Here is a 57,671-nt window from a genome sequence, read left to right as displayed (position 1 = left end):
GACTATATCTTAGCAGGGAGGATTTTGAAATGAAAATTCTTTGGGATAAGCCCATAGATGTGAGTCTTTTAATTCATGAGGATATGCTTTTTTGGCCCAATGATCCTAAATTTCAAAGGGAATGGGTAGCAAAAATATCGGAAGGTAAGAATGCAAATCTTTCAAAGATAACTTTAGGGTCTCACACAGGAACCCATATAGATACGCCTTACCATTTTCTTGACCATGGCAAAACTCTTGAAAATATTGATATATCCAGATTCTATGGTTTTGCTAAGGTCTTTGAAATAAAAAATCCTAATAAGATTCTCTTACAAGATATTGAGACTTTGCCTATTGAAGAGGGAGACATTATTCTTTTTAAAACAAAAAATTCTTTACTTTTAAAAGAGAACATTTTCCACGATGATTATGTTGGTTTGTCACTTGAGGCTGCGAGATATCTTGCGGACAAGAATGTAAAGACCATAGGAATAGACTATTTATCTATAGGTCCAAGAGGAGATGAGGGCAGAGAAGTGCATAGGATACTTTTAGGTAAAGAAATAGGGATTATAGAAGGTTTGAATCTTTTAGAAATAAAAGAGGGAAGGTATTTCATGATGGCTCTTCCCTTAAAGATTAAGGGTGGAGAGGGCTCTCCTGTAAGGGCTATTTTATTTCCTATAGAGGAATAGATGTCTTATGAGAGTTGCAGTTGTCCATGATTGGATCGTTAATATAGGTGGTGCTGAGAAGGTATTAAAGGCAATTTTAGAGCTTTTTCCTGATGCTGATGTTTATACTCTTGTTTATTTAAAGGATACCCTCAGAAAATTAGGGATAAATAATAAGGTTTATTCTTCCTTTATTAGTGGACTTCCTTTTGCAAAAACAAAATATTCTTACTATTTACCTCTTATGCCCTTAGCTATTGAGCAATTTGATTTGTCTAAATATGATCTTGTTATCTCTAGTAGTCATTGTGTAGCAAAAGGAGTATTAACGAAATCTTATCAGATCCACATTTGTTATTGTCATACTCCCATGAGATATATTTGGGATCTATATTTTCCGTACTTAAAGGAACATAAATTAGAAAATGGTATTAAGGGTATATTTGTGAAGCCTATTCTTCATTATCTAAGAATATGGGATGTTTCAAGTGCTAATAGGGTAGATTATTTTGTTGCCAATTCTCAAAACGTAGCAAATAGAATAAGGAAAATATATAGAAGGGATTCTGTAGTAATATATCCTCCTGTGGATGTGGAAAGGTTTCTTCCTTCTTATAAGAAAGAGGATTATTTTATGGTGCTTTCTCGTCTTGTTCCATATAAAAAAGTAGATTTAGTGGTAGAAACTTTTAACGAGCTAAATCTTCCTCTTGTAGTGATTGGTGATGGGGAAGAAATGGGGAAGATTAAAAAGATGGCAAAGGAAAATATAAAAATTTTGGGTTGGCAAGAGGATGATGTGGTAAAGGAGTATCTTGCAAAGGCTCAAGCTTTAATCTTTGCCTCTGAGGAAGATTTTGGTATCGTACCTGTGGAGGCTCAAGCATGTGGTACTCCTGTAATAGCCTATAATAGAGGTGGTGCTAAGGAGACAGTAATTGATGGAGAAACAGGGATACTCTTTGAGGAACAAAATGTAGAAAGTCTAAAAAAGGCTGTTTTGAGATTTTTAAAAGAGAGGGATAATTTTCAAAGGGATAAAATTATGGAGAATGCTAAAAGATTTTCTGAGGATCGTTTTAAAAGGGAATTTAAATCCTATATAGAAGGGATAATAAGGTAGAAAATTGAAAATTTATGATAAAATAACTAATGTTATGAGAGGGAAATTAATAATCCGAAAGACAATTTTTTTAAGTTTTTTAATTATTTTTATTTTATTTTTAAATCCTATATTTGGATGGTCTGCCAAGACTCATCAAAAAATTGTCAAGGAGGCTCTTTATTCTTTGCCAAAAGAATATCAACGAAAACTTGTGCCATATTTAGATGAGCTTCTTGAGGGTAGCGTAGCTCCAGATAAAGTATATAGAGATTTTGATAATCATATATTCCATGTTCATGGGAATAAGGGTAGAGGTCCTGAAAAGGTGAGAGAAAAGTATTATGAGATTATTAGTCTAATTCAGGAAAGGAAGCCTTGGAGACTTATTGCTTTTCAGCTTGGAGTTCTATCCCATTATATTGCTGATTTAAATCAGCCTCTTCATACCGATTCAAGTAAAAAGGAAGATCAGTTTCATAGCAAGTACGAAAAAGATGCCGAGGTGATAAATCCTAAAATTACTTCTGATTTGACCTTTATTAAGTATCCTACAAGGCATATTTTAGATAGTATATTTAATGCGAATCGCTTTTATAAAGCTATAGAAAAAGCTTATTTAGAGGGAGACCAGTTTAAGGATGTTTCCAAAGTTACCCAAAAACAGATAAATAAGGCAACCTACGATACTGCATCCTACTTCTATAGTATCCTTACAAGAGGAAGTAGGGGCACCACATTGATGGATCTAATTTATGATTTTATTGACTATATTTTTTCTTTGTTTAGGATCAATTTTAAAATGTAGTTGGGAGGAATTTCCTATGAGAATTGCAATAATTGGAGGAACGGGTGTTTATGATCCAAAATTTTTGGAAAATCCTGAAGAGATTAAGGTTTCTACTCCCTATGGGGAGGTAAAGCTTTTAAAAGGGATATATCAGGGAGAAGAAGTAGGATTTCTTGCAAGACATGGGGCAGGACATACAGTTCCACCTCATAGAATAAACTATAAGGCGAATATGTGGGCTTTAAAAAGCCTTGGGGTGGAAAGAATACTGTCAACTACTGCTGTGGGGAGTTTAAAGCTTAATTTAGTTCCAGGGGATTTAGTAATTCTTGATCAGTTTATTGACTTTACTAAGAATAGAGATCATACTTTTTATAACGGTGATGATGGTAAAGTAATTCATATAGATTTTACTAATCCTTATTGTCCTGAATTAAGAAATATTTTATATGAGACATCTAAGGAAATAGGAATAAAGGCTCATCCCTTTGGGACTTATGTATGTACCGAGGGACCTCGCTTTGAGACTCCAGCAGAGATTAAAATGTATTCTTTCTTCGGAGACGTGGTGGGTATGACCAATGTGCCCGAGGTTATTCTTGCAAGAGAACTTGAAATCTGTTATGCATCTGTATCCTTAGTGACTAATTATGCGGCCGGTATATCTCCTAATCCTTTAACTCACAGTGAGGTTCTTGAGGTTATGACACAAAATATTGAAAAAGTAAGAAAATTATTTGCAGCAGTGATCCCTAAGATTCCTAAGGAGAGAAATTGTATTTGTAAGAATGCACTAAAGGAGTATAGGGAGAAGGGATTGTTATGAATCCAATTGAATGGAAGAATAATATCTTATACATTTTAGATCAGACAAAACTTCCTTGGAAAGAAGATTATATTCTTTGTTTCAAGTATCAACAGGTAATAGATGCAATTAAAAAGATGAAGATTAGAGGGGCACCAGCTATTGGAGTTGCAGCTGCTTATGGTATCACTTTAGCTGCTATAAAGTATACGGGTTCGAATCTTGCTGACTATGTTCACGAAGTTATAGGAGAGTTTGCAGTATCAAGACCTACTGCGGTAAATCTTTTCTTTGCTATTGAAAGAATGGCAAAGGTGGTCAATTCTAATAAAAACTTATCTCCATCGGAATTAAAAATTTTGCTTCTTGAAGAAGCTAAAAAAATAGAGAATGAAGAAAGAGAGAAATCCATAGCAATATCAAATTTTGGAGCTGAAATACTACCAGATGGTGTAAAGGTTCTTACCCATTGTAATACAGGGAGTCTTGCAACAATTGGTCCTGGAACTGCTCTTGGAATTATTAAGGAAGGATGGAAGAGAGGAAAGATATCTCATGTGTATTTCACTGAGACAAGACCTCTTCTTCAGGGAGCAAGACTTACAGGTTGGGAGCTTGCTAAGGAAAATATTCCAGCTACCATGATAACTGATAATATGGTAGGATATGTCTTTTCTAAAAAGATTGTAGATCTGGTAATTGTAGGTGCTGATAGGATTACCTTAAGAGGCGATGTGGCAAATAAGATAGGCACTTATTCTTTCGCTATTCTTGCTAAATATCACAATATTCCATTCTATGTGGCTGCGCCTATTTCTACCTTTGATTTTAATCTTGAAGCTGGTAGTGAAATACCTATTGAAGAAAGAGAACAAGAAGAAGTACTCTCCTTTGTTAATAAAAGAATAACCCCAGAAGGGATTTCGGCTTTAAATCCTGCCTTTGATGTTACTCCCGCAGAACTAATTTCCGGCATTGTTACTGATAAAGGTGTGATTTATCCTCCCTTCAAGGAGAATATTCAGAAATTAAAGGAGGAACTTAAATTATGAGAATCTTGATTGAGAATGTTAGTGTTTTCCAAGAGGGTGATATTCTTAATAATAAAAATATTCTTATTGAAAATGATATTATAAAAGAAATCTCAGAAGATAAAAATTTTGAGAAAATAGATTACGTGATTGAAGGAAAAAATAAAATAGCTTTGCCTGGACTTGTTAATACTCACACTCACCTTGCCATGACTCTTTTTAGAGGATTTGCTGACGATCTTCCCCTTAAGGAGTGGCTTGAAGAAAAAATCTGGCCTCAAGAGGCGAAATTAACGGCCGAGGATGTTTATTGGGGAAGTCTTTTAGGAATATGTGAGATGATTAAAGGGGGAACTATTGCTTTTGCTGATATGTATTTCTTTATGGATGAAGTGGCAAAAGCAGTAAGTGAAAGTGGTGTAAAAGCTTCTTTGTCAGTGGGTATGATAGGAGTCTCTGGGAATGAGAATGAGATATTAAATAGAGGGGTAAATTTTGCTCAAAATTGGCACAATGCTGAAAATGGAAGAATTAAGGTTATGCTTGCACCTCATGCTCCTTATACTTGTCCACCTTCTTTTTTAGAGAAGGTCATAAACAAAGCTGTGGAGATGAATTTAAGTATTCATACTCATCTTTCAGAGACATACTTGGAGGTAGAAAATATCAAAAACATTTATGGTCTGACTCCAGTAAGACTTATGGATAGAATTGGACTTTTTAATGTTCCTGTTCTTGCAGCCCATTGTGTCTTTGTAGATGATGAAGAAATAGAGATACTTTCTGAAAAAGGGGTAGGTGTGGCTCATAATCCTCAAAGTAATTTAAAACTTGCATCGGGAGTTGCTCCTGTGAAAAAGATGGTAGAAAAAAGGGTAAAAATAGGTCTTGGTACTGATGGGCCTGCAAGTAATAATAACTTGGATCTATGGGAAGAGATAAGATTAGTAGCTACGTTACATAAGGGAGTAGAAAAGGATCCTGTTTGTATTCCTGCTAAAGAAGCCTTAAATATGGCTACTAAAAATGGAATGGAGATTTTAGGTTTTGAGAATTCTGGAATTATTAAGGAGGGATATAAGGCAGATTTGATTCTTGTGAATATTAATAAACCTCATTTTTATCCAAGGCATAATCTAATTTCTCACCTGGTTTATTCTGCTTTATCTTCAGATGTGGATACGGTAATTGTGGATGGAAAAGTTTTGATGGAAAAGAGGGAGCTAAAGATTCTTGATGAGGAAAAGATCATGTTTGAGGCTGAAAAAAGAGCCTTTGATTTAATTAAAAAAAGATAGGAGGATGAAGCTATGGCAGCTTCTTGGGTTTATATCGAAGATATACCAAGGATCCAAGAAGGAGAAGTTGAGATAAGAGGTTGGCTTTTTAACAAAAGATCTAGTGGCAAAATTGTATTTCTTATAATAAGAGATGGTACAGGATATATTCAAGGAGTAGCTACTTTGGATAATTTCACCGAAGAGGAGTTGGATAGTTTTGAGAAAATACCTATTGAATCCTCACTTATTGTGGTTGGAGATTTGAGGAGAGAGCCTAGAGCTCCGGGAGGATACGAATTACTACTTAAAAGAGTTAATATAGTTTCTTATTCTGAAGATTATCCTATACAGAAAAAGGACCACTCTGTAGATTTCCTTCTTGAGAGGAGACATCTTTGGATTAGATCTCGTAAACAAAATGCCATTTTAAGAATAAGAAGTGAAGTAGTTAAAGCTATTAGAGATTTTTTGGACGAGAAAGGATTTGTTCTGATTGATGCTCCCATACTTACCCCTTCTTCCTGTGAAGGTACAACTACTCTCTTTTCTCTAGATTATTTTGATCTTGGGAAGGCATATCTTTCTCAAAGTGGACAATTATATATGGAAGCAGCTTGTATGGCTTTTGGGAAGGTGTACTGTTTTGGTCCTGCTTTTAGAGCTGAGAAGTCGAAAACCAGAAGGCATTTGACAGAGTTTTGGATGGTTGAACCTGAGATGGCTTTTTGGGATTGGCAAGATAATATGAAACTTCAAGAGGAATTAGTAAGCTATATAGTCCAGAGGGTTTTGGAAAAGAGAAAAAGAGAATTAGAGATTTTAGAGAGGGATACAAAACCTCTTGAAAAGGTTGTGCCTCCTTTCCCAAGGATAACTTATAGGGAAGCTATAGAGATTCTTAAGAGGAATGGACAAGATATAGAATATGGAGATGATTTTGGAGGTGACGAAGAGACCATAATATCAAATCAGTTTGATAAGCCTGTATTTATTCATCATTATCCTGCTAAAATAAAACCTTTCTATATGCAACCAGATCCAGAGAATCCCAATGAGGTTCTGAATAATGACCTTTTAGCTCCTGAAGGATATGGAGAAATAATTGGAGGTAGCCAAAGGATACATGATCTGAAACTTTTAGAGAAAAAGTTAGAAGAATACAATTTACCAAGAGAGGTTTTTGAGTGGTATTTAGATTTGAGAAGATATGGAAGTGTTCCTCATTCGGGATTTGGGCTTGGGATTGAAAGAACTGTGGCTTGGATATGTGGATTAAAACATGTAAGAGAGGCAATTCCTTTCCCAAGAATGATATATCGAATTTATCCATAGATAATTAAGTTGACATTACTACATAATTTGGTTATACTTGAATTACTAAGAACAGGGATGTTCTGTTAGAGGAGCATCCCTGTTTTTTATTAATACACATAATTTTAGGGAGGTGAAGATATGAAGCGTTTTGTTAAAATTTTCGTTATTGCACTTTTAGTTCTTGCCCTTTTTGTTCTTCCTTTGCAAGCTGCAGGAACAATTAAAATTGGGGGAATCTTTCCTATCACAGGACCAATTGCAACCTTTGGAATTTCCTGTTCTAATGGGGCTAAGATGGCTGTAGAAGAAGCTAATGCAAGAGGTGGAGTATTAGGAAGCAAAATAGAGCTTATTATTGAAGATGATCAATATAAGCTTGAAGAGGCTGCAAACGCAGCTAAGAAGTTAATAGAGAGAGACAAAGTTGTGGCTATTGTTGGTGGTGTTACAAGTTCCGAAGCTCTTACCATTGGACCCATAGCTCAAAGTGCAAAAGTGGTGCTTGTTACAGGTACCGCTACAAATCCGAAGGTTACCCAAGTGGGAGACTTTATTTTCAGGGTATGCTTCTTAGATGATTTCCAAGGTGAAGTAATGGCTAATTTTGCATATAAAAACTTAAAAGCCAAAACAGCTGCAGTACTTACTGCTGTAACCAGCGATTATAGTAAAGGTCTTGCCGATTCTTTCAAGAAAAAATATGTTGCTCTTGGAGGAAAAATTGTAGCAGACGAATCCTATTCTGAAGGAGACACTGATTTTAGGGCACAGCTTACTAAAATTAAAGCTTCAAAGCCTGATTTTGTCTTTGTTCCAGGATACTATTCTGATGTAGCTCCTATTTTAAACCAGGCAAGAGAGCTTGGTATTACAGTACCTTTTGGTGGTGGTGATGGTTGGGATTCTCCAGAACTTTTGAAACAAGCAGCAAAAGCAGCCGAAGGGTGTTTCTATACAAACCACTTCACTCCAGACGCAAAAGATCTTTTGGTTCAAACTTTTGTGAAGAACTATACAAAGAAATATGGAATGGCTCCTGATGCTCTTGCAGCTCTTAAATATGATGCTATGAAGTTCTTATTAGAGGGTATTAAGAAAGCAGGAACAACTGATCCTGTAAAGATAAAAGAAGCTTTGGCTTCTATGAAGACCTTTAGAGGGGTAACTGGAAGTATGACCTTTGATGCTAACAGAAATGCTATAAAGAGCGCATTTATACTTCAAATTAAGGGTGGAAAGGTAGTCTACTATACCACTGTAAAACCTTAATAAGGTATGGGGGGATAGAAAATATCCCCCCTTTTATGTATAATTTAATCTTGATTAGAAAGGCTAAATAGGAAAATATGCTTGAAAATATATTACAGCAGATTATAAATGGAATATCTTTGGGTAGTATATATGCCCTAATAGCTTTGGGTTACACTATGGTATATGGGATACTAAGGCTGATAAATTTTGCCCATGGGGATATATACATGCTTGGAGCTTTTATTGGGTTTTTTGCTCTTGGAAGCTGGAATATGCCTTTTGCGTTCGGCTTAATAGTGGCCATGTTGCTTACTGCAGTTATTGGTATCTTAGTTGAGAAATTAGCTTACAAGCCTTTAAGAAATGCTCCAAGAATTTCTCTTTTGATAACTGCAATAGGAGTATCTTTTTTTCTTGAAAATATAATGGTTCTTTTGGTTGGAGCAACTCCTCGAGCTTTTCCTCAAAAAATTCCTACCGAAATTTATTTTATAGGTGAACTTATAATTACTAACAAGCAAATAATTATTCTTTCTGTTTCGATCTTACTCATGCTGTTTTTACAATTTATTGTGAATAAGACAAAAATTGGTAGAGCCATGAGGGCAGTTTCTCAAGATAAAGAAATGGCACAGATGCTTGGTGTAAATATAGATAATGTTATAAGTTTCACTTTTGCTTTGGGCTCTGCTCTTGCTGCAGCAGGTGGTGTTCTAGTAGGGATGTACTTTAATAAGATTGAGCCTTATATGGGAGTTATGCCTGGTTTAAAAGCTTTTGTAGCTGCTGTTTTAGGTGGTATTGGAATTATCCCAGGAGCTATGTTGGGAGGATTTATAATGGGAATTGCTGAAGTTTTGGTATCGGGTTTTATATCCTCCACTATAAGGGATGCAGTTGCCTTTGTAATACTGATAATCATTCTTTTAATTAAGCCTACGGGAATATTAGGAAAATATATGAGGGAAAAGGTATAATGAAAAGGAATATTCTTACTTTAATTGCTCTTATAATTTTATTAGTCCTTGCAAGGCTTAGCCAAGGGCTTAATCCTTATTTTTATCAAATTCTCATTTTTTGGGGAATTAACTCTATCCTTGCTATGAGTTTGAACCTTATTAATGGTTTTACGGGGCAATTTTCTATAGGACATGCAGGTTTTATGGCTGCAGGTGGATATTTATCAGCTGCTTTGACCATTTATCATGGAGACAAGATTATAAAACTTTTAAGTTTTATGCCTGAAAGTATTAGTAAAAATATAGCCTTTTTTATTTTTCTTATTGCAGGAGGACTTTTCTCAGCATTATTAGGAATTATAATTGGTATTCCTACTTTGAGGTTAAAAGGAGATTATCTTGCCATTGCAACCTTAGGATTTGGAGAAATAATAAGGGTAATAATTTACAATATGGATGTAGTGGGAGGTGCTAGAGGTTTTCCTGGCATTCCTCAGCTCACTAATAGCGTTTGGGTGATGTTCTGGGCTTTTATTTGTTTTATTGTTTTATACAGGATGATAAATTCATCTCATGGTCGTGCCATAATATCTATTAGGGAAGATGAAACCGCATCCGAGGCTATGGGAGTAAATACAACTTATTATAAGGTTCTTGCCTTTTCCATTGGAGCATTTTTTGCTGGTGTAGCAGGGGGTCTTTTTGGACATTATTTAATGCTTCTTCATCCTGCAAGTTTCACCTTTATGAGATCAGTTGAAATTTTGCTTATGATAGTTCTTGGGGGACTTGGAAGTTTAACAGGCTCTATTATAGGAGCTTTTGTTTTAACAGTACTTCCTGAAGCTTTAAGAGGATTTTCAAGCTTAAGGTTAATTATTTATTCTTTGACTTTGATTGTTTTAATGCTTATTAGACCCACAGGTCTCATGGGGAATAAGGAAATATCATTGGGTAGTATTGTGAGAAAATTAAATAAAAGGATAGGGAATGTAAGATGAAAATCCTTGAAGTAAAAAATCTTTCTTGTGCTTTTGGAGGATTAATGGCAGTTTCAGACTTATCTTTTGAACTCCATAAGAATGAGATCTTAGGAATAATAGGTCCTAATGGGGCAGGGAAAACTACGGTTTTTAATTTAATCACTGGCTTTTATCTTCCTTTAAAAGGGGAGATAATATTTAATGGAAAAAATATAGTGGGACTTAAACCTTATCAAATTACTAGGTTAGGTATAGCAAGAACCTTCCAAAATCCGAGATTGTTTAAGAAACTTTCGGTTATGGAAAATGTCATGATAGCTATGCATAAAGTATACAATGCTCATATGCTGGATGCTATTTTACAAAACAAAAGATATAGCGTAGAAGAAAGTCTTCAAAAAGAAAGGGCAGAAGAAATCCTGGAGTTTTTTGGATTGTATAGGAGAAAGAATGATACTGCAGAAAATTTACCCTATGGTGAGCAAAGAAAACTTGAGATTGCAAGAGCATTGGCTACAAATCCTACTCTTCTTCTCTTAGACGAGCCTGCAGCAGGAATGAACCTAAACGAATCTTTAGAGCTTGTGGATTTGATAGCAACTATTAGAGACAAATTTGATTTAACAGTCTTATTAATAGAGCACCATATGGAAGTAGTCATGAATATCTGTAAAAGGATTATTGTACTTGATTTTGGAATGAAAATAGCAGAGGGAAATCCAGAAAAAGTAAGAAATGATCCTCGAGTGATTGAAGCTTATTTAGGTAAGGAGGTAAAAGGTGTTATCCATTAGAGATCTTCATGTTTATTATGGTGGAATAAAGGCTCTTCAAGGTATAAATATTGATGTAAACGAAGGAGAAGTGGTAGCTCTTGTAGGAGCAAATGGAGCGGGAAAGACCACTACTTTAAGGTCCATATTCCGCCTTACGCCTATTGTTAAAGGAGATATTTTCTTTTATGAAATAAATCTAACTAAGGTTCCTACTCATAGAGTAGCTTCTCTTGGAATAGCTCATGTTCCTGAGGGAAGAAGAGTTTTTCCTAATATGACTGTTAGGGAAAATTTGGAGATGGGAGCGTTTCTAATAAAGGACAAGAATATAATCAAAAATAATCTTGATTTTGTTTATTCTTTATTCCCAAGACTTAAGGAAAGGGAAAAACAGCTTGCCGGAACACTAAGTGGTGGAGAACAACAAATGCTTGCAATAGGGAGGGCGTTAATGTCCAATGCAAGACTTCTTCTTCTTGATGAACCTTCCATGGGACTTGCTCCTCTCCTTGTTCAGGAAATCTTTTCTGTTTTAAAGAAGATAAATGAAGAAAAAAGAACTTTGCTTTTGGTTGAACAAAACGCTAATATGGCCTTTTCCATAGCCCATAGGGTTTATGTAATGGAGACCGGAAAAATAGTGCTTTCTGGGACTACTCAGGAAGTTGCCAATAATGAGGCTGTTAAGAAGGCCTATTTAGGAGGTTGATTTAAAATGCTTGTTAGAATGAGAATGACAAAAAATCCTATAAGTGTTTCTCCAGAGACATCTATTTTGGAAGCATGGAAGATTATGCAGGATTCTCAAGTGAGAAGACTGCTTGTGATGGAGAAGGGGAAGCTTGTGGGAATTGTTACCGAGAGGGATTTAAGATCAGTCTCTCCCTCTCAGGCTACTTCTTTAAGTATTTTTGAAATAAATTATTTATTAGAGAAGTTGAAAGTAAAAGATGCCATGACCCCTAATCCTATTACTGTTGATGCTGATGCTCCTATCGAGGAAGCAGCTTTAATTATGAGAAATAACAAGATAAGTGCTTTGCCGGTTATTGAAAATGATGAGGTGGTAGGTATAATAACTGAAAGTGATATTTTTAGAGCGTTCATTGAGATGCTTGGTAATGGGAAGAAGGGGTTAAGATATACTTTAAGAATAAAAAATACTCCTGGCGAGATAGCTCATATTGTAAGCCTTATAGCTAAGGAGAATATAAACATAATGAGTATGGCTACTTTTCCAGCGGAAGACACGGAAGATTATGGTTATTTAGTTCTTAGATTAGAGACCGAGGATCTTACTTTTGTAAACGAGATATTTAGAAAAAACAATATACCGGTAGTGCATATACGTAAAATTTAATAAATTATTAAAAACTCTTCCAAATGTTGTTAAAAAAATATCACCATAGTATAATTACGTGGAGAATTTCAAGGTAGAAAAGGAGGTAGCTATGAAGGTACTTGTTTTGAACTGTGGAAGTTCATCAGTTAAATATCAGGTTTTTGACATGAAGAATGAGAGTGTGTTAGCGAAGGGGCTTGCAGAAAGGATAGGGCTTGAAGGCTCAAGGATAGTTTATCAAAGGGGTTCAGAGGCGAAAAAAGTTTTCGAAATTCCTTTACCTACTCATAAAAAAGCTATTGAAGAAATTTTCAAATTATTAGTAGACAAGAACAATGGGGTTTTACAATCTTTAAATGAGATTGATGCGGTAGGGCATAGAGTAGTACATGGAGGGGATAAATTTGTAGAGTCTGTTCTTGTGAATGATGAAGTATATAGTATCTTTAAAGGGATACTTGATTTGGCACCTTTGCATAATCCTTATAATCTTCAAGGAGTTGATGCATGTTCAGAATTGATGCCAGGGGTCCCACAGGTTCTTGTATTTGATACATCTTTTCACCAAACCATGCCTGAAGAAGCATATATTTATGCTTTACCTTATGAGTGGTATGAAAAATATAAGATAAGAAGATATGGTTTTCATGGTACTTCGCATTACTATGTATCAAGAAGAGTAGCAGAACTAATAGGAAGACCTGTGGAAGAGCTAAAAATTATCTCTTGTCACTTGGGAAATGGAGCAAGTATAACTGCTATTAAAAATGGTAAATCTATTGATACCAGCATGGGATATACCCCGTTAGAAGGACTTGTAATGGGAACGAGATGTGGAGACATTGATCCTGCTATCCCTATTTTGTTAATGGAAAAAGAAAATTTAACTCCAAAACAGATAGATGAAATTTTAAATAAGAAAAGTGGTATTTTAGGAATATCCGGAGTAAGTAGTGATTTTAGGGATGTGGGTGAGGCGGCTGAAAAAGGCAATAAGAGGGCTGAATTGGCCTTAAAAGTTTTTGCTTATAGGGTAAAGAAGTATATTGGTGCCTATTATGCAATTCTTGGTGGACTTGACGTGCTAGTGTTTACAGCAGGCGTTGGAGAAAGGGGACCTTTGGAGAGAAGTTTAATATGTAGTGGTTTAGAGCATCTTGGTATAAAGCTTGATCCTGAGAAGAATAAAGTTAAAGGAGAGGAGTTAAGAATTAGTGCTCCTGATTCTAAGGTGGAAGTTTGGGTTATACCTACCAATGAGGAATTAATGATTGCAAGGGAAACAGTAAGAGTAGTAGGTGAAAAAATAATTAAGAAGGTGATATAGTGGAAATTTATCTTGCTGATTTACATTCAGAAGTAGGAAAGGTTTTTCATTTTGAGGAGGATTTTATTCCCCATTGTGAAGATATTTCTTTTATAGAACCTGTACATGTAAAGCTAAAATTAGTGAATTTGGGAAAAGAGGTTTTAATAAAAGGGTCTTTAAAAACAAAAATTAAACTTGTATGTAGTAGGTGTTTAAGAGAATTTCCTTATGAGCTTGAGGCAAAGATTCAGGAGATATATTTATGGGATATTCCTATACAAAGAAATATTAGCCCTGGAGAAATTATAGAACTTAAAGATGAGGATTTTAAGTTTGTTCTTGAAAAAGAAAGTTTATTTTTAGATCCCTTGGTGGAAGATATTATAAGATTGAATATTCCAGTTAAGCCTCTCTGCCGTCCAGATTGTAAAGGTTTGTGTCCTGTTTGTGGTCAAGATTTAAATTTAGGTGAATGCGAGTGCTCAAAGAAGATACAAGTTGACCCTAGGTGGGAGCCATTAATGAAGTTTATGGATAAAAAGGAGGGAAATAGGTAATGGGACTTCCAAAGAAAAAACTTTCAACTACAAGAAGAGATAGAAGATGGGTAAGGTATAAACTTAGTGGCGTGGCTCTTGTAGAGTGTCCTCACTGTCATAAGAAAATTAGACCTCATAGGGTATGCCCCTTTTGCGGGTATTATGAGGGAAGGGAAGTTATAGCTGTAAAGTCAGAAAAGGAAGAATAATTTTTTAAGGAGATTTGAAAATGGGTGTAGGGATAATAGGAATTGGGACGGCAGTTCCCTCTCGTGTTTTAACTAATTTTGACCTTGAAAAAATGGTAGATACATCTGATGAATGGATCACAACAAGGACGGGAATAAAAGAAAGGCGAATTGCAGATAATAAGACAACTCCTTCAGATTTAGGAGCAGAAGCAGCGTTAAAAGCTATAGAAATGGCAAAGATATCACCAGAGGAAATAGATTTGATTATTGTAACTTCTGCCTCACTTGAAATGGTTTTTCCTTCTATGGCTGCTATAATTCAGAACAAAATAGGAGCAAAAAATGCTGGTGGGTTTGATCTCTTGAGTGCATGCACAGGGTTTGTATCTTCGGTAATAACTGGTGCTCAATTCATAAGAACGGGAGATGTAAAAACTGTATTAGTGATAGGTACAGAAGTCCTTTCACGTTTTATTGATTGGGAAGATAGAAACACATGTGTTCTTTTTGGAGATGGTGCGGGAGCAGTAATTTTAAGAGAGGTCGGAGATAATTATGGTTTACTTTCTTGGAGTCTTCATTTAGATGGGTCTGGAGCAGATCTTTTAGCTATTCCTGGGGGTTGTGCTAAATATCCTTGTTCTGAAGAGGTACTTAAGAATAAGCTTCATTATATAAAAATGAATGGAAGAGAAGTATTTAAATTTTCTGTAAGAGTAATAGGTGAGGTTACTGAGGAAGCGCTATCAAAAGCAGGTTTGAGTTCAAAAGATCTTAATTGGCTTGTTCCTCATCAAGCAAATATAAGAATAATTGAAGCTGGTGCAGAAAGATTAGGTATACCCCTTGATAAGGTGGCTATTAATCTACAAAAATATGGAAATACTTCTACCGCTTCTATTCCTCTTGCTTTGGAGGAGCTAATAAAGGAGAAAAAATTAAAAGATGGGGATATTGTAGCGTTGGTAGGTTTTGGAGCTGGATTATCCTGGGGTTCAGCCGTAATGAGGTGGAAGGAAATTTAAATTTTATTGAGGGTGAGGTTATGAGTGTATTTGTTTTTCCAGGACAAGGTTCTCAATATGTAGGTATGTTCTCAGAATTTTTAGATAAGGAAGAATTTAAAGATTACTTTGAAAGAGTTAAAGAGGTAGTAGGAGAAGATTTTATTAAAAAAGTGCAAGAGGGTCCTGAGGATGTTTTGAGAGATACAAGAATATCTCAGCCAGGGATTTTTATTGTTAGTGCAATTTTATCTGATTATCTTATGGAAAATGGTGTAATTCCTAAATATTTAGTTGGCCATAGTTTAGGAGAGTATTCTGCATTTTATGCAGGTAAGGTTTTTAATTTTGAAACTGGATTAAAGCTTATAAAAAAGAGAGCTGAGGTTATGAGCAGTGTGGCTGAGAGAGTAGATGGGGGAATGTGGGCGGTAATAGGAGATTTAAGTGAGATAGAAGAGAGTCTTATGGAATTGCAAAAAGAAGAGATACCTTTATGGGCTGCGAATTATAATGCACCATCACAGTTGGTATTGTCTGGGAAAAAAGAAGCCTTTGAGATATGGTATTCGAAGATGAAGAATAAGGTAAAAAAGGTTGTGCCTCTTTCTGTGAGTGGTCCTTTTCATTCACCATTAATGAGAGAGGCTGAAGAAATTTTTAAAAGTTATTTAGAAAACATAGAATTTAGTGATCCTAAAACTTATATTGTAAGTAGCACTACTGGTGACGTGGTTAAGAGTAAAGAAGAAGCAAAAGAAATACTTGTTAAACAATTTACATCTTCAGTAAGATGGATAGATGCCATTAATAAGCTTACTGACTTGGGAGAGAGGATTTTTATAGAGGTTGGTCCTGGAAAAGTTCTTCAGGGATTGATAAAAAAGATAGATTTCAATGTAAAAGTTTTAGGCGTAGAAAAGGTAGAGGATCTTGAGAAAATAAGGGGGGAGTTATAATATGTTGAAAGATAGAGTAGCTTTAGTTACAGGAGGTAGTAGAGGAATAGGAAGGGCTATTGTGCTCTCTTTTGCAAAAGAGGGGGCAAAAGTTTTAATAAACTATAAGGGTAATGAAAAAGCAGCTATGGAGACTTTAGAGGAAGTAAAGAAGATAGGTGGTGAGGGAGAGGTATTTAAAGCTGACGTTAGTATAGAAGAAGAAGTTGATAAGATGTTCAATTTTGTACTTGAAAAATGGGGAAGGTTAGATATATTAGTTAACAATGCAGGAATAACAAGAGACAATTTACTAATAAGAATGAAGAGTGAAGAGTGGGATCAGGTGATAAATACAAATTTGAAAGGTGTTTTTTACTGTACAAGGTCGGCAGTGAAGATCATGTTGAAACAAAGATACGGTAGAATAATAAATATTTCATCAGTAATAGGTTTGAGAGGGAATATAGGTCAAGCAAATTATGCTGCTGCTAAGGCAGGTATAATAGGCTTTACAAAGGCTGTGGCAAAGGAGGTTGCTTCAAGAGGGATAACAGTAAATGCGGTTGCACCAGGATTTATTTTGACAGATATGACTGAGGTTTTGTCTGAGGAGATGAAGAAAAAAGCCCTGGAAGAAATACCTATGGGAAGATTTGGAGATCCTAAAGATGTGGCAAGTGCTGTAAAGTTTCTTGCATCCGATGAGGCAGGGTATATAACTGGAGTAGTTTTAAGTATTGACGGAGGACTTTCTATTTAGTATTTTCTATAAAGTTAACATAGGAAGGAGGTGAAGGGATAAATGGATGAGAGCACCATTTTTGAAAAAGTCAAAAAAATAATTGTGGATCAACTTAGAGTAGATGAGAATCTTGTTACTATGGACTCAAATATTCAAGAAGATTTAGGAGCCGACTCTTTGGATGCAGTAGAGCTAATAATGGCATTAGAAGAAGAGTTTGGTATTGATGTGCAAGATGAAGAAGCTGAAAATTTTAAGACTGTGGGTGATGTAGTAAGGTATATAGAAAAGAGGCTATAATATTCGTAAAAGGGTACTGGTAAAAATCCAGTACCCTTATTTTTAAAGGGGGTATTTCGTTTAATGAGGAGAAGAGTTGCGATTACAGGTTTAGGTGTTATTTCTCCTGTTGGAATTGGAAAAGATGTTTTTTGGGAGAATATTAAGAAAGGGAAATCAGGAATTTCTTTTATCTCAAAATTCCCAACTGATGATTTTCCTACAAAAATTGCAGGTGAAGTAAAAGATTTTAACCCTGAGGAGTTCATAGATAAAAGAGAAGCAAGAAGACTTGATAGATTTTCCCAATTTGCTATTGCTGCTACAAGGCTTGCTCTTGAAGACTCAGGATGGAATCCTACAGAAGAGGAGAAGGAAAATACTGCTGTTATTGTTACATCTGGAATAGGTGGTTTTGAGACCTTAGAGAATCAATTTAGATCCTTATTTGAAAAGGGACCAAATAGGATTAGTCCTTTTCTAATACCTATGGTTATCATAAATATAGCCTCTGGAAATATTTCTATCTTCTTTGGATTTAAGGGGCCTAATTATTCTCCTGTTTCTGCTTGCGCCTCTTCTGCTCATGCTATTGGTATTGGCTATAGATTAGTCTCTACAGGAGAAGCGGATTTTGCTATTGTTGGAGGAAGCGAAGCTTCCATAACTCCAATGGGAATTGCTGGTTTTTGTGCTCTTCAAGCTTTATCTACTCGAAACGATGAGCCAGAAAAGGCAAGCAGACCTTTTGATGCAAAGAGAGATGGCTTTGTCATGGGAGAGGGAGCAGGAATTCTTATTCTTGAGGAACTTAATCATGCTATAAATAGAGGTGCAAGAATTTATGCAGAAATAGTTGGTTTTGGTGCGTCGGATGATGCATATCATATTACTGCTCCAGATCCCGAGGGGAATGGTGCAATTTTGTCTATGAAAAGAGCGATTAAAGATGCAGGTATAAATCCAGAAGATATTAATTATATAAATGCTCATGGGACTTCTACAAAATTAAATGATAAAATTGAGACTCTTGCTATAAAGAAGGTTTTTGGAGAGTATGCATATAAAATCCCTGTAAGCTCAACCAAATCTATGGTTGGACATCTCCTTGGAGCAGCAGCTTCTGTAGAGTCTATAGCTACAGTATTGTCCATATATGAGGGTATAATTCATCCTACTATAAATTATGAGGAGAAAGATCCAGAATGTGATTTAGATTATGTACCTAATGTAGCACGTAAATGGGATATAAAATATGCTTTAAAAAACTCCTTTGGTTTTGGAGGGCAAAACGCTACGCTTATATTTAAGAAGTATGAAGGATGAGAGACAGGAATATAAGAAATGTAAAAGTAGAAGATATAGTAGAAAGAGTAAAGGAGAAAACTAGGGTTTCTTTTAATGACAAAGACTTATTAATAGAGGCCTTGACTCACCCTTCTTTTAAGCATGAAAATCCTAATTTCAAACAGGATAATCAAAGGCTTGAGTTTCTTGGAGACGCAGTTTTAAATATGATAATTACCGAAATTCTATTTCAAAGATATAGAGAGGCATCAGAGGGATTTTTAACTCAAAAGAGAATTTATCTTGTGAAAGAAGAGACTCTATATAAAAAGGCAAAAAGCCTTGATCTTGGAGAATTGATTTTGTTAGGGGTAGGAGAAGAAAAACAAGGTGGAAGAGATAAAATTTCGATTCTAAGTGATCTTTTTGAGGCTTTTATTGGAGCTCTCTATTTGGATAAAGGATATGAGTATACCAAAAATTTTGTGGAGGAAATTTTTAAAGAAGAGATAGAAAGTATAGAGATGGAGGTTGACTGGAAAAATCTTTTACAGACTTATCTTCAAAAAGAGGGTAAAAAGCCTCAATATATCGTGTCTCGAGAAGTAGGACCTGAACATGACAAGACCTTTTATGTGGAATTATGGATTGATGATGAGAAGATATCAGAAGGAGAAGGAAAAAATAAAAGAGAAGCAGAAATTAAGGCAGCCCAAAAAGCTTTGGAGAAGATAAAAAATGATCTATCTTAAGAGTTTAGAACTTACTAATTTTAAATCTTTTATTGGAAATAATAAAATTCCTTTTTCTCAGAAATTCACTGTTATTACAGGTCCTAATGGGAGTGGTAAGAGTAATATACTGGATGCTATTCGGTGGGTGCTTGGTGAGCAAAGAATAAAGGCGCTAAGGGCAGAAAAAACTGACGAGATTATATTTGGAGGAAATAGGTTTTATTCTAAGGCTAACTATGCAAAAGTAGAACTCTGTCTAAATATTTTCAACGAAGATTATTTTATTAGTAGGAAGCTGTATAGGGATGAGGATAGCGAGTATTATCTAAATGGTAAAGGGGTTAGGTTAAAAGATGTACAGTTTTTCCTTAATAATTTTGGGCTTGGTAAGTATAGTTTTGTTTTTTTAGGTCAGGGAGAGATCGACGAGTTAATTTTAAAGGAAAATGGAAGAATAAGAGAATTGATAGAAAATATTGCAGGTATTTCTGGATATCATGAAAAGGTGAAAGAGTTGTTGCTTAAATTAGAAGTAATCGAAAGCAAATGGCAAGAGCTGGAGGAAAAACGAAAAGAGCTTTTAGGGGTAATTGAGGAGTTAAGGGCGGAGGTAAGAATTGCTGAAAGATATAATGAATTGAAAAATAAGTTGGAAGATGTGAGAAAAACTTTAGCTTTTATTAATTTGAGAAAGATAAAGGAAAATATTGAGAAGTACTTAATAGAAAAAGAAAAAGCTGAAAAAAGACTTTTGGAACTGAACGAATTAATCTCTGAAAATTTAGCTAAAAGAGAAAATCTTAATAAAGGGTATGAAAAATTAGTGGAAAAGGTATCAAGCTTGGAAGAAGTTTTAAAGAGCATAGATCAAAGAATATACGACCTTAGCCTAAGGGAGAACATCTATGTTGAAAAGAAAAAAATTCTTGTTGAGAATCTAAAGAATATTGAGAAGGAAAAAATTCTTTTAAAAGATAAAATCTTGGAATTAAAAAAGAGAGAAGAAGAGATTGGAAATCTTTTTCAGGATTTTAATCATGATGAGTTTTCAAAAATTGAGATAGAGCTTAAGAAGAAGGAAGATTATCTTCAAGATCTTATTGTAAAAAAAGGAAAGATAGAGGATAAAGTAAAATCCTTTGAGGTTTTGAAAGATCAGCCAGATATTGAAGAATTAAAGTTCGTAAAGGAGAAATTGGAAAACTTTATTGTTAAATATAGGAAGAAACTTGAGACTTTAGAAAGGTATAGGGAAGAGATAGAAAGTAAACTTTTAGAGGAAAGTAAGATTTTGAAAAAGAAAGAAGATACTTATGAAAAGAATAGAATAGAGATACTAAAGCTCAACAATATTCTTGCCGAGTTAAAAGAAGCCACTCTTGAGAATCTCCCCCGTGGAGTTAGAGAACTGTTAGTATATAAAAAGGACAAAATTCATGATATCTTAAAAAATCTCATAAATATACCTAAGGAATACATGGTGGCTCTATATAACTTTTTGGGGAATACTATATACGACATCGTTGTTGACGATGAAAATACTGCAAGAGAATTGATAGGCTATTTAAAAGAGAGAAAACTTGGCTGGGCCACTTTTAGACCTCTTACCTTATGTAGAGATGAAAGAATAAGAGAAATCCCTCAAGAAATTTCTAATGTTGTAAGAGCCATAGATGTGATTGAATATGATCCCAAATATGATAGATTAATCAAAAATGTGTTAGGGAATGTATTAATCTTTACAGATTTTCAGACAGCCTCAAATTATAAGAATCTTCTTTGGGAAGGCTGGAGGATTGTTACTGTTCAAGGGGAGGTATTTCATCCTTCAGGGACTATAAGTGGAGGAGTTAGGTTTGGAGTTGAAGTGGCTCTTAATACGGAGAGAGCGATCCTTGATGCTGAGGAGAAAATAAGAGATTATACTGAGGCAAATAACTTTTTAAAGAGGGATATAGAAGAATTAGGAATTAGCATTGAGAAAAATAGGAAGCTAAAGCAAAAGTTAGAAAGTTTAATGTTAAGAATAGAAAATAAAATAAATGAAAAAGAGAAGGCTCTTGTGGAACTTGAAAAGAAAATTAATTTATATGAGGATTATCTTAAAGAGGGAAGGATTGTCTTAAGAGAATTTGATTCCCTACTCAAGGAAATTGAGAAAGAAAAGTTGGAAGTTGAAAATCTCAGGAAAAGTTATGACGAAAAGAGAATTAGAAAAATTGAGGTTGAAAAAGATTTAACATTAGTTAAGGAAAATCTTAATGGCTTAAAAGAAAGATTAGAAGATTTAGAAGAAGAAGAGAAGAGAGTTAGAGATGAACTAATTTTGTTGGAGAAGGCTTTGGATGAGTGCAAAGATGAATATGAGAAAATAAATAGTGAGAAAGAAAATTTTGTAATTGAAAATAAAAAATTTCTTGAAGAAGGGGAAAGAATTAAGAACGAGATAAAAAGGCTTGAGAGAGAATGGCAAAAATTGAGAGAAGAACTTGTGATTCTTGAGGAGAGAAAAAGAGATTTACAAGAAAGGATCAAAGAATTAGAAATGGAGTATGATAAAAACTATAAAGATGGATTAGATGTGAAGATAAATCTTTCTGAAGAGGAATTAAAGAAATTGGAATCAGAAATAATTCAAGAGATGGAATCTTTGGGTCCAATAAATTTCCTTGCTGAGACTAAGTTGAAAGAAGAGGAGTCAAAATATAAATCTCTTCTTTTCCAGATAGAAGATATTGAAGGTTCTATTAATTCATTAAAAAAGATTATAAAAGATACAAGGGAAGAAGCAGAAAGAAGATTTTTAAACGCTTTTAGTTCATTCAGAGATAGGGCTAAAAACAATTGGAAATTATTCTTTCCAAATGCGGAGTTTGATTTGTTAATTGAAAATGAGAAGGAGGTCCTTGATTCAGAAGTAAAGTTAAAAATTTCTTCTCAGAAAAAGAATTGGAAAAGTTTGTTGATGCTTTCAGGTGGTGAAAAGAGTATAGTAGGGATTGTACTCCTTTTATCGGCTGTAGAACTTGCTCCTGTAAACTTTTGTTTTTGGGACGAGATAGATGCGGCTTTAGATAATCAGAATGCTCAAATTTTGGGAAAGAAGATAAAGGAGCTTAGTGATAGAAATCAGTTCATTCTTATTAGTCATAATCCTGTCTTGATGCAGCATGCAGATATAATATATGGAGTAACTTTGAATGAAAAGGGAGCATCTCAAGTTTTATCTTGGAAGGTAAAAGAGGAGGTATGAAATTGAGTTTCTGGGATAGATTGCCAAAAATAAAAGGATTTGCAGAAAGACTGCAAAATATTTTTAAATTTTCAAGAGTTGATACGGAACTTTTAGATGAACTTGAAATGGAACTTATTCAGAGCGATTTAGGGATAGAACTTACTAATGAGATAATAGGCGAAATAAAGAAAAGAAAGATATCAGATATGCAAGAGCTTAGAGATTTTCTATTTGATTTCTTCAAAAGTATATTGGATGGGTTAGACTATAAGCTAAGGCTTTATGATAATAGGTTGAATGTAGTGATTTTCATAGGAGTAAATGGTACAGGAAAGACAAGTACTGTGGGTAAATTTGCATATTATCTTAAGAACTTGGGCTATTTTCCTATTATAGCTGCTGCTGACACCTTTAGAGCTGCTGCTATTGATCAAATAAAAAGATGGGGTGAGAGAGTAGGAGTAGATGTTGTAGCTCAAAAAGAGGGTGCTGATCCTGGAGCAGTGGTTTTTAATGCTATTGAAGCTGCAAAGGCAAGAAATAAAGATGTTCTTCTTGTGGATACTGCTGGTAGAATGCATACCAAAAGTAATCTGGTTGAGGAACTTAAAAAGATAGAGAAAATAGTGGAAAAAACCTTAGGATATCCCCCCTCAGAGAATCTTGTAGTGATAGATGCTACCTTAGGACAAAATGTGGTAAGACAGGTAGAGATTTTTCATAATGCAGTAAACTTAACAGGAGCTGTACTCACTAAGTTAGATGGAACTGCTAAAGGAGGAGTGATATTTAACGTGATAAAAAGATTTAATATACCTGTAAAGCTGGTTACCATTGGTGAGGAGTTGGATGATTTGAAGCCTTTTGATCCCAATGAATTTGTTGAGTCCTTTATACCGGAGGTAAAGATATGATAAGAAAAGCAAAGATAGAAGACATACCCGAAATTCATAAAATAATCAATGAATTCGCAGAAAAAGGTCTGCTTCTTCCCAGATCCTTAAGTGATCTTTATGAAAATATTAGGGATTTTTACATTCTTGTTATTGATGGAAAGGTAGTTGGAACATCCGCTCTGCATATTATATGGGAAGATTTGGGTGAAGTAAGATCGGTCATTGTAAAAGATGAGTATAGAGGTAGGGGATATGGGAAGAAGCTTGTAGATACATGTTTGAGAGAAGCTAAATTTTTAGGCCTAAAAAGAGTACTTGCTTTAACCTATATTCCAGAGTATTTTAAAAAACTTGGTTTTGTTGAAGTAGACAAAAGAACATTACCTTTTAAGGTATGGAGTGACTGTGTTAAATGCCCAAAATTCCCTGACTGTGGGGAAATAGCTCTTCTTTACTACTTATGAAATACTTGTTAGTTCTTTTGATTTTTCTCTTAGACAGGATCACTAAAGAGCTCGCAGAAAGAGGCTACTTTAGCAGATTAAATATTGATTTTTTCTTGAATTTTTACCTTACTCATAACTATGGTGTTGCTTTTGGAATTGATATTGCACGAAAAATCATTTTAATCTTTAATTTTTTAGCTCTAATTGTCCTTGTTCTTTTGTATAGAAAATTTGGATTTATAGGACTTGCTTTTATTTTAGGTGGACTTCTTGGGAATTTATATGATAGAGTTTTTTATGGATATGTGATAGACTTTATTCATCTGAGGAACTTTTTTGTTTTTAATTTGGCAGACCTTTTTATTAGCTTAGGAGGGGTATTAGTATTTTTTAAACTAATAAAGTGAGAAGGAGGTAGAGAGAAGAGATGTATCCAAAATTACTTACAATTCCACAATTCCAGTTTTTGAAGTACAAAATAGGACCAATTGTTATTTACTCATGGGGAACATTTGTGGCTCTTGGTTTTCTCATCGGTATACTCCTTGCTATGAGATGGGCTAAAAGGGAGAATATTAATCCAGATCATGTGCTCAATGTGGCGGTATGGAGCATAATCTCCTCCATAATAGGAGCAAGAGCGGTCTATGTAATTAAGTACTGGAATGCTTATAAAACTAATCCTATCACTATCTTGCATCTATGGGATGGCGGATTAATATTTTTTGGAGGGTTCCTTGTAGCATTAGTTGTAGTTTTGCTTTATTTGAAAAGGTATAAGATTGATTATTGGAAGTTTTTAGACATATTAGCCCCTGCTGTTGCTATAGGAAGTGCTATAGGTAGAATTGGATGTTTTCTTAATGGTTGTTGTTATGGGTATGAGACTCCTCTCCTTTGGGGAGTAAAGTTTCCAAATGTTTATGGATATAGACATGCAACAGAACTTTACTATACAATAGCTTTTCTTATTGTGTTTATATATCTTTTGAGAGTTAAAAGTAGAAAGACCTTTGACGGAGAAGTAGCAACTAATTTCTTTATTTACTATTCTTTTGCTTTTTTCCTTGTAGAAATCTTTAGAGATAATCCCCGTAATTTCCTTTATTTAACAGGTTCTCAGACTGTTTCTTTACTTTTAATTGCTTTTGGTATCTACGCTTATAGGAGAAGAAGAGCAGGGCGTCCTATTATTCCAGAGCAATGCTTATTCTGGAAGATTATGACTGCAAAGCCTAAGGTCAGTAAAAAAAGATAATTCATTTATATGACTTTAAGGGTTGCTTTTATGAAATTATCTATAAGGTCAGGAAATTCTATACCAAAAGCTTTTGCAGCTTCTGGGTATAGGCTTGTTTCTGTCATTCCAGGAATGGTGTTTACTTCTAAGACGTAGATATTGTTTGTGTTTTCTTCTACGATCATATCTACTCTTGAGAGGTGTCTACATCCGAGGGCTTGGTGAGCTAATATGCCAAGCCCTTGGGCTTTTTCATAGACTTCCTTAGGTAGCCTTGCGGGAATTATATGATCTGAAAGTCCTGGGGTATATTTGGTTTTATAATCGTAAAATCCTGTTTTAGGTATGATCTCTATGAGGGGTAAACATATAGGCTTGTTTACATCATAAATTCCTGCAGTAATTTCTATTCCTTTTATGTATTCTTCCACAATAATATTTTCATCGTATTGAAAAGCAAGTTCTATACCTTTTAATAATTCTTCCTCTTGGTTAACTAATGAAAGACCAATAGTGGATCCCTGGGTTGCAGGTTTTATAATCCACGGTTTTTTAAGGTAGGATAAGTCTTTTAAAATTTCATTTAAATCTCTTGTTTCAATTTCTTTCTTAGATAGCTCTTTCCATTTAGGAGTTGGGATTTGATGGAAGGTGAATATCTTTTTTGCCATCATTTTATCAAGAGCAAGAGCACTTGCAAGGACGCCGGATCCCACGTAAGGAATACCTAAAAGTTCAAGTAATCCTTGAATAGTTCCATCTTCTCCATATTTACCATGAGCAGATATAATAGCCACATCAATTTTTGATTTTTTAATATTTTCAACCACATTTTCATCGATAGGGATTTCAATATAATCATATCCCTTTAACTTTAGGGCATTTATAATATTGCGAGCTGTTTTTAAAGCAATTTCTTTTTCACTTGACTTTACGCCAATAAGAACCCCAACTCTCATACTGTAAGAGTCTCCTTTCTTTTTCTTTGTTTTATTTAAAGATTTTACACGCAATTTTGGGTTTTATAAAGAGAATCTTGTATAATAAAACCAAAAAAAGGAGGACTCTATGGGACAAAAGATTGATGAACTTTTTTTAGAAATAAAGGATAAAAAGATTAAAGAGAAAGTAAGAGAGTTATATGATGTATTTCAAAAAGTAGCACAGAAGGGTGGATTATATGTCACTGGGTTTTTAAGTTTGACAGAACAATATTATTTCCAAAGAATAAGTGGTTACTTTACTAATGAATTATACACATCTCTTTATGGTGGTGTAGATGGAGCAGAGAGAAAAAGAGGATTTATTTCAGATAAAATAGAACTGATTGAATACATTGATTACAATAAATATTTAGTAGGTATAAGTATAAATCCTGAAGAAAAGATGTCCATCTCCTTTTTAAAAGAGATTTTTGAGAAAAATGTTCTATTGGATAAGGTAGGTGACATATGGTATTCTGATGGAATAAAAATGGTTCTGGCAAGCGAGACTTTGTTCGAGGTTCAAAAGATTTTGGGGGAGAATAATATAAATTTTGAATTATTGACCTTAGATCAACTAAAAACCTATTCAAAAGCTACTAGAATCATACGCACTACTGAAAGCTCTAAAAGGTTAGACTCTATTGGTGGTGCTGCTCTTGGAATTTCAAGAAGTAAGATGCAAACTTATATAAAGGCAGGCGTTGTTACGGTAAATGGAAAAAAAGTAGCTGATACTCACTATGAGCTTGAGGAGGGAGATGTGGTAATAGTCCAAGGACTCGGAAATTTTAAGATAAATAAAATTAATGTAACTCCAAAAGGTAAATTCTATATGGAAATTGAGAGGAGTTTAAGAAGATAAAGTGGAATACTTTGAGTTGATGTTTAAAACAGCAAAAGAATTAGAAGAGCCTATAGTGGCTATTTTGGAGGATGTAGATTCCATAGGTATAGCTATAGAAGATAACTTTTTTGATGAATCTATTCTTTGGGATTATATAGATAAAAGTTTTTCAGAGAGAAATTATATTCTTATAAAAGCTTATTTTGATCGGAATGTAGATATAGATAGAATAATTGATAAAATAAGAACAAAAATTAAGGAGATATTTGGAGAAGCAAAGGTGGAGATAGAGTATAGGATTATTAGAGAAGAAGACTGGACTAATAAGTGGAAGAAATATGCAAAGCCAATATATTTAGATAGAATTGTAGTTCTACCCTCTTGGGAGGAAATAGGAAATGTTGAAGATAGAATCCTCATTAGAATAGATCCTGGAATGGCTTTTGGAACAGGAAATCATCCCACTACTATTATGTGTATTGAGATGCTTCAAAAATATCTAAAAGAGGGAATGGATGTTTTAGATGTAGGAACTGGATCAGGAATTCTCTCTATTGTTGCTAAAAAGCTTGGAGGAGATAAGGTTAAAGGGGTTGATATTGATGAAAAGGCTATAGAGGTTGCAAAGAAAAATGCAGAAGGGAATCATGTAGAAGTGGAGTTTCAGAAAAATGATCTAATAGATGGAATAAATGAAAAATACGATATAGTTGTAGCAAATTTAATTGCCGAGATTATTTTAAAACTAAATGCTAATGTAAAAAGGGTTTTGAAGACAGATGGAATATATATTGTTTCGGGAATTGTACAAGAAAAGTTAGACATGATTTTAAACTCTTTAAGAGAAAGTGGTTTTAAATTGTTAGAAGTAAAAGAAAAAGAAGATTGGTACACGGTTGTGGCTCAAAATGAAGATTAGGGGACATCATTTACTTTGTCTTTTACATTTTGAAGGAAAGGGATATTCAAGAGATTTTATAGAGAATATGTATAAAATAAAGGAAGCTCTGGAGAAGGGAAAAGTTTTCTTCGTGCTAAACAGTTGTGATGATATATGTAGGAAATGTCCTTATATGGAAGGTGGTCTTATGTGGCGATTGTTCTTGGTTCTTTATATGTAAAGAGAAGAACTTGTTCAAGTAGGAGGGCAGGAAAATTATGTATAATAAAGAAAATTTTCCTGCCTATTTTTTATGTTTTGATGATACCTATTTTAATCAGAGAAATCTTATAAAATTTGGAAAGATCATAGATTTAAGAGCTTTTACTCAAGTAAAGTATCTTTGCTCATATGATAAGTTAGAAGAAATTGGAAAGTTTGTTGGTTCTGAAAAGGGAATTAAATTTTTAGGAAAAAGCGATTTTCATTATCTTACCTATCTATTTGTGAGGAATATTAAGGTTAAGTTTAACTTTATTGTAATAGATCATCATCTAGATTTTAAAAACACTTTTGATGGATATATTAGCTGTGGCTCCTGGTTAAGAGATGTTCTAAAACTTCCTTTAGTTGAAAAAATTTTTTTAATTACTTCCGATAATAATACCATGAAGGTGCCTAATAAACTAATAATAGTGAATAAGTTTAGCATTTTGGAAGACGTATTAAGAAGGTTGCCTATTTATATAAGTATAGATAAAGATATTTTGGACAAGAAATATTTAAGTACTAACTGGGAGCAAGGCAACATGAATCTTGATGAGTTTTTGAATTTATTAAATTTTCTTTCTCATTTTAATGTTATTGGTGTGGATGTTTGCGGAGAACCTGATTTTAATTTAGCTGAGTATAAAAAGAGTGAACAATTAAACTTGATGATTTATAGTATTTTTGCTAAAAATATCTCTCTTAAAATTTCTGCTTAAGGTTTTTTTATAGCTTCTCTTAACCTTGACAAATACAATTTTATCTAATAATATAAACTTAGCTAAGTTGATTAAAAGGTTGGGGAGTCGTCTAGCTGGTAGGACGCCTGACTCTGGATCAGGTAGGGATGGTTCGAATCCATCCTCCCCAGCCAAAAATAAGTGGCCCTATCGTCTAGTGGACTAGGACGTTGGGTTCTCAACCCAAAAACCGGGGTTCGAATCCCCGTAGGGCCACCAAATAAAAAATAAAAGCCCCAAGGTTTTTACCTTGGGGCTTTTTGTTTTCTAGTTCTTTAGATATTAGTACTCGGGTGGTGGAGGAGGTGTTTGTTTTTCTTTTTCTGGTTTTTCAGCTACAAGCCCTTCAGTGGTGAGTACTAATGCAGCTATACTTGCAGCATTTTGTAATGCAGATCTTGTTACTTTACATGGATCTACAATTCCAGCATCAAACATGTTTACAAATCTGTCTCTTGCAGCATCATATCCCATTGGGCCATCCATTTCTTTAACCTTTTCTGCGATAATGGATCCTTCTTTACCAGCATTGTTTGCTATTAACTTTAATGGTACATCCAAGGATCTTCTTACAATTTCTATTCCTATTCTCTCATCCTCGTTGTCTACTTTAATGTCATCAAGAGCTTTTATTGTTCTTATAAGGGCTACGCCACCTCCAGGTACGATACCTTCTTCTACAGCAGCCTTGGTTGCGGATAAGGCATCTTCGATCCTATGCTTCTTCTCTTTAAGCTCTACTTCGGTAGCTGCTCCAACTTTTATTACAGCAACTCCACCAGCAAGTTTTGCAAGTCTTTCTTGTAATTTCTCTCTGTCAAATTCAGAATCGGTCTCTTCTAATTGCTTCTTAATTTGAGCGATTCTAGCTTCGATGTCTTTCTTGTTCCCTTTTCCTCCAATAATGGTGGTCTTATCTTTATTAGCTCTTACTTTTTCTGCTCTTCCGAGCATGTCTAAGGTTACATTCTCAAGTTTGATTCCAGTCTCTTCAGAAATAAATTGGCCACCAGTTAATATGGCTATATCCTGAAGCATGGCCTTTCTACGATCACCAAAGCCAGGAGCTTTTACAGCAAGGGATTGTAATACTCCACGTAGTTTATTGACTACTAATGTGGCAAGAGCTTCTCCTTCAACATCTTCTGCTATTATTACCAATGGTTTACCAGTTTGTACAACTCTCTCAAGAATTGGTAGTATTTCACTTACTGCACTGATCTTCTTATCAGTGATAAGGATGTATGGTTCTTCTAATACTGCTTCCATTCTTTCTGGATCTGTAATCATGTATGCCGAGAGATATCCTCTATCAAATTGCATTCCCTCAACAAGCTCCAACGTAGTTGTTATTCCTTGAGATTCTTCTACAGTTATAACTCCATCTTTTCCTACTTTATCCATTGCTTCGGCAATAAGATTTCCAATTTCTTCATCGTTATTTGCAGAAATTGCTGCTACATGAGCAATATCTTGCTTGGTCTCTACTGGTTTTGCGATCTTCTTTAGTTCTTCCACTACTTTTTCAACAGCTTTTTCTATTCCTCTTTTTACATACATTGGGTTTGCACCAGCAACTACATGTTTCATTCCTTCATGTACTAATGCTTGAGCAAGAACTGTAGCAGTAGTAGTTCCATCTCCTGCTACATCGTTAGTTTTGGAGGCAACCTCTTTTACTAATTGAGCACCCATATTTTCGAAGGGGTCTTCAAGATCAATTTCTTTTGCAATGGTTACACCGTCGTTAGTTATAACTGGAGCACCGAATTTCTTCTCAAGAACTACATTTCTTCCCTTTGGCCCTAAGGTAATCTTTACAGTATCAGCAACAGTGTCGAGACCTTTGATTAGTGCGGTTCTTGCTTGCATATCAAGGCTTACTAATTTGGCTGCCATACTTTATCCCTCCTTTTCCTAAGATTTTTTATTCTTCAATAACAGCTAAGATATCTCTTTCACTAAGGATAAGATATTCTTCACCTTCAATCTTTACTTCTGTACCTGCATACTTAGCAAATATTACTCTGTCTCCCTCTTTGATCTCCAATGGTACTTTTTGTCCGTTATCGAGGATTCTACCAGTCCCTACGGCAATTACTCTTCCTTGTTGGGGTTTTTCTTTTGCAGTGTCGGGTAATACAATACCTCCCTTTGTTTTTTCCTCTTGCTCAATCACTTTAACCACCACACGATCACCAATAGGACGCAATTTCACTTTTCCCAACCTCCTTTCGCAAATTTTTTTTGTTAGCAATCTAACCAGGTGAGTGCTAAAACCAAAAAATAATATATATTAATTTTTAATTTGGGTTCAATGAATGAAAATAAGCAAAAAATGGAGAATATCCAAAAAAAATTGACAATATCCTAAAATATCATTGTTTTTCTTTAATTTTTGCCAATTCTTTGTAAAATTCTACTAATTTCATAGCACTTTTATCTATGGAAAATTCTCTTGCTTTGATTTTTGCATTGTTTTGCATTGTAGCTAAAAGATTTCGATTATTTAATAAGAGTTCTACTTTATTTGCAAACTCTTCTGGATCCTCTTTTACAAGAAATCCCTCCTTTCCATCTTCTATTAGACTCATAGAACCTGGGGCTTTTATTGCTACTATTGCACAACCTCCAGCCATAGCTTCTAATGTAACAAGTCCCTGGGTCTCTGTGGTGGATGCAAAGACAAAAATTTCAGCTATTTTATAGAAGTTTACTAATTCTTCTCTGGGATGCCATCCCATAAATACTATTTTATCTTCTAAATTCAGCCTCTTGACTAAATTTTCTAAGTTTTTTCTTTCATCACCATCTCCTACTACAAGAAGAATTATGTCCTCTCTTTTCTTAAGTAGCTTTTCTAAGGAAGTAAATATAAATTCTATGTTTTTTTCCTTTGCAAGTCTTCCTGCATAAAGTAGAATTCTTTTTTCCTTCCATGGAAAATTTCTAAGAAACTCTTCTTGAATAGGTTCCTCCCACATGGAAAGATCAATTCCTGTAGGCAATATTTCAATTCTTGTCTTTACTCCAAAATTTATTATCATGTCTTTTATTTCCTTTGTGGGAGCTATGACTAAATCTACTTGATTTGCATATTTGACACTTTCTTTAATGGCAATTTTTGCTGAGATTTTTTCTGGAACTAATGGTATATAGTGGACATATTTGTGATATTGAGTATGATGGGTAAAAACTATAGGTATATGATATTTCTTTGCAAGTTTGAGGGCTGTTTTTCCTATTACAAAGGGATGGTGAGAATGTACAATATCAAATTTTTGTTTCTTAAAAAAATCTTCCACTAAAAAAGCAAAATATATAGGAATAGGTTGAGGGGTAATAAACTTTATGGCAAAAGATGGAAATCTCCAAATTCTTTCGCTGACATTGTCTTTATATTTAGGGAACCAAGGAGGATACTTAGGAGCGAAAATGTATACTTCATGGCCCAGTTTTTCGAGAGCATCTCTATAACTTTCTACTGCTATTGCCGCTCCTCCTGTGTTGGGAAGATAATTATTAGTAAAAAAGGCTATTTTCATGACACCCCTAAAAGTTTTTTATACAAATTTACTGTAGCTTCTGTAGTTTTTTCTATATTATAGGTTTCTGCTATAACCACTGCTCTTTTTGAATATTCTTCTCTTAAATCTTTATTTTCTGCAAGCTGAACTATTTTTTTGATCACATCATTTTCGTTCCAAGGGATATAATTTGGAGCTAAAGGTGCTTTGTATTCCTCAAGGTCTCTTAGAAGTAAAGGAAGACCAACCGCAGAAGCCTCTAAGACAGCTATACTGAAGTTTTCTTGTCTCGAGGGAAAGAAAAAGATATCCGCCATGTTATAAAATTTGTTTAGTTCTTCGTGGGGGGATGGACCAGGGAGGATTAAATTTGATGGAGGATTTTTTAAAATCTTTTTTATCTCTGCGTATCCACCACTAAGGAAAGAAAATGGAACACCTCCAACCCATAGGAATTTATATTGGGGAAGAGACTCCGCTGCTTTAACAAAGGTATCAAAACCTTTCCTCTTTATAATGTGTCCTACACTTAACAAAACTATATCCTCGTCAGATAAATTAAATTTTTTCCTCATTTCTCTTCTTAGATCTTCATCTTTTTTAAACATGCTTAAGTCTATGCCATTAGGGATAAATACGATTTCAGTTTTAACTCCCATCTCTTTTAGTTTTTCTACCTCCAAAGGGGAAACAGCGATAACAACGTCTGCTTGATTGTAAAATAGAAGAAGATATTGAGCAAAGATAGATTTCCATTTTTCAGCAAGGATGGCACTACCAAGCATCGTATCAGCTATTACATGGGCTGTAAAAACAATTTTACTCTTGTTACTTTGCTTTACATATCTGAAAAAAATATCTCCTAAGGAGTGAAAATGAAGTATATCATATGGTCCTTCTTTTAACGTTCCATTATAATAAACTTCTATGTCCTTTCTCCTTTTAAGGGCTTCATATAGCATTTTACAGGCTGTTTGATCTCCACCGCCCTTTTCTCTTGATGAGGGAATTCCCGGCTTGAAGATTAAATTAACTTTTATTTTCTTTTCCATAATTCACCCCAATTACCAATTTTTGACACCTAAAATATATACTAAAACAATTGCTCCTGCAAGGAAGGTTAAATAGTGGGTAAGAGTTCTCCAAAGAATTATAAATATACCTAAGATATATTTGGGTACAAACGGAGCAAAGCCAAGAGATATCAAAATTTCTATAGCCCCACTTCCCCCAGGAGATGGTACGTAGAACATCATGAAAAAGATTGGAATTTGTACTAAAACTACAGAAAGATAATTAACTTTAAGGTTAAATGCAGACATAAGTACAGGGGCAATAAGAAAATAGGTAATCCAAGAGAGGAGATTAAAAAAGAAAAATCCTAAGATTGTGAGCTTTTTCTCTTTTAAGAAGAACCATAAGGTATTATGAAAATCTCTCACAGTCTTGTTTACAACCCTTAATATCTTAAAGGGATGGATTCTTTTTAGGAACGGTATTCTTCTTAGTTTTATTAATATATAAGAGACCAACCTAATTATGGGTCTTGGTTTGAAAAGTGCAAAAAGAAAACCCCCAACCACTAGTAAGAAAAGGATAGCACTGTACTGGACTAATTTTCGAACTATGTTTTGGGGGAAGAGATATGAGTAGAAATAAATTATTAAAGGGGAAGCAATAGCAAAAGTAAGGGTGTTTATTACATATCTGAACAAACTTAGAGCAGTAGCCTGGCCAATTTTTATATTTTTCTTGGAGAGGAGATAAATCTCTAAAGGCTCTCCACCTGCAGAGGTTGGAGTAATACTTGATGCAAAATAATAAGACAAATGAATTTGTAAAGCTTCTATGAGATTTAAATTAACCCCTTCTATACCTCTAATTAAGATGCTATATCTAATTCCAGACCATATCCAGCTTAGTGTGTTAAGCAAAATAACATATATTAAGTATTTTCCATTTATAGATTTAAGGGCTTCCCAAGTTCTTGAGTCTGTGGTTATAAAAAGGATTACAACAAACACAATAGTAGTTATGATTAGTGATATTTTTAAACCTGATTTTATGGTACTGCTTAAGTCTTTCATCTTTCTCCCAATAAGAGATCAGGATTTGCTGAAAGATAAAGATCACTTTTATAACCCTTTTGGTAAAGATGGTATCCCGCACAAGCAATCATAGCGCCATTATCGGTGCAAAGATAAGGTGGTGGGATGTACAATTTTATACCTTCTTTTCGGCTTTCTTCTTTAAATCTTCTTTGAAGATAACTATTAGAAGCTACGCCTCCTGAGACTACTAAGGTTTTAATATTAAATTTATTTAAAGCTAAGAAGGCTCTCTCTAATAATTCCTCGACGACCCTTTCTTGAAAAGAGGCTGCTATGTCTGCAACAGGTATTTCTTTACCTTCTTTCTTCAAGTCTCTTACAAGATATAGTACTGCGGTTTTTATTCCACTAAAACTTATATCTAATTCCCTATCACATTTTATTTTTGGAAAATTAAATATGGGTTTTCCCATCTTTGATATTTTATCAATTTCTGGTCCTCCTGGATAATTAAGACCTAATATTCTTGCTACCTTATCGAAAGCTTCTCCTGCTGCATCATCAAGGGTTTGTCCAAGGATTTTGTAAACTCCAATATCCTCCACAAGGATATATTCGGTGTGTCCACCAGAAACTATTAAAGCAATAAAAGGAAAAGTAGGAGGGTCTTCTCCTAAAAAGTTTGCAAAAATGTGTCCTTCAAGATGGTTAACTCCAATTAGAGGCTTATTTAAGGCAAGAGACAAGGTTTTTGCTGCCATTATTCCAATCCATAATGCTCCAATAAGACCAGGTCCCTGGGTTACTGCAATCAAGTCTATATCTTTGAATTCTTTTTTTGCCTTTTCTAAAGCAAGTTCTATAAGTCTATTTAATACTTCTACATGAATCCTTGAAGCAACTTCAGGTACTACTCCTCCAAAAGTTTTATGTATTTCCACTTGAGACGAAACTAAATTACTCAGTATTTTGTTCCCATCTTCTAATAAGCTTACACTGGTCTCATCACAAGAAGTTTCAATACCAATAGTAATCATTCTTTCACCTTATAATGTTAATTTTTTGACCATAACCAAAGCATCTTCCCCATCTTTATAATACCATTTTCTTACGCCAACTTTTTTAAATCCTTTTTTGTAATATAAATTTTGGGCAATAGTATTGGAAACTCTAACTTCTAAAATTATATTTTTGACTAAGTTTTTTTGACAATAATCTATGATAAAATCAAGGAGCTTTTCTCCAACTTTTCTTCCTCTATAATTAGGATGTACAGCTATGGTGGTTATTTGAGCTTCTTGAAAGATTATCCAAAGTCCAACAAATCCTATTATTTTGTTTTCATGAATTGCTACAAAATAATGAGCAATTCTATTTGAGGAGAGCTCTCTTTCAAAACTTTCCCGACTCCAAGGATTAGAGAAGGAAAGTTTATTGATCTCATCTACTTGATCAATATCTTCAAATTTCATAGGTCTTATTTCAACTGAGAGTTCATTGCTCTCTTTCTGGTCTTGCATTTCTCCTCTCCCAATTAATTTCAGCACTGGATTTTTGCCTATAATCTGGAAGAAGATTCAAGTAATCTAACGTATCTCCCTTTTTATATTTTTCAAGTGAGAGATAGATGATAGCTTCTCCCCGTGGAGAATTTTGATGTTCAGAGGAGATTATAATATCTTCAGGGATTAAAAATTTAAGATCGTCTGGTATTTTTCCTATAATTATTACAGGTTCCTTCTTGAGAGTACTGAGTAGATTTATAAAGTCTTGATATGAGAAAATTCCTTCATTATAGATTCTTTCATTTTTGGCATTATAAAAGCCTGCATGTATCTCTCCCCTTCTTGCAGGCATTATGGGTACCTTCATACCTAAAAAGGGTGTTTGGTAGGCTAAACATTCTAAGTAAGAAATTCCTATTATAGGTTTTTTGAATATTTGAGCAAGAGTTTTTACTGTAACTATTCCAATTCTAAGTCCAGTGAAGGATCCAGGACCTGTTATTATAGTGTAGAGATCAATATCTTCTAACTTCCATCCTGATAAGTCAAGCAAAGTTTTTATATTTATTGTTAGAGTCTCCCCATAAGTCTTAGAATCTGTAGAATAGAACAGCTCATATAATTTGTTATCTTTCCATAGTATTATATTACTTTTTTCAAAGGCAGTGTTTATTCCAAGGATAAACATTTTTTCAATTCCAAAAGTAGATTTTCATATTTTTCTCCGTAAGGCTTAAATTTGATTAGTCTTTCGTTAAAATCTACGTGTTCAAAAGTAATTTCCATCCGTTCTTTAGGAAGTAGTCCTCTTATTTTGTCAGCCCATTCTATCACTATTATAAAATCACTGTTCAAGTATTCTTCAAAACCTATGTTTTCTAACTCTCTTTCTGGAATCTTTAATCTATATACATCTATATGTAGCATTCTATGTTTTCCCTTGTATTCTTTTATTATTAAAAAAGAAGGACTATTCACAGGTATGGTTATATGAAGGGCCTGAGAAATTCCTTGCACAAAAGTAGTTTTTCCACTTCCCAAATCTCCTATAAGAGCTAATATATTCCCTGGATTTAAAAGATTTCCTAAGGCTTTACCTAACTCTTTAGTTTCTAAAGGACTTTTGCTTAAAACTTCCATATTATTCCCAAGGATCTTTTAGCAATATTATTTCGTCCCTTGCAGGTCCTGTACCTATTATGGTAATTTTTGTTTCAAGTTCTTTTTCAATTCTTTCTTTATATTTTATTACATTTTCAGGAAGATCATTATAATTTTTTATGTTTTTCAAAGACTGTTTCCAACCAGAAATTTCTTCGGTTATGGGTTCACATTTTTCAAGAATATTTAGAGATGATGGAAATTCATCAATAATTCTTCCTTTGTATTTATAAGCTACCACAAATTTCAATTTTTCCAATCCACTCAGAACGTCAAGCTTAGTTATTGCAAGCTCTGTAAAACCGTTAATTCTTTTTGCATATCTTAATGCTACAAAATCAAGCCATCCTACTCTTCTTGGTCTTCTTGTTACTGTGCCATATTCTTGTCCTTTTTCTCTTATAATTTCAGCAAGCTCATCTTTTATTTCGCTGGGAAATGGACCCTCGCCAACCCTTGATGTATATGCCTTTATAACGCCTATAACTTTGTTTATGCTTTGAGGTGGTATCCCAGCCCCAACACAAACTCCACCGGAGATAGTAAAGGATGAGGTTACGAAAGGATAAGTTCCAAAGTTTATATCTAATAAGGTTCCTTGTGCACCTTCAAAAAGTATTTTTTTACCTGCTTTTATGTGATCATAAATTAATTTTGATGTATCCGTAATAGTAACTCCCTTTTCCATGAGTTTTTCGAAAGTGTTTAATTGAGAGTTGTAAACTTCCTCAAAGGGGGGCAGTTGAAAATCAGAAGAGAGAGTAGCTTTTTTTAAAGAATAAATATAATTTAATTTTTCTTTGAAGACTTCTTTATCAAAAAGATCTCCTACATGTAAAGTATCTCTTGAGAAGTGATCCGTATAGGCAGGGCCAATTCCTCTTGCTGTGGTTCCTATCTTTTTGTTTCCTCTTTTTTCCTCGTAAAACTTATCTAAGAGTATATGATAAGGAAGAACTAAAGGAGATCTATCACTTATATATAAATTTTTTATCAATAATCCATTTTTTTCTGCTTCTTCAATTTCTTCCAAAAGCCCATTAAGGTTTATAATCACTCCTGTAGCTATCACATTCAAAGTTTTTGGAGATATGATACCTGAGGGAAGAAGACGAAATCTATAAGTTTTGCCATCTACGATTACAGTATGTCCTGCGTTATTTCCTCCATTAAATCTTACCACTACTTCAGCATTCTGAGATAGGAGATCTATAATTTTTCCTTTTCCTTCATCTCCCCATTGAGCACCTATTACCACAAGGGTTTTTTCATTGGGCATTCTATTCGCCTCCTAAAGCTTGTTTTATATCCTCTATTATTTTATTATCATCCTTAAAAATTTTTGCTACTTTTGTTTCTATAGCTGCCTTAGCTACAGAAAAAGAAACTGCAGGAACCACTCTTTCATCAAGAGGGGAAGGTATAAGATAATCCTCTTGTGGTTCTTCTACTAAAGAAGCAATAGCTTTTGCAGCAGCAACTTTCATTTCATCGTTTATTTCTTTAGCTCTAACGGTAAAAGCTCCTCTAAAGACTCCTGGAAAAGCAAGTAAGTTATTTATTTGATTGGGATAATCAGATCTTCCAGTACCTATTATTTTTACTCCCTCTTTTTTTGCCTCTTCAGGCATAATTTCAGGAATAGGATTTGCCATCGCGAAAATTATAGGATCTTTGTTCATCAATCTTATGTATTCGGGGGGAAAGAGATTTGCCTGAGAAACTCCTATAAATACATCGGCTCCTTTTAAAGCGTCTTTTAGTTCACCTTTTTCTCCTTCGGGATTAATTGTACGAGCTATCTCCTCTTTTATTTCATTCATATTTTCTTTTCTTCCAGGGTAAATGATTCCATTTCTATCAAGGATCCTAATATTTTTAGCACCTTCTCTCAGGAGAAGCTTAGTTATAGCGATACCAGCGGCTCCTGCTCCTAGTATTACTATTTTTACCTCATGAATTTTTTTGTTTACAAGTTTTAAAGCATTTATTAATGCAGCATAGACTACGATTGCAGTACCATGTTGATCATCATGAAACACAGGGATATCTAAGATTTTTTTTAATCTCTCTTCTATTATAAAACATTTAGGGGCAGCAATATCCTCTAAATTAATTCCCCCAAATATTGGGGCTATCATATAGGTTATCTCAATAATCTTCTCTGGATCTTGGGTATTCAAGCATATAGGGAAAGCATCTATATTAGCAAATCTTTTAAAAAGTAAAGCTTTCCCTTCCATAACTGGTATGGCGCCTAAGGGCCCTATATTTCCTAATCCTAATACTGCAGATCCATCACTAATTACTGCAACAGTGTTTGCTTTAATGGTTAGATTGTAGACTTCATCGTTGTTTTTGTATATCTCTTCGGAAACCCCTGCAACTCCAGGAGTATATGCTAAGGAAAGATCATACTTATTCTTTAAGGCGATTTTTGAATCTATTTTTATTTTCCCTTTATGTTTTCTATGAAGCTCAATAGATTCCTGATAAATATTCATCTAATCCTCCTCTTTCTTCTCCTCAGGGTAAACTACCTTTATATGGACTTCTTCTAATTGCTTAGGATCAACCTCTGATGGGGCACCAGTAAGTAAACAAGTTCCACTTTGAGTCTTAGGGAAGGCTATAACCTCTCTTAGAGAATTAGAGTTGGTCAGTATAGCTATGATTCTATCAATACCCAATGCAATTCCTCCATGGGGTGGTGCTCCATACTCAAAAGCTTCAAGTAAAAATCCGAACTTCTTTTTAGCATCCTCCGGGGTTATGCCTAAAATATTAAATACTTTTTCCTGTATTTCTTTTTTATGTATTCTTATACTCCCACTTCCAAGTTCTGTTCCATTTAGTACTAAATCATAACATTTAGCTTTTACCTTTAATGGATTAGTATCTAATAGGGGTATATCTTCATCTTTTGGAGATGTAAAGGGATGGTGTTCTGCAACAATTCTTCTTTCTTCCTCATCATATTCAAATAGTGGGAAATCAGTAATCCATAGAAAGAAAAGTCCCTCTTTCTTTTCCATATTAAAAAGTTCTGCTACTTCCAGTCTCAAGATTCCAAGAATTTTGACCACATCTTTCCAAGTGCCTGCTATGCAGAAGAAAGAATCTCCTGATTTAAGATTGAGATTCTTAATTAATTTATCCTTGATGTTTTCATCTAAATATTTACTTATGGAAGATTTCAGTTCTCCATCGGCATATGTAAACCACATAATACCTTTTCCTTTTAATTCTCTAACTTTATTTTCAATAATAGACCACTCTCTTCTTGAAGGCACTATATTTTTAAGTACGATTCCTTTTATTACACCATCTTTTTCAATGGTAGATCGGATAAATTCCAAAGGAAGATCTTTTAAAATATTGGTAACATCCACTATCTTTAAATCATATCTTAAGTCTGGTTTATCACTTCCGTAAGTGTTCATTGCATCTTCGTAAGAAAGTCTTGGGAATGGAGTATTTATCTCTATATTCATTACTCCCTTTAGTACGGTTTTAAAAAGCTCTTCTATTATAGTAAATACATCTTCCACTTCTATAAAAGACATCTCCATGTCAAGTTGAGTAAACTCTGGTTGTCTATCAGCTCTTAGATCTTCATCTCTAAAGCATCGAGCAATTTGGAAATATCTATCAAACCCTGCAACCATAAGAATTTGTTTAAATAGTTGAGGGGATTGGGGAAGGGCATAAAATTTTCCTGGTTGAAGTCTGCTTGGAATTATGAAATCTCTTGCTCCTTCTGGAGTACTCACTATAAGGTAAGGTGTTTCAATTTCTATAAATCCATTTTTAGCTAAGAAGTTTCTAATGGATAGGATAAAATTGTGTCTAAATATTATGTTTGATTGCATTTTATCTCTTCTAAGATCTAAGTACCTATATTTAAGTCTTACTATTTCATCTATTTCCTTGTTTGTCCACAAATTAAATGGTAAAGGCTTTGCAGTGTTTTCTATTTTTATTTTTTCTACCTCAATTTCGATCTCTCCTGTTGGTATTTTTGGGTTTTCCATTCCTTCTGGTCTCTTTCTTACCTTTCCTTCCACTGATATGACCCATTCATTACCTACTGTATCTGCTATATCATAACTTTCTTTGGATATAGAAGGATCAAAAACTAACTGAACGATTCCACTGCGATCTCTTAGGTCAATAAAAATTAGTCCCCCATGATGTCTTATTCTGTGCACCCAACCACTTAAATATACTTTTTCTCCTATATTTTTAGCATTAAGCTCTCCGCAATAATGAGTCCTCCTCAAAGTAAGCCCACCTTTCTTTTTGGAAATTCTTCGTAATTATAACACGAGAGTTTATAATTCTTTAAGATTCTCTATTCTAATTTCTTTTTCTTCTCCTGTTTTAAAATTTTTAATTCTTAAGATATCTTTTTCTATCATTTGGTTTATAAAAATGACATAGTCAGAATTCAGTTTATCTGCCCACTTAAGTTGAGTTCTTAAAGGTTCATTAGGAGAGCCTATCTCAACTCTGTGATTTATGCGAAGAATTTTTGAAATTTCCACAGCTTTTTTAATATATTTTTCATTCTCAATTGCTAAAAAGAAAAGAGAGGGTTTTTCTATCTTGATTTTGTCTTGTTGCTTTATAAGAAGAATTAGTCTCTCCATACCTAAAGCAAAACCAAGTCCTGGGGTTGATGGTCCACCATAAGTTTCCACTAAGTTATCATATCTTCCTCCGCCTACCACAGCATTTTGAGCTCCAAGAGATGTAGTGGTTATCTCAAATACTGTTCGAGTGTAATAATCGAGACCTCTTACTAATTTTGGACTTATCTTAAAATTTAAGCTTGCTTCTTGGAGGTATCTAAGTACTTTGTCAAAGTGGTCTTTACAATCATTACACAGAAAATCAAGGGGTTGTGGAGCGTTCTCTTTGAGAGGAATAATTTTTTCATCCTTTGAATCTAAGATTCTTAAAGGATTTCTTTCCAATCTTTCCTGATCTATAGGAGATAGAAGATCCTTGTATTGGTAAAAATAGTTTTTAAGAGCTTCCCTATAAGCTGGTCTGCATTTGAGACACCCCAAAGAGTTTATCTCGATTTCTAAATTTTCAAGTTTTAAGCTCTTTAGAATTTCTACTGCTAAACTTATAACCTCAAAGTCGATGTAAGGGTCTTTTCTTCCTAAGACTTCAACTCCTAACTGGTGAAATTGTCTGTATCTTCCTGATTGAGGTCTTTCATATCTGAACATAGGTCCTATGTAATAGACTTTCCATATTGGTTTTGTTGTATAAATTTTATTCATAAGATATGCTCTAATGACCCCAGGTGTTCCTTCAGGTCTCAAGGTTAAAGATCTTCCTTTTTTATCTTGAAAAGTGTACATTTCTTTCATTACTATATCTGTAGTTTCACCTGTTCCTTTTACAAAAAGTTCTGTGAATTCAAATATGGGAGTTCTTATTTCTTCATAATTGTATTTTTCAAATAAACTCCTTGCGATATTTTCAATAAGATGCCAAAAAGGTATTTCATCGGGAAGTATATCTTGTACGCCTCTTGGAAGTCCTATACTCATTCTTTTCTCCTCCTCGGTTTTTTAAGATCTTCAGTGTCAAGGATAATAGTAACAGGTCCATCATTTATTAGCTCTACTTCCATGTATGCTTGGAATATGCCTTCTTCTACTTTTTCACTCTTGTTTTTTAGATATGCTACAAATTTTTTATAATAGTCAAGAGCTTTCTCTTTATCGGCAGCGTCTGTAAAATCTGGTCTTTTCCCTCTTCTGCAGTCAGCAAATAGGGTAAATTGGGATACTACAAGAATGTCTCCATTAACCTCTTTTATACTTAGGTTCATTTTTCCATTCTCATCGGAAAAAATTCTCAAATCAGCTATTTTATCTGCAAGAATTTTTATATCCTCTTCCTTATCTTTCTTACTTATTCCAAGAAAGATAAGTAAACCTTGTGAGATTTGGCTTATAAGTTCTCCGTTTACTTTTACCGATGCCTTTTTTACCCTTTGTATTACTGCTCTCATCGGAATTCTTGTAATCTTTTTACCGAAATAATATCAGATAATTTCTTAATCTCTTCCATAAGATAATAAAAGGCAGGAGGGTTGTCAATCTCCACAATGAGTTTTATTCTTGCTATTCCATCCTTTCCTACTTTAGTTGCTAAATCTAGTATGTTAATTCTTGCTTGAGAAACTCTTTCAATAAGATCTTTAAGTAGTCCTACCCTGTCTATGGCCTCTATTTCTATCCCAGTTTTATATTTTCCTCCTTTAATTTTTTGCCATTCTATAGGGACAATTTTCTCAGGATGAGTCTTTTTTAGGTTTATCAGGTTAGGACAATCGGTTCTATGGATAACAATCCCTCTTCCTTTGGAGATGTATCCTATTACTTTATCTCCTGGAATTGGATGACAGCATTCAGCAATTCTCATCATTATATTGTCCAGTCCTGAAATCTCTATTCCTTCTACCAATTGTTCCTTCTTTTCTTCAGGGGATATGGTTACTACAATTTCCTTTTTATATTCTCTTCGAAATCTTTCTATGAATTGCTGAGGAGTAATATCTCCTGTGCCAATGCTTAGCAAAAAAGATTCCGTCTCTTTAAATCCACTCTCAGCTAAAAAGCTTTTTCCTAAGGAGTGTTCAATTAAATCATTTAGGCTTATCTCTGTCTTTTGGAGAAACTCCTTTAACCAGTCTTCGTTTCTTTTTATTTCATTTTCCAAAAGTTCTTTAGCCTTTTCTATAGTTTCTTCTCTAGCAATCTTTTTAAAATATTGTTTGATTTTATTTTTAGCTTGAGTTGTTTTTACAATATTAAGCCAATCTCTACTTGGTTTACCCTCTTCTTTGCTTGTAATTATCTCTACAATATCCCCATTTTGAAGAATATAGTTCAAAGGAACTATTCTTCCGTTTACTTTTGCACCTCGGCATCGATGACCAACTTCAGTATGTATGGCATATGCAAAGTCAATAGGTGTAGAACCTTGAGGAAGAGCAATTACATCTCCTTTAGGAGTAAAAACATAAATCTCCCTCTCAAAGAGATCACTTTTTATGGACTCTAAAAACTCTTGATCATCGGTTAATTCTTTTTGCCATTCAAGGAGTTGTCTTAACCACGATAATTTTTCTTCAAAAGAATCAGGCTTTTTAATTTCTTCTTTATAGAGCCAATGAGCTGCTATACCATATTCTGCTATTCGGTGCATTTCCCACGTCCTTATTTGTACTTCTAATGGTTTTCCGTCCATGGCGATCACTGTTGTATGTAAAGATTGGTAATTGTTTGATTTTTTATTAGCAATGTAATCTTTAAATCTTCCAGGAACAGGCTTCCAAAGGTTATGAATTATACCTAATACTTCATAGCATTCCTTTTCCGAGTTAACAATTACCCTTACTCCTAAGAGATCATACATCTCTTCTATTTCAATTCCTCTTCTTAGCATTTTTTGATAAATACTATATAGATGTTTAGCTCTGCCTGTTACTTCTGCATTAATGCCTGCTTTTTTCAATTCTTCTTTTATTATCTCAATGGCTTTCTCGATGAATTTTTCCCTTTCTTTTCTGGTCTCTGCTACTTTTTTAGCTACGTAATGATATTTTTCAGGTTCTAAGTATCTAAAAGCCAGATCTTCCAATCGCCATTTTATATCCCAAACTCCAAGCCTATGAGCGAGGGGAGCATATATTTCCAAGGTTTCTTTTGCAATTCTTTTTTGTTTTTCCTCTTCATGATATTGGAGAGTTTGCATATTGTGAAGTCTGTCAGCAAGTTTTATTATTATTACTCTTATATCTTTTGCCATTGCTATGAACATTTTTCTCAAATTTTGTGCTCTATAGGCTTCTGTAGGATAGAAACTTAGCTTTTCTAACTTAGTTATGGCTTCAACCAAAGAGAGTACATCTTTTCCAAATTCTTTTTCAATCTCTTCTTTTGTTACATTAGTATCTTCAAGAACGTCATGAAGAAGTCCAGCAATAACCACAGTTTCTTCCATGCCTAAATTCATTAAGATCTTAGCCACCTCAACAGGATGAGTAATATAAGGTTCACCAGATTTCCTTACTTGTCCTTTGTGGGCATTTTCAGCAAAAATAAAGGCTCTCTTCAGATTTTCAGAAGAATACTTTTCTTTACCTTGCTCTAATAACTCTTGTAATAGAATGGTTGCATCTTTCATAATTTTATTAATTATACAACAATCTTTTTATAGTATAAACATCAATCCTATAGCTGCTCCTATTCCCATTATTCCTCCAAATATAAAAGGTGCTTGGGGCCCTAATATGCTCCATAGCAATCCTGCTATGAAAGATGCTGGGAAAAGCCCTATTCCTACTAAAGTAGCATGAAGACCTATTACTGTTGCCCTTAAATGTGCTGGTGAAAGATCTGAAATTAATGCTTTTTCGACGCCTTCTGTGAAGGCAGTGTAAAGTCCGTAAAGAGTAAAAAGCAACCATAATTGACTGAATTTTGAGGCTATTCCAAACCCCAAATATACTAAACCATAGAAAATATAGCCTAAAATAATAATTCTTTTTCTACCTATTTTGTCGGAAAGAAATCCTGCAGGATAGGAAAAGATGGTATAAACTAAGTTATATAATAGGTAAAGAAAAAGTACATCTAATAAAGATGCTCCAAGATTTTGAGACCTCAAAAATAGGAATTGGTTTGACGAGTTTCCTAAAGTAAATATAAGAGAAATAATTAGAAAACCCTTTAGTTTACGATCTAAAGCTTTCCATTGAAATTTTATTCTTTTCTTTTCATTTAGAGCTCTGCTAGGAGTAGTCTCTTTAACAAGAAATAGCACTAATACTCCTAAGATAGCTGGTATTAAGCTTATTAAGATTATGGTTTTAAAAGTTGGAATATAGCTTGAGAGATTGCTACTTGCTTCTGGCAAATTTAGGCTTTTTATTATTAAGATAGAGAGTAATACTCCTAAAAAGGCTCCAAGGGTATCCATAGTTCTATGAAGTCCAAAGGCTCTCCCACGGTTTTCGGGTACCGATTCAGCAATTAATGCATCCCTTGGGGCCGTTCTTATTCCTTTTCCAAATCTATCAGAAATTCTTCCTATAAAAACTCCAATCCAACTATTGGCAAAATACAAGAATAATTTTCCTATAGCAGAAAGGCTATATCCTAAAATTGTAATTGGTTTCCTTTTTCTGATTTTATCGGAGACATATCCAGAATATACTTTTAAAAGTGAGGCTATGCTCTCAGCAAGTCCTTCCACTATACCTAAGATAGCAGGACCAGCTCCTAAGGCTAATAGATAGAAAGAAATTAAAGGATAAAACATTTCCGAACTTACATCAGTTAAAAAACTTGTAATTCCAGTGATTATTACATTCCACATTTTTTTATCCTCCTTGTTGATCTTTGATTTTCTTGATATTATACTACTTTTCTGTTTACATTATATTCTTTGATTGTGAGGTGATTTTATGGATAAAATTAAAATCCTGCTCTCAGTTTTTGGAGTTATTTTTTTGGCAGAGCTCGGAGATAAAACTCAACTTGCAGTATTAACTCTGTCTGTAAAAACAAAGTCCCCTTTTTATGTTTTTTTAGGCGCTTCTTTAGCCCTGGCTCTTCTAAGTTTTATTGGTGCATATTTAGGAGAGGCATTGACAAGATATATTCCAAGAGATACACTTGAAAAAATTGTAGGATTGATTTTTATATTGGTTGGAATTTGGACAATTTTTAAAGATTAAAAAGGTAAAAAGGTAGAATTTTAACAAAAATTCTACCGAAAACTTTTTATATTGCTTATTTTTTTCTTTTCTCTTCATTTTTTAATATTTCATTTTTATCTTCCTAGTATATAAAATATAAATTTGTCTAATCTCTAAGAAAAAAGGAGATGAGGTATGAAGGGTAGAAATTTCAAAACAGAGATTTTCTGGAGTGATGATAGGCCTGTTTTTCAAAATATTCCTGATTTATTAAAAATTCAATATGATTCCTTTAACTGGTTTTTGAAACAAGGTCTTAGAGAGGTTCTTGATGAAATAAACCCTATAGAGTCTATACGTCAAGGTCTTTCTTTGGAATTTGTTACCACTGAAGATGGTATAAAAATCGAGCCTCCTACAAAAACTCCTGACGAGTGTTTAGAAAAAGGACTAACGTATGAGTCATCTATTTATGTAAAGACAAGATTGTATTTTAAAGATGAGAATAGGAATATTAAGGACATCAAAGAACAAATGGTTTTTCTTGGAAATATTCCTCAAATGACTGATAGGGCGACCTTTATTGTAAATGGCACAGAGAAAGTTATAGTGAATCAGATCACCAGATCTCCAGGGGTATTTTTTCAAGAAGAGGGGAATCGTATTATTGCCACTCTAATACCTACAAGGGGTGGATGGATAGAGTTTGAATTAGATGGCGGAGGCATTATTTATATTCATCCTAATGGAATTAAAAAGTTTCCTGTGTCTCTTATTCTTAGAGCATTAGGATATGACCTGGATTATTTCAAAGAAATTTTAGGCCCAGAGGAATTAAGTTATTTAGAAATTACCTATGCAAAGGATAATGTAAGCGATAGAACACAAGCAATTTTCGAGGCTTGTGGAAGATTGAGACCTGGGGATGTTCCAAGTAGAGAAGAGGATGCCTTAAGGGTAATAAGGCAGATGTTTTTTGATGTTAGAAGATACAATTTAGGTAAAGTGGGAAGATATAAATTAAATCAAAGATTAGGTTTGAGCATTTCTCTGGATAATTATGCTCTTACAGAGGATGATCTCATTGAAATAATAAAGAGATTAACCATGATTAAAACAGGAAAAGATGAGACTGATGATATAGACCATCTTGGCAATAGAAGAATAAGGTCTGTAGGAGAACTTTTGCAGATGCAATTTAGAGCTGGGCTTGCAAGGGTAGAAAAGTTGATAAGAGAGAAGATGGCTTTAACCGATCCTGAACAAGCAAGTCCTATTGCTCTTGTAAGTACTAGACCTTTGATGGCAGCAGTCAAAGAATTTTTTAACAGAAATCCTCTTTCTCAATTTATGGATCAAACTAATCCTCTTTCAGAGCTTGCTCATAAGAGAAGAATAAGTGCATTAGGTCCTGGAGGGTTGACTCGAGAAAGAGCCACTTTTGAGGTAAGAGATATTCATCCCTCTCATTATGGAAGGGTCTGTCCAATAGAGACTCCAGAGGGACCTAATGCAGGATTGATAAACTATTTGTCCACTTTAGCCATAGTAGACGAGTATGGATTTTTAAGGACTCCATATTATAGAGTAAAAGATGGGAAAATAACCGATGAGATTGTTTATTTATCAGCCACAGAGGAGGACAAATATACTATAGCTTCTTTCGATGTTCACATTAATGAAAACAGAGAAATAATTGATGAATTGGTTCATGCTAGAAGAAAAGGAAAGTTTATACTTTGTTCTCCTAAGGAAATAGATTTTGTAGGAGTATCACCATACCAGACAGTAAGTATATCTACAGCCTTGATTCCTTTCCTTGAGCATGATGATGCAAACAGAGCATTAATGGGAGCAAACATGCAGCGTCAAGCAGTACCCTTAATAAACACAGAACCTCCTCTTGTGGGAACAGGAATAGAAGAAACTGTGGCAAGAAATACAGGAGTTATGGTTATATCTGATGTGGATGGAGTAGTTAAAAAGGTATCATCTTCGGAGATTGTGATTGAAACTGATAATAAAGAGGAGAAGAGATATCAACTTATAAAATATAGAAGGACTAATCAAGGTACTTGTTGGAACCAGAAACCCATAGTTGAAGTAGGACAGAGAGTCAAAAAGGGAGATGTTTTGGCTGATGGTCCTGCTACTTCCAATGGTAAGCTTGCCTTGGGAAGGAACGTACTTGTCGCTTTTATGCCTTGGGGTGGATATAACTATGAGGATGCAATAATAATAAGTGAAAGATTGGTTAAAGAAGACATATTTACCTCTATTCATATTGAAGAATATGAGATAAAGGCAAGAGATACAAAACTTGGTCCTGAAGAGATAACCAGAGATATTCCTAATATAAGTGAAGATGCTATAAGGTATTTGGATAAAGATGGAATAATAATGATAGGAGCAGAGGTTGGTCCTAACGACATTTTAGTAGGTAAGGTTACTCCAAAAGGTGAAACCGAACTTACTCCTGAGGAAAGGCTTTTGAGGGCAATTTTTGGAGAGAAATCTCGAGAGACTAAAGATACATCTCTAAGAATGCCTCATGGTGAATGTGGTAAGGTTATAGATGTAAAAGTGTTAACTAGAGAGAATGATGATGAGCTCCCACCAGGAGTGAATAAGATTGTAAAAGTTAGGGTTGCTCAAATAAGAAAAATCTCTGTAGGAGACAAGTTGGCAGGAAGACATGGAAATAAAGGTGTAATTGCTACTATCTTGCCTGAAGAAGATATGCCATTTCTTGAGGATGGGACTCCTGTAGATATTATATTGAATCCCTTAGGTGTTCCCTCTCGTATGAATGTGGGACAGATTTTGGAAACCCATTTGGGGTGGGCAGCTAAGGAATTGGGTATATATGCTATAGTACCTCCTTTTGATGAAGTATTAGGAGAAAATAGATCTGCTAATTTGGTAAAGGAGATGTTGAGAAAAGCTGGACTTCCTGAGGATGGTAGAGTGGTTTTATACGATGGAAGAACAGGAGAACCTTTTAATCAAAAGGTTACTGTTGGTTATATGTATATTTTGAAACTGATCCATCTTGCCGATGATAAAATCCATGCAAGATCTGTAGGTCCTTATTCATTGGTTACTCAACAGCCTCTTGGTGGAAGAGCTCAGTTTGGCGGTCAGAGATTTGGAGAAATGGAAGTATGGGCTTTAGAAGCTTATGGTGCAGCTCATACTCTTGAGGAAATGTTGACATATAAATCCGATGATGTGGCTGGAAGGACTGAGGCTTATTCTGCTATCGTTTCTGGTAATTTGATAAAAGAACCTGGTATTCCTGAGTCTTTTAAGGTTCTTGTCAGGGAATTACAAGGTTTAGGCATAAAAGTATCTGCTTATATTGGAAATAGATTAGTTAATCTCTCTAAGATTGAAGATGAATCTTAAGGAAGGGGAGGAATAAACCTTGAAGATAAAAGATTTTGATAAATTAGTTTTTGGTTTAGCATCACCAGAAGATATTTTAAGTTGGTCTTACGGTGAAGTTAAGAAACCGGAGACTATTAATTATAGAACCTTCAAACCTGAAAGAGATGGACTTTTTTGTGAGAAGATCTTTGGACCTGTGAAGGATTATGAGTGTTATTGCGGTAAGTATAAAGGGCAAAGATATGAAGGTATAACTTGTGATAGATGTGGTGTCACAGTAACTAAGAGCTCAGTGAGAAGAGAGAGAATGGGACATATAAAACTTGCTGTACCTGTAGTACATATTTGGTATTTTAAAAATGTTCCTAACTATATAGGGCTACTTCTTAATATAAGCAGTAAACAACTTGAGGAAGTAATTTATTATCATTCATATATTGTGTTAGATCCAGGGGATACTCCTTTACAGAAAATGCAGGTTTTAACAGAAGACGAATATGAAAAAGCTCTTAATGAGTTTGGTAATAGTTTTAAAGTAGGAATGGGTGCAGAAGCTATTAAAAAGCTTTTGAGAGATTTAGATTTAGAAGAATTGTCTTACGACTTAAAAAAACAAATCAACGAAATACAAGGTCAGAAAAAGGCGAAACTTATCAAAAGATTAGAAATTGTAGAAAGTTTTAGGCTTTCTGGTAATAAACCTGAGTGGATGGTACTTGAGGTACTTCCTGTTATTCCTCCTGATTTGAGGCCTATGGTACAACTTGAAGGTGGCAAATTTGCCACTTCTGATCTTAATGATCTTTATAGGAGAGTTATTAACAGAAATAACCGTCTTGCAAAGCTTTTAGAAATAAATGCCCCAGAGATTATTGTTAGAAATGAAAAGAGAATGTTGCAAGAAGCAGTAGATGCTCTTATTGATAATGGAAGAAGGGGTAAGCCTGTGACTAACGCTAGTGGAAGACCCTTGAGGTCTTTATCAGATATCTTAGAGGGTAAACAAGGAAGATTCAGACAGAATCTTTTAGGAAAAAGAGTTGACTTTTCTGGAAGAGCGGTTATTGTGGTTGGACCTGAATTAAAATTACATCAATGTGGACTTCCTAAAAAGATGGCTTTAGAATTATTTAAACCCTTTGTAATAAACAAGTTAATAGAACATGGATATGCTACTAACGTAAAGAATGCAAGAAAAAAAGTTGAAAGAGAAGCCTCTGAGGTATGGGATGTTTTAGATGAAATTATTAAGGAAAAATTAGTACTTTTAAATCGTGCTCCTACTTTGCACAGAGTTAGTATACAGGCGTTTGAGCCTAAGTTAATTGATGGTAATGCAATTCAATTACATCCCTTAGTATGTCCACCGTATAATGCTGACTTCGATGGGGACCAGATGGCGGTTCATGTGCCACTATCCCTTGAGGCCCAAGCAGAAGCAAGAATTTTGATGTTGTCATCCAATAACCTTATATCTCCAGCTCATGGAAAACCTCTTACCTTACCAACTCAGGATGTGGTTCTTGGACTTTATTATTTAACTATAATGGTACCCGGAAGAGAGATTGAGGATAAAAGATTTGCGACCCCGGAAGAGGTTTTGTTGGCTTTAGAGGAGAAAAAAGTTGATCTACATTCAAAGATATATGTCCACAAGAGAGGAATAGAAGAAACATATAATATATCTTTACCTGAGAGCCCTATGTTTATAGAGACTACACCAGGAAGGTTAATTTTGAATGAGATTGTTCCTGAGAAGTTAAGATATTACAACGTCACTATGAATAGAAGAGAAATTAGAAAAATTGTCGAAAAATGTTTTGAGATTTATGGTTGGAGCAAGACAGCAGAATTCTTAGACGAACTTAAAAGACTTGGGTTTGAATATGCTACAAAAGCAGGTGTAAGTTTTTCCATAGTAGATATTGAAATACCTAAGGAGGCAAAAGAGAAGGTTATAAAGAAAGCGGAAGAGGAGTCTATGCTTCTTCAAAAAGCTGTAGAGAGTGGTTTGTATTCTGAGGAAGAAAGATATCAAAGAGCTATTGAGATATGGACAAAGGCAACTGAAGAAGTAAAGGATATAATGCTTGCTAATTTTGGTATTTTAAATTCTGTGTATATGATGGCGTTTTCTGGTGCTAGAGGTAATGTGGACCAGGTAAGACAGCTTGCAGCAATGAGAGGTTTGATGGCTGATCCGTCAGGACAAATTATGGACATACCTATTAAGTCAAGCTTCTACGAAGGTTTAACTGTATCAGAACATTTTATTTCTTCTTATGGAGCAAGGAAGGGAGTAGTGGACACAGCATTGAGAACTTCTGATTCAGGATACTTAACCAGAAGACTTGTAGATGTAGCTCAAAGTCTGGTTATTAGAGAGGAAGATTGTGGTACTGAGGATGGGATATATGTAGAGCCTCTGGAGGATGAAGGGAAAATAGTATTAAGCTTGAAGGATAGAATCATAGGAAGATTTGCTGCTGAAGATGTTTATAATGATAAAGGAGAATTAATTATTGCTAAGAATGAGTATATAGATGTGGAAAAAGCAAAATTAGTGGAGAGGTTTGGTATAAAGAGGGTAAAGATCAGATCTCCTATGACTTGTAAGAGTGAGAAAGGGATATGTCAAAAATGTTATGGGGAGGATTTAGCAACTCATAGGCTTGTTAACATAGGAGAAGCGGTAGGAGTAATAGCTGCCCAATCTATTGGAGAGCCTGGAACTCAGCTTACTATGAGAACCTTCCACACAGGTGGTGTTGCTTTAACTTCTTTGAATTATCAGAATATTCAATTTAGAGTGACAGGAAGGGTTGATTTTTTGAATTTAAAGTTAAAAGAAAGATTTGAAGTCTTGGGTAAAAAAGAAAAAATGGTAGTTGGACGTAATGGAAGAGCAGTTGTTAAAGGAGAAGGCGAAGAAGAAATTGTACTTCCACCAGGAACCATTGTGTCTATAGATTCTGGAACCGATGTTACTAAGGGAATGAGTTTAGGATATATAGATCCTAATTTAAGATATATAGCTTCACCATTTACTGGAAAGGTTATAAGAGTTGAAAAGGTAGGAGAAAGTTACAATAAAAAATTTACTTTTCTCAATGTGAAATACGATAGAGATCTTAATAATTATGAGTTGTCTTATAACGAAGAAGCACATCCGATTTTCTGTTCTGTAGTGTTGTTGGATGAAACTGGTAATGAGAAAAGAATAGAATTACCGGAAGGTGTGGCATTTCTCTTTAAAATTGGAGACTTTATTAATGAAGGAGATATAATTGCCGAATATAGTAGAGAGACCATGAAGATTCAGGCTTGCGAAGAAGGAAAAGTGGTAGATATTCTTGAGAGAAATGGAGAAATAATAGATCGAATTGTGGCAACAGGTGAAGCTGTAATTATCATAAGAAATAGCGAAGGAAGAGAAGTTGAATATAGAATTCCTCGTGGACTTAAATTACATGTAAATGCAGAAGATAATGTAGAATTTGGCACTATTCTTGCTTACTTCCCTGCATACCAACAGAAAACTGCAAAAACAGAAGATATCGTTCAAGGTCTTCCTCGTGTAGAGGAGTTGTTTGAGGCAAGGAAACCAAAAGGAAAATCTATTATAGCTGGTGTTAGTGGTATTGTGAAAATAACAAGGACTAAATCAGGAGAAAAGATAGTGATTGAAGGAGAAAATGGAAAAGATGAGCATATCTTGCCACCTAATGCTCAACTTTTGGTTAAAGAAGGCGATTATGTAACAGTGGGACAAGAGTTGACTAAAGGATATAGAAATCCTGCGGAAATTCTTGCTAATGAAGGTCTTGCTGCTGTACAGAGATATATTGTGGATGAAGTGCAAAAGGTTTATCTCAAACAAGGAGCAGAAATTAACGATAAGCACATAGAAGTAATAGTTAGACAGATGACTAATAGAGTAAGGATTGAAGATCCAGGAGATAGCAACTTCTTGTTTGGTCAACTTGTTAACAAAGTGACCTTTGAAAAGGTGAAACAGCAATTAGAAGAAGAAGGAAAAAGACCTCCTATAGCAAGAGAGGTTGTACTTGGTATTACAAAAGCAGCCTTAACCACAGAAAGTGTAATATCTGCAGCTTCTTTCCAAGAGACTACGAGGGTTTTAGCTGAAGCAGCAGTTAAAGGAAAAGAAGACTACCTGGAGGGATTAAAAGAAAATGTGATAATAGGCAGATTAATTCCTGCAGGCACAGGGCTCTTTAGGAAAATTATTCCTCAAAAAGTCTCCGCTAAGAAAGTAGAGGTTTTGGAAGATGGTGGAGAAATTGAAATTAACTCTTGACAAAAATAATTCTATAATGATAAACTTGTTTTCGCTTGCCTTTAGGGGCTTTGTATTATATTTAAATAATTTTCAATAACTAAGATGTAGGAGGTGTAATTTTGCCTACTATAAATCAGCTTATAAGAAAAGGGAGAGAACCAAAAGAAAGGAAAAGTAAATCTCCTGCTCTTATGGGGAATCCTCAAAAGAGGGGAGTATGTATCCGTGTAACTACAATGACTCCTAAAAAGCCTAACTCTGCTTTAAGGAAGGTTGCTAGGGTTAGGTTAACAAATGGGATTGAAGTATGGGCTTATATACCTGGAATAGGTCATAACTTACAAGAACACTCTGTAGTTCTTGTGAGAGGAGGCCGTGTTAAGGATCTACCAGGTGTGAGGTATCATATTATTCGTGGTGCTTTGGATGCTGCAGGTGTTGAGGGCAGAAGACAGGGAAGATCCAAATATGGAGCAAAACGTCCAAAAGAGGGAGGTAAGAAATAATGCCACGTAGAGGACCAGTTACTCCAAGAGAAATACCTCCTGATCCTGTATATAATAGCGTTCTTGTGCAAAAGCTTATTAATAAAGTTATGCTAGATGGTAAAAAAAGCATAGCTGAAAAAATAGTTTATGGTGCGATGGATATAATAAGGGAAAAAACAAAACAAGATCCATTAACTGTCCTTGAAAAAGCAGTGCAAAATGTAACACCTCTTTTAGAGGTAAGGCCAAGAAGAGTTGGAGGAGCAACCTATCAAGTGCCAATAGAAGTTCCTCCAAGAAGAGGACTCTCTCTTGCTTTAAGATGGATTGTTAGAGCTGCAAGAGAGAGAAAAGGTATGCCTATGAAGGAAAGGCTTGCTTTAGAGATTTTAGATGCCTTTAACAATACTGGTGGAGCAATTAAGAAGAGAGATGAAATGCATAGAATGGCAGAAGCTAATAAGGCATTTGCTCATTATCGTTGGTAATTAAAAAGGAGGAAGATAAACGTGCCGAGATGTCCATTAGATAAATTAAGAAATATAGGAATAGCTGCTCATATAGATGCAGGTAAGACTACTCTTACCGAAAGGATACTTTTTTATACTGGTAAAACTCATAAATTAGGTGAAGTCCACGAAGGAACAGCAACCATGGACTGGATGGAACAAGAGAGAGAACGTGGTATTACTATAACAGCTGCAACAACTACCTGTCAGTGGAAGGATCACATTATTAATATAATTGATACTCCGGGGCACGTGGATTTTACTGTTGAGGTAGAAAGATCCTTAAGAGTATTAGATGGTTTAATAGCGGTGTTTTGTGGGGTTGCTGGAGTTCAGCCTCAATCGGAGACAGTATGGAGACAAGCTACAAAATATAATGTTCCAAGAATAATTTTTGTTAATAAGATGGATAGAGTTGGTGCAAACTTTTTCAGGGTAGTGGAGATGATAAAAGATCGATTAGGGGTCAACGCAATACCTATTCAAATACCAATTGGTAGTGAAGATCAATTTAGAGGTGTCATAGATCTTTTTGAGATGAAGGCAATTGTATATTATGATGATCTTGGGATTAAATGGGAAGTTACAGAAATTCCCGATGAGTTAAAGGATCAAGCTAAGGAATATAGGCATAAACTAATAGAGACTATTGTGGAGCTCGATGATGAGCTCTTAATGAAGTATTTAGAGGGTGAAGAGATTCCTATTCCTGATTTGAAGAGGGTTTTGAGGAGGGCTACTATTGAAGGCAAGTTATATCCAGCACTATGTGGCTCGGCTTTTAAGAATAAAGGTATACAGCCTTTACTTGATGCTGTTATAGACTATCTTCCCTCGCCGTTAGATTTACCTCCCGTTAAAGGAATAAATCCTATTAGTGGCGAGGAAGAAATAAGGTTAGTAAGTGAGGATGAATCATTTACTGCTTTGGCCTTTAAAGTCATGACTGATCCCTATGTGGGTAAACTCACTTATTTTAGGGTTTATTCAGGAAAATTAGAAAAAGGTAGCTATGTGTATAACTCAACTAAAGGAAAAAAGGAAAGAATTGGTAGATTGCTTCAGATGCATGCCAATCATAGAGAAGATATAGATGCAGTATATGTGGGAGACATTGCTGCTGCGGTTGGTCTAAAGTTTACTACTACAGGAGACACTCTTTGTGATGAAAATAGACCTATAATTCTTGAAGGTATGACATTCCCAGAACCTGTGATTTCTGTTGCTATTGAACCAAAAAGTACTGAGGAGCAGGATAAATTAAGTATTGCTCTTCAGAGACTTGCTGAGGAGGATCCAACATTCCGAATAACTTATGATGAAGAAACAGGACAAACTTTAATCCATGGAATGGGAGAGCTTCATTTAGAAATTATAGTGGATAGATTAAAGAGAGAATTTAAAGTAAATGCTAATGTAGGTAAGCCACAAGTCTCATACAGAGAGACTATTAGAAAACCTGTAAAAGTGGAAGGAAAGTATATTAGGCAAACAGGTGGAAGGGGTCAGTATGGTCATGTATGGCTTGAATTAGAGCCTCTTCCAAGAGGTAGCGGTCTTGAATTTGTGAATAAAATTGTGGGAGGAGTCATTCCTCAACAATTTATTCCAGCTGTGGAAGCTGGTGTTAGAGAGGCTGCAGATCGTGGGGTGCTTGCTGGTTATCCTGTAACAGATGTAAGAATTACTCTCTTTGATGGATCATATCACGAAGTAGACTCTTCGGATATGGCTTTTAAGATTGCGGCATCTCAGGCTTTTAAAGATGGAGTATTAAAAGGTGATCCTGTTTTATTGGAGCCTATAATGAAGCTTGAAATAATTGTCCCTGAAGAATATATGGGAGATGTTATAGGAGACCTTAACAGTAGAAGGGGCAGAGTAGAAAAGATTGATTTTGTAAATAATACAAGAGTAATAAAAGCTTTAGTTCCTCTTGCAGAAATTTTTGGATATGCTACTACTTTGAGATCTTTAACTCAAGGTAGAGGTATATTCTCAATGGAGTTCTCTCATTATGAAGAAATGCCTCTTAATATTCAGGAAAAAATTCTATCTTCAAATCTAAAAAAATAAAATAGGAGGAGATAAAGGATGGCGAAGGAGAAATTTGTAAGGACGAAGCCACATGTGAATATAGGTACGATAGGGCATG

The 57,671-nt window shown here is 34.6% G+C and carries 54 protein-coding genes and 2 tRNA genes; 39 read left to right on the top strand and 17 right to left on the bottom strand.

What is annotated here, in order from left to right; translation table 11 throughout:
• Window positions 1–29 precede the first annotated feature (29 nt).
• The 27 genes from ACP5QL_RS07965 to lgt all read left to right on the top strand — a co-directional run bounded on the left by ACP5QL_RS07965 (window position 30) and on the right by lgt (window position 25,150).
• Complete coding sequence (locus ACP5QL_RS07965; RefSeq protein WP_428126746.1) at window positions 30–677, top strand: cyclase family protein; 648 nt, start codon at window positions 30–32, stop codon at window positions 675–677.
• A gap of 7 nt (window positions 678–684) precedes the next feature.
• Window positions 685–1,779: a glycosyltransferase family 4 protein gene (locus tag ACP5QL_RS07960; RefSeq protein ID WP_273334225.1), complete on the top strand. Its 1,095-nt coding sequence runs from the start codon at window positions 685–687 to the stop codon at window positions 1,777–1,779.
• A gap of 34 nt (window positions 1,780–1,813) precedes the next feature.
• Window positions 1,814–2,566, top strand: a complete 753-nt coding sequence (locus ACP5QL_RS07955) for a zinc dependent phospholipase C family protein (protein WP_428126772.1) — start codon at window positions 1,814–1,816, stop codon at window positions 2,564–2,566.
• Between the two features lie 16 nt (window positions 2,567–2,582).
• The gene (mtnP, locus tag ACP5QL_RS07950) at window positions 2,583–3,374 is read left to right on the top strand and encodes an S-methyl-5'-thioadenosine phosphorylase (protein ID WP_012583293.1); all 792 of its coding nucleotides are present in this window, start codon (window positions 2,583–2,585) and stop codon (window positions 3,372–3,374) included.
• Complete coding sequence (mtnA, locus tag ACP5QL_RS07945; protein WP_012583294.1) at window positions 3,371–4,405, top strand: S-methyl-5-thioribose-1-phosphate isomerase; 1,035 nt, start codon at window positions 3,371–3,373, stop codon at window positions 4,403–4,405. Before mtnP ends, mtnA begins: the two co-directional genes overlap by 4 nt.
• A complete protein-coding gene (locus ACP5QL_RS07940; RefSeq protein WP_012583295.1) occupies window positions 4,402–5,682 on the top strand; it encodes an amidohydrolase in 1,281 nt (426 codons plus the stop codon). The genes mtnA and ACP5QL_RS07940 overlap by 4 nt, the downstream gene beginning before the upstream one ends.
• Window positions 5,683–5,694: 12 nt before the next feature.
• Window positions 5,695–6,996, top strand: coding sequence for an asparagine--tRNA ligase (gene asnS, locus ACP5QL_RS07935; protein WP_012583296.1), 1,302 nt, complete (start codon window positions 5,695–5,697; stop codon window positions 6,994–6,996).
• 120 nt (window positions 6,997–7,116) lie between these two features.
• Complete coding sequence (locus ACP5QL_RS07930; RefSeq protein ID WP_428126734.1) at window positions 7,117–8,247, top strand: ABC transporter substrate-binding protein; 1,131 nt, start codon at window positions 7,117–7,119, stop codon at window positions 8,245–8,247.
• A gap of 77 nt (window positions 8,248–8,324) precedes the next feature.
• Complete coding sequence (locus tag ACP5QL_RS07925; protein ID WP_012583298.1) at window positions 8,325–9,206, top strand: branched-chain amino acid ABC transporter permease; 882 nt, start codon at window positions 8,325–8,327, stop codon at window positions 9,204–9,206.
• Window positions 9,206–10,189, top strand: a complete 984-nt coding sequence (locus tag ACP5QL_RS07920; RefSeq protein ID WP_012583299.1) for a branched-chain amino acid ABC transporter permease — start codon at window positions 9,206–9,208, stop codon at window positions 10,187–10,189. The genes ACP5QL_RS07925 and ACP5QL_RS07920 overlap by 1 nt, the downstream gene beginning before the upstream one ends.
• On the top strand, window positions 10,186–10,965 hold the full coding sequence (locus ACP5QL_RS07915; protein WP_012583300.1) for an ABC transporter ATP-binding protein: 780 nt from the start codon (window positions 10,186–10,188) through the stop codon (window positions 10,963–10,965). The genes ACP5QL_RS07920 and ACP5QL_RS07915 overlap by 4 nt, the downstream gene beginning before the upstream one ends.
• Window positions 10,952–11,656: an ABC transporter ATP-binding protein gene (locus ACP5QL_RS07910; RefSeq protein WP_012583301.1), complete on the top strand. Its 705-nt coding sequence runs from the start codon at window positions 10,952–10,954 to the stop codon at window positions 11,654–11,656. Before ACP5QL_RS07915 ends, ACP5QL_RS07910 begins: the two co-directional genes overlap by 14 nt.
• 6 nt (window positions 11,657–11,662) lie before the next feature.
• A complete protein-coding gene (locus tag ACP5QL_RS07905) occupies window positions 11,663–12,307 on the top strand; it encodes a CBS and ACT domain-containing protein (protein WP_012583302.1) in 645 nt (214 codons plus the stop codon).
• A 91-nt stretch (window positions 12,308–12,398) separates the two neighbouring features.
• A complete protein-coding gene (locus ACP5QL_RS07900; protein WP_424662414.1) occupies window positions 12,399–13,616 on the top strand; it encodes an acetate/propionate family kinase in 1,218 nt (405 codons plus the stop codon).
• Window positions 13,616–14,155, top strand: a complete 540-nt coding sequence (locus ACP5QL_RS07895) for a YceD family protein (protein ID WP_272995661.1) — start codon at window positions 13,616–13,618, stop codon at window positions 14,153–14,155. Before ACP5QL_RS07900 ends, ACP5QL_RS07895 begins: the two co-directional genes overlap by 1 nt.
• Entirely contained in the window at window positions 14,155–14,346 is a 192-nt protein-coding gene (gene rpmF, locus ACP5QL_RS07890) for a 50S ribosomal protein L32 (protein ID WP_012583305.1), read from the top strand. The genes ACP5QL_RS07895 and rpmF overlap by 1 nt, the downstream gene beginning before the upstream one ends.
• Before the next feature lie 20 nt (window positions 14,347–14,366).
• Window positions 14,367–15,353 carry a beta-ketoacyl-ACP synthase III gene (locus ACP5QL_RS07885; RefSeq protein ID WP_012583306.1) on the top strand — a complete coding sequence of 329 codons (987 nt, stop codon included), beginning with the start codon at window positions 14,367–14,369 and terminating at the stop codon, window positions 15,351–15,353.
• A 20-nt stretch (window positions 15,354–15,373) separates the two neighbouring features.
• Window positions 15,374–16,291 (top strand): ACP S-malonyltransferase, encoded by a 918-nt coding sequence (fabD, locus tag ACP5QL_RS07880; RefSeq protein WP_272995658.1) that lies wholly within the window; start codon window positions 15,374–15,376, stop codon window positions 16,289–16,291.
• Between the two features lies 1 nt (window position 16,292).
• Window positions 16,293–17,033: a 3-oxoacyl-[acyl-carrier-protein] reductase gene (gene fabG, locus ACP5QL_RS07875; RefSeq protein ID WP_012583308.1), complete on the top strand. Its 741-nt coding sequence runs from the start codon at window positions 16,293–16,295 to the stop codon at window positions 17,031–17,033.
• Between the two features lie 42 nt (window positions 17,034–17,075).
• Window positions 17,076–17,315 (top strand): acyl carrier protein, encoded by a 240-nt coding sequence (gene acpP / locus ACP5QL_RS07870; RefSeq protein ID WP_012583309.1) that lies wholly within the window; start codon window positions 17,076–17,078, stop codon window positions 17,313–17,315.
• Window positions 17,316–17,378: 63 nt separating this feature from the next.
• A complete protein-coding gene (gene fabF, locus ACP5QL_RS07865; protein WP_428126701.1) occupies window positions 17,379–18,620 on the top strand; it encodes a beta-ketoacyl-ACP synthase II in 1,242 nt (413 codons plus the stop codon).
• A complete protein-coding gene (gene rnc / locus ACP5QL_RS07860; RefSeq protein WP_012583311.1) occupies window positions 18,617–19,333 on the top strand; it encodes a ribonuclease III in 717 nt (238 codons plus the stop codon). The genes fabF and rnc overlap by 4 nt, the downstream gene beginning before the upstream one ends.
• Window positions 19,320–22,568 carry an ATP-binding protein gene (locus ACP5QL_RS07855; RefSeq protein WP_273334215.1) on the top strand — a complete coding sequence of 1,083 codons (3,249 nt, stop codon included), beginning with the start codon at window positions 19,320–19,322 and terminating at the stop codon, window positions 22,566–22,568. The genes rnc and ACP5QL_RS07855 overlap by 14 nt, the downstream gene beginning before the upstream one ends.
• Entirely contained in the window at window positions 22,565–23,464 is a 900-nt protein-coding gene (ftsY, locus tag ACP5QL_RS07850) for a signal recognition particle-docking protein FtsY (protein WP_012583313.1), read from the top strand. Before ACP5QL_RS07855 ends, ftsY begins: the two co-directional genes overlap by 4 nt.
• On the top strand, window positions 23,461–23,910 hold the full coding sequence (locus tag ACP5QL_RS07845; RefSeq protein WP_012583314.1) for an N-acetyltransferase: 450 nt from the start codon (window positions 23,461–23,463) through the stop codon (window positions 23,908–23,910). Before ftsY ends, ACP5QL_RS07845 begins: the two co-directional genes overlap by 4 nt.
• Window positions 23,911–23,927: 17 nt before the next feature.
• A complete protein-coding gene (locus tag ACP5QL_RS07840; protein ID WP_272995749.1) occupies window positions 23,928–24,299 on the top strand; it encodes a signal peptidase II in 372 nt (123 codons plus the stop codon).
• 20 nt (window positions 24,300–24,319) lie between these two features.
• On the top strand, window positions 24,320–25,150 hold the full coding sequence (lgt, locus tag ACP5QL_RS07835) for a prolipoprotein diacylglyceryl transferase (RefSeq protein ID WP_428126682.1): 831 nt from the start codon (window positions 24,320–24,322) through the stop codon (window positions 25,148–25,150).
• Between the two features lie 5 nt (window positions 25,151–25,155).
• Here the strand turns inward: lgt and ACP5QL_RS07830 are convergent, their stop codons facing one another.
• Window positions 25,156–26,091 carry a D-alanine--D-alanine ligase family protein gene (locus tag ACP5QL_RS07830; protein ID WP_012583317.1) on the bottom strand — a complete coding sequence of 312 codons (936 nt, stop codon included), beginning with the start codon at window positions 26,089–26,091 and terminating at the stop codon, window positions 25,156–25,158.
• Between the two features lie 109 nt (window positions 26,092–26,200).
• On the opposite strand from ACP5QL_RS07830, the gene ACP5QL_RS07825 reads away from it, so the two are divergent.
• From ACP5QL_RS07825 to ACP5QL_RS07800, 6 genes are all read left to right on the top strand, one after another.
• A complete protein-coding gene (locus tag ACP5QL_RS07825; RefSeq protein WP_272995745.1) occupies window positions 26,201–26,980 on the top strand; it encodes a S4 domain-containing protein in 780 nt (259 codons plus the stop codon).
• Window position 26,981: 1 nt separating this feature from the next.
• On the top strand, window positions 26,982–27,881 hold the full coding sequence (gene prmA / locus ACP5QL_RS07820) for a 50S ribosomal protein L11 methyltransferase (RefSeq protein WP_272995743.1): 900 nt from the start codon (window positions 26,982–26,984) through the stop codon (window positions 27,879–27,881).
• Window positions 27,871–28,083 carry a DUF1284 domain-containing protein gene (locus tag ACP5QL_RS07815; RefSeq protein ID WP_164931008.1) on the top strand — a complete coding sequence of 71 codons (213 nt, stop codon included), beginning with the start codon at window positions 27,871–27,873 and terminating at the stop codon, window positions 28,081–28,083. The genes prmA and ACP5QL_RS07815 overlap by 11 nt, the downstream gene beginning before the upstream one ends.
• Window positions 28,084–28,120: 37 nt before the next feature.
• On the top strand, window positions 28,121–28,828 hold the full coding sequence (locus tag ACP5QL_RS07810) for a hypothetical protein (RefSeq protein ID WP_012583320.1): 708 nt from the start codon (window positions 28,121–28,123) through the stop codon (window positions 28,826–28,828).
• Window positions 28,829–28,908: 80 nt separating this feature from the next.
• Window positions 28,909–28,983 (top strand) — tRNA-Gln (locus ACP5QL_RS07805).
• Between the two features lie 9 nt (window positions 28,984–28,992).
• Window positions 28,993–29,068: transfer RNA gene (locus tag ACP5QL_RS07800), tRNA-Glu, on the top strand.
• 63 nt (window positions 29,069–29,131) lie between these two features.
• Here the strand turns inward: ACP5QL_RS07800 and groL are convergent.
• From groL to ACP5QL_RS07720, 16 genes are all read right to left on the bottom strand, one after another.
• Complete coding sequence (gene groL, locus ACP5QL_RS07795; protein ID WP_273334210.1) at window positions 29,132–30,748, bottom strand: chaperonin GroEL; 1,617 nt, start codon at window positions 30,746–30,748, stop codon at window positions 29,132–29,134.
• Window positions 30,749–30,776: 28 nt separating this feature from the next.
• A complete protein-coding gene (gene groES, locus ACP5QL_RS07790) occupies window positions 30,777–31,067 on the bottom strand; it encodes a co-chaperone GroES (RefSeq protein WP_012583322.1) in 291 nt (96 codons plus the stop codon).
• A 160-nt stretch (window positions 31,068–31,227) separates the two neighbouring features.
• On the bottom strand, window positions 31,228–32,394 hold the full coding sequence (locus tag ACP5QL_RS07785) for a glycosyltransferase family 4 protein (protein WP_012583323.1): 1,167 nt from the start codon (window positions 32,392–32,394) through the stop codon (window positions 31,228–31,230).
• Window positions 32,391–33,428 carry a glycosyltransferase family 4 protein gene (locus ACP5QL_RS07780; protein ID WP_428126667.1) on the bottom strand — a complete coding sequence of 346 codons (1,038 nt, stop codon included), beginning with the start codon at window positions 33,426–33,428 and terminating at the stop codon, window positions 32,391–32,393. The genes ACP5QL_RS07785 and ACP5QL_RS07780 overlap by 4 nt, the downstream gene beginning before the upstream one ends.
• 12 nt (window positions 33,429–33,440) lie before the next feature.
• Window positions 33,441–34,463 (bottom strand): lysylphosphatidylglycerol synthase transmembrane domain-containing protein, encoded by a 1,023-nt coding sequence (locus ACP5QL_RS07775; protein WP_428126659.1) that lies wholly within the window; start codon window positions 34,461–34,463, stop codon window positions 33,441–33,443.
• Complete coding sequence (gene tsaD / locus ACP5QL_RS07770; protein WP_272995050.1) at window positions 34,460–35,464, bottom strand: tRNA (adenosine(37)-N6)-threonylcarbamoyltransferase complex transferase subunit TsaD; 1,005 nt, start codon at window positions 35,462–35,464, stop codon at window positions 34,460–34,462. Before tsaD ends, ACP5QL_RS07775 begins: the two co-directional genes overlap by 4 nt.
• 9 nt (window positions 35,465–35,473) lie before the next feature.
• Window positions 35,474–35,947, bottom strand: a complete 474-nt coding sequence (rimI, locus tag ACP5QL_RS07765; protein WP_012583327.1) for a ribosomal protein S18-alanine N-acetyltransferase — start codon at window positions 35,945–35,947, stop codon at window positions 35,474–35,476.
• Window positions 35,922–36,620: a tRNA (adenosine(37)-N6)-threonylcarbamoyltransferase complex dimerization subunit type 1 TsaB gene (gene tsaB, locus ACP5QL_RS07760; RefSeq protein ID WP_012583328.1), complete on the bottom strand. Its 699-nt coding sequence runs from the start codon at window positions 36,618–36,620 to the stop codon at window positions 35,922–35,924. Before tsaB ends, rimI begins: the two co-directional genes overlap by 26 nt.
• Window positions 36,602–37,072, bottom strand: coding sequence for a tRNA (adenosine(37)-N6)-threonylcarbamoyltransferase complex ATPase subunit type 1 TsaE (tsaE, locus tag ACP5QL_RS07755; protein WP_012583329.1), 471 nt, complete (start codon window positions 37,070–37,072; stop codon window positions 36,602–36,604). Before tsaE ends, tsaB begins: the two co-directional genes overlap by 19 nt.
• A 1-nt stretch (window position 37,073) precedes the next feature.
• A complete protein-coding gene (locus ACP5QL_RS07750) occupies window positions 37,074–38,372 on the bottom strand; it encodes an adenylosuccinate synthase (protein WP_272995053.1) in 1,299 nt (432 codons plus the stop codon).
• 1 nt (window position 38,373) lies between these two features.
• Window positions 38,374–39,597 carry an NAD(P)-dependent malic enzyme gene (locus tag ACP5QL_RS07745; RefSeq protein WP_272995054.1) on the bottom strand — a complete coding sequence of 408 codons (1,224 nt, stop codon included), beginning with the start codon at window positions 39,595–39,597 and terminating at the stop codon, window positions 38,374–38,376.
• Window positions 39,598–41,376 (bottom strand): aspartate--tRNA ligase, encoded by a 1,779-nt coding sequence (gene aspS / locus ACP5QL_RS07740; RefSeq protein WP_428126637.1) that lies wholly within the window; start codon window positions 41,374–41,376, stop codon window positions 39,598–39,600. It lies immediately after the preceding gene.
• A 51-nt stretch (window positions 41,377–41,427) separates the two neighbouring features.
• Window positions 41,428–42,663 carry a histidine--tRNA ligase gene (hisS, locus tag ACP5QL_RS07735; RefSeq protein ID WP_012583333.1) on the bottom strand — a complete coding sequence of 412 codons (1,236 nt, stop codon included), beginning with the start codon at window positions 42,661–42,663 and terminating at the stop codon, window positions 41,428–41,430.
• Window positions 42,660–43,130 (bottom strand): D-aminoacyl-tRNA deacylase, encoded by a 471-nt coding sequence (gene dtd / locus ACP5QL_RS07730; protein WP_012583334.1) that lies wholly within the window; start codon window positions 43,128–43,130, stop codon window positions 42,660–42,662. Before dtd ends, hisS begins: the two co-directional genes overlap by 4 nt.
• Entirely contained in the window at window positions 43,127–45,310 is a 2,184-nt protein-coding gene (locus ACP5QL_RS07725) for a RelA/SpoT family protein (protein WP_012583335.1), read from the bottom strand. The genes dtd and ACP5QL_RS07725 overlap by 4 nt, the downstream gene beginning before the upstream one ends.
• 27 nt (window positions 45,311–45,337) lie before the next feature.
• Entirely contained in the window at window positions 45,338–46,504 is a 1,167-nt protein-coding gene (locus tag ACP5QL_RS07720) for an MFS transporter (protein WP_428126630.1), read from the bottom strand.
• An 88-nt stretch (window positions 46,505–46,592) separates the two neighbouring features.
• On the opposite strand from ACP5QL_RS07720, the gene ACP5QL_RS07715 reads away from it, so the two are divergent.
• The 6 genes from ACP5QL_RS07715 (at window position 46,593) to fusA (ending at window position 57,592) form a co-directional block, all read left to right on the top strand.
• On the top strand, window positions 46,593–46,865 hold the full coding sequence (locus tag ACP5QL_RS07715; protein WP_272995061.1) for a TMEM165/GDT1 family protein: 273 nt from the start codon (window positions 46,593–46,595) through the stop codon (window positions 46,863–46,865).
• A gap of 156 nt (window positions 46,866–47,021) precedes the next feature.
• The gene (locus ACP5QL_RS07710; RefSeq protein ID WP_428126625.1) at window positions 47,022–50,234 is read left to right on the top strand and encodes a DNA-directed RNA polymerase subunit beta; all 3,213 of its coding nucleotides are present in this window, start codon (window positions 47,022–47,024) and stop codon (window positions 50,232–50,234) included.
• A 19-nt stretch (window positions 50,235–50,253) separates the two neighbouring features.
• Window positions 50,254–54,537, top strand: coding sequence for a DNA-directed RNA polymerase subunit beta' (gene rpoC, locus ACP5QL_RS07705; protein WP_428126622.1), 4,284 nt, complete (start codon window positions 50,254–50,256; stop codon window positions 54,535–54,537).
• Window positions 54,538–54,638: 101 nt separating this feature from the next.
• Window positions 54,639–55,025, top strand: a complete 387-nt coding sequence (gene rpsL / locus ACP5QL_RS07700) for a 30S ribosomal protein S12 (protein ID WP_012583340.1) — start codon at window positions 54,639–54,641, stop codon at window positions 55,023–55,025.
• Window positions 55,025–55,495, top strand: coding sequence for a 30S ribosomal protein S7 (gene rpsG, locus ACP5QL_RS07695; protein ID WP_012583341.1), 471 nt, complete (start codon window positions 55,025–55,027; stop codon window positions 55,493–55,495). Before rpsL ends, rpsG begins: the two co-directional genes overlap by 1 nt.
• Window positions 55,496–55,516: 21 nt before the next feature.
• Window positions 55,517–57,592 carry an elongation factor G gene (gene fusA, locus ACP5QL_RS07690; protein ID WP_428126613.1) on the top strand — a complete coding sequence of 692 codons (2,076 nt, stop codon included), beginning with the start codon at window positions 55,517–55,519 and terminating at the stop codon, window positions 57,590–57,592.
• Window positions 57,593–57,671 lie beyond the last annotated feature (79 nt).

It is taken from the genome of Dictyoglomus sp., assembly GCF_049968615.1.
Classification (GTDB): Bacteria; Dictyoglomota; Dictyoglomia; order Dictyoglomales; family Dictyoglomaceae; genus Dictyoglomus; species Dictyoglomus turgidum.
The sequence above is the reverse complement of the archived record's forward strand: the minus strand, read 5'-3'. Positions and strand labels throughout refer to the sequence as shown.

Bases quoted from the DNA above. Each gene is read 5' to 3' on its own strand.
- ACP5QL_RS07725 (WP_012583335.1), bottom strand. From the start codon at position 45,310: ATGAAAGATGCAACCATTCTATTACAAGAGTTATTAGAGCAAGGTAAA.
- ACP5QL_RS07780 (WP_428126667.1), bottom strand. From the start codon at position 33,428: ATGGAAAAGAAAATAAAAGTTAATTTAATCTTCAAGCCGGGAATTCCC.
- rpmF (WP_012583305.1), top strand. From the start codon at position 14,155: ATGGGACTTCCAAAGAAAAAACTTTCAACTACAAGAAGAGATAGAAGA.
- ACP5QL_RS07825 (WP_272995745.1), top strand. From the start codon at position 26,201: ATGGGACAAAAGATTGATGAACTTTTTTTAGAAATAAAGGATAAAAAG.
- ACP5QL_RS07915 (WP_012583300.1), top strand. From the start codon at position 10,186: ATGAAAATCCTTGAAGTAAAAAATCTTTCTTGTGCTTTTGGAGGATTA.
- fabF (WP_428126701.1), top strand. From the start codon at position 17,379: ATGAGGAGAAGAGTTGCGATTACAGGTTTAGGTGTTATTTCTCCTGTT.
- ACP5QL_RS07775 (WP_428126659.1), bottom strand. From the start codon at position 34,463: ATGAAAGACTTAAGCAGTACCATAAAATCAGGTTTAAAAATATCACTA.
- ACP5QL_RS07955 (WP_428126772.1), top strand. From the start codon at position 1,814: ATGAGAGGGAAATTAATAATCCGAAAGACAATTTTTTTAAGTTTTTTA.
- asnS (WP_012583296.1), top strand. From the start codon at position 5,695: ATGGCAGCTTCTTGGGTTTATATCGAAGATATACCAAGGATCCAAGAA.
- tsaE (WP_012583329.1), bottom strand. From the start codon at position 37,072: ATGGAAGTTTTAAGCAAAAGTCCTTTAGAAACTAAAGAGTTAGGTAAA.
- ACP5QL_RS07830 (WP_012583317.1), bottom strand. From the start codon at position 26,091: ATGAGAGTTGGGGTTCTTATTGGCGTAAAGTCAAGTGAAAAAGAAATT.
- ACP5QL_RS07815 (WP_164931008.1), top strand. From the start codon at position 27,871: ATGAAGATTAGGGGACATCATTTACTTTGTCTTTTACATTTTGAAGGA.
- ACP5QL_RS07750 (WP_272995053.1), bottom strand. From the start codon at position 38,372: ATGCCCAATGAAAAAACCCTTGTGGTAATAGGTGCTCAATGGGGAGAT.
- ACP5QL_RS07930 (WP_428126734.1), top strand. From the start codon at position 7,117: ATGAAGCGTTTTGTTAAAATTTTCGTTATTGCACTTTTAGTTCTTGCC.
- fabG (WP_012583308.1), top strand. From the start codon at position 16,293: ATGTTGAAAGATAGAGTAGCTTTAGTTACAGGAGGTAGTAGAGGAATA.
- ACP5QL_RS07715 (WP_272995061.1), top strand. From the start codon at position 46,593: ATGGATAAAATTAAAATCCTGCTCTCAGTTTTTGGAGTTATTTTTTTG.
- ACP5QL_RS07940 (WP_012583295.1), top strand. From the start codon at position 4,402: ATGAGAATCTTGATTGAGAATGTTAGTGTTTTCCAAGAGGGTGATATT.
- ACP5QL_RS07960 (WP_273334225.1), top strand. From the start codon at position 685: ATGAGAGTTGCAGTTGTCCATGATTGGATCGTTAATATAGGTGGTGCT.
- lgt (WP_428126682.1), top strand. From the start codon at position 24,320: ATGTATCCAAAATTACTTACAATTCCACAATTCCAGTTTTTGAAGTAC.
- ACP5QL_RS07965 (WP_428126746.1), top strand. From the start codon at position 30: ATGAAAATTCTTTGGGATAAGCCCATAGATGTGAGTCTTTTAATTCAT.
- tsaD (WP_272995050.1), bottom strand. From the start codon at position 35,464: ATGATTACTATTGGTATTGAAACTTCTTGTGATGAGACCAGTGTAAGC.
- rnc (WP_012583311.1), top strand. From the start codon at position 18,617: ATGAGAGACAGGAATATAAGAAATGTAAAAGTAGAAGATATAGTAGAA.
- ACP5QL_RS07710 (WP_428126625.1), top strand. From the start codon at position 47,022: ATGAAGGGTAGAAATTTCAAAACAGAGATTTTCTGGAGTGATGATAGG.
- fabD (WP_272995658.1), top strand. From the start codon at position 15,374: ATGAGTGTATTTGTTTTTCCAGGACAAGGTTCTCAATATGTAGGTATG.
- ACP5QL_RS07885 (WP_012583306.1), top strand. From the start codon at position 14,367: ATGGGTGTAGGGATAATAGGAATTGGGACGGCAGTTCCCTCTCGTGTT.
- groL (WP_273334210.1), bottom strand. From the start codon at position 30,748: ATGGCAGCCAAATTAGTAAGCCTTGATATGCAAGCAAGAACCGCACTA.
- hisS (WP_012583333.1), bottom strand. From the start codon at position 42,663: ATGAGTATAGGACTTCCAAGAGGCGTACAAGATATACTTCCCGATGAA.
- ACP5QL_RS07920 (WP_012583299.1), top strand. From the start codon at position 9,206: ATGAAAAGGAATATTCTTACTTTAATTGCTCTTATAATTTTATTAGTC.
- ACP5QL_RS07845 (WP_012583314.1), top strand. From the start codon at position 23,461: ATGATAAGAAAAGCAAAGATAGAAGACATACCCGAAATTCATAAAATA.
- tsaB (WP_012583328.1), bottom strand. From the start codon at position 36,620: ATGTTTATCCTTGGAATAAACACTGCCTTTGAAAAAAGTAATATAATA.
- acpP (WP_012583309.1), top strand. From the start codon at position 17,076: ATGGATGAGAGCACCATTTTTGAAAAAGTCAAAAAAATAATTGTGGAT.
- rpsG (WP_012583341.1), top strand. From the start codon at position 55,025: ATGCCACGTAGAGGACCAGTTACTCCAAGAGAAATACCTCCTGATCCT.
- dtd (WP_012583334.1), bottom strand. From the start codon at position 43,130: ATGAGAGCAGTAATACAAAGGGTAAAAAAGGCATCGGTAAAAGTAAAC.
- ACP5QL_RS07905 (WP_012583302.1), top strand. From the start codon at position 11,663: ATGCTTGTTAGAATGAGAATGACAAAAAATCCTATAAGTGTTTCTCCA.
- ACP5QL_RS07720 (WP_428126630.1), bottom strand. From the start codon at position 46,504: ATGTGGAATGTAATAATCACTGGAATTACAAGTTTTTTAACTGATGTA.
- rimI (WP_012583327.1), bottom strand. From the start codon at position 35,947: ATGCAAGACCAGAAAGAGAGCAATGAACTCTCAGTTGAAATAAGACCT.
- ftsY (WP_012583313.1), top strand. From the start codon at position 22,565: ATGAAATTGAGTTTCTGGGATAGATTGCCAAAAATAAAAGGATTTGCA.
- ACP5QL_RS07925 (WP_012583298.1), top strand. From the start codon at position 8,325: ATGCTTGAAAATATATTACAGCAGATTATAAATGGAATATCTTTGGGT.
- ACP5QL_RS07810 (WP_012583320.1), top strand. From the start codon at position 28,121: ATGTATAATAAAGAAAATTTTCCTGCCTATTTTTTATGTTTTGATGAT.
- ACP5QL_RS07855 (WP_273334215.1), top strand. From the start codon at position 19,320: ATGATCTATCTTAAGAGTTTAGAACTTACTAATTTTAAATCTTTTATT.
- mtnP (WP_012583293.1), top strand. From the start codon at position 2,583: ATGAGAATTGCAATAATTGGAGGAACGGGTGTTTATGATCCAAAATTT.
- ACP5QL_RS07785 (WP_012583323.1), bottom strand. From the start codon at position 32,394: ATGAAAATAGCCTTTTTTACTAATAATTATCTTCCCAACACAGGAGGA.
- mtnA (WP_012583294.1), top strand. From the start codon at position 3,371: ATGAATCCAATTGAATGGAAGAATAATATCTTATACATTTTAGATCAG.
- ACP5QL_RS07900 (WP_424662414.1), top strand. From the start codon at position 12,399: ATGAAGGTACTTGTTTTGAACTGTGGAAGTTCATCAGTTAAATATCAG.
- ACP5QL_RS07745 (WP_272995054.1), bottom strand. From the start codon at position 39,597: ATGAATATTTATCAGGAATCTATTGAGCTTCATAGAAAACATAAAGGG.